Genomic DNA, 57,671 nt, shown 5'->3' on the forward strand with positions numbered 1-57,671 from the left:
GATCATCCGGTATGGCCTTGATGGCGATTTCCGCCGAGGCAAGCTGGTGGGTAGAGCCCTTCATGAACTTGTACATGTTCGTACCTTTCCTAGGTCTGATCGGTTGGTCCTGCAGTGCCCCTGACACGCCGGATGGTTCCCGCCATCAGCGGGTAGAACCAAACGACGAGGGTCAGGACGCCGAGCACGCCGGCGATGGGACGGTTGAAGAAATTGATGATGTTGCCATCCGCCTTGATCAGCGAAGACATGAAGTTCTGTTCGACCACCTGGCCCAGCACGAGCCCGAGGATCAGCGGCGCGGCCGGATAGTTGTTCTCCTGCATGATCCAGACGAGAATGCCGGTCGCAAGGACGATCCAGAGCTCGAACGTGTTGTTGCTAACGGCATAGGCGCCATAGAGACAGAGCAGGAGTATCACTGGGTACAGGATGGCATCGCGGATGGAGATCACCGTCCGGCCAAGGTAGATGGCGGCGATGCCGAGGGGCACGAGCAGGATGTTGGCCAGCAGGAACACGATGTAGATGGCATTGACCATGTCGGCTGAATTGACGAAGACCAGAGGCCCGGGCTGGATCCCCTTCAGGATAAGCACGCCCACCACGATCGCTGTGATGGAGTCTCCAGGGATCCCGAAGACGAGCGTGGGGACATAGGAGCCTGAGAGGGCCGCATTGTTGGCTGTCGCGGCCCCTGCGACCGCCTCGACAGATCCGCGACCGAACCGCTCCGGTTCCTTTGCGAAGCGCTTCGAGACGGCATAGGCGACCCAGGCCGCGATATCCGCGCCGGCGCCCGGCAAGGCACCGATCAATGTTCCGATGACACCCCCTCGGGCGATATGGTTCCGTTGATCCCAGAGTGTGCGCATGCGTGGGAGCGGCGCACCGCTGATCCCCAGGCGGGCCTCGGCCTGCTTTTCACCAAAGCCTGTCGCCTTCCGGAAAAGTTCAGACAGAGCAAAGGCACCGATCATGACGGAGATGAAGCCGATGCCTGCCTGCAGGTTGGTGACGCCGAAGGTGTAGCGCTGGATGCCCGTGACAAAGTCCAGACCGATGACGGACAGGAACAGCCCGATGGTGAGTGACAGCCATCCCTTCAGTGCATCGTCGCCGGCGACAAGGGTGGCGCAGGAGAGCCCGAGCAACGCAAGCCAGAAGTACTCGTAGCTTGAGAAATTGATGGCGAAATCGGCCAGCAGCGGCGCGCCGAACATCAAGATGACTGCACCCAGGATCCCGCCCGTCGCCGAGCACAGAAGCGACGTGCCGAGGGCATCGCCGAGCCGACCCGAACGGACGAGGTCATTCATATCATAGGTATAGGCTGCCGAGGCGGGCGTGCCCGGGATGCGAAGAAATGCCGCCGGGATGTCGCCAGCAAACATGGCCATGGCGGAGCAGGTGATAATGGTCGCCAGTGCCGCGACGGGAGAGAGTGTAAAGGCAACGGGCACCAGGAGCGCGACCGCCATCGTGGCACTGAGACCGGGCACCATGCCCACGAAAAGCCCAAAGGCGGCTGAAATCAAAATGGTGACCAGGACGTCTGCCTGCATCACAAGGGTCAAGCCGTCGAAAAAGGCGGTCATGACAGAAGCTCCTCAATCCAACCCGCGGGCAGGGGGATTCCGAGAACGTGAATGAACAGGAAGGTCACCGCGATCCCGGCGCAGACGCCCAGCACAATCGCGTAGAGCGGACGAAGACCATATAGAATCCCGTGAAGCGTCAGGATCACCATGGTCACGAGACTGGAGCCAAGCCTTGGCGCCAACAGGCCATAGGCGATGACCGCCACCGGCAGGAATACGACAAGCGTCACTTGGCGAGGGGAGGAGAGCCAGCCCGGTAGCGCGACGTTCCCGGCTTCGCGCCAGCCGCGCAGCGCAACCAGGCCTCCGAACAGGGCCATGAAGCTCCCGATGATCGTAGGAAGGAGCCGCGGGGACGCCGCGCCTGCCGGGACGTGGAAGCCCTGGGCGTAGACAGCAATGGCAATGCCCAGGGCTGCGAAACCAAGACCGGTCCAAAAATCCGGCAGGCGCATGGTGTTACTCCTTGCGCTGGGCGATGCCCAGGTCGTTCATGATCGAGCCCACCTGGACGTGCTGCTCGGCCAGGAATTCACCGAAGGCTTCGCTGCCGAGTACACGCAGCCCAAACCCCTTCTCGTTCATGAACGCGACAAACTCTTCGGAATTGCCAACCTTGACGACAGCGTCTTCGAGTGTCTTTGCGACTTCGGGATCCAGCCCTTGCGGACCGACCACTCCACGCCAGGTGCCGCCGGCAAACGGCTTGCCTGTCGCTTCTTCTGCAGTCGGCACATCCGGGAAGGCGGCAATCCGCTCTTCGGAAAAGACGGCAAGAGGCTTGGACTTTTCCGCCTGCATCATCGCCATGCCCTCAGGCAGGGAGGACAAGACGACGTCGATGCCGCCGGCGGCCAGTTCCTGGAAACCGGGAGCCGCACCCTGTGACGGTACAAGGGTGACCGCCAGAGGATCGACGCCGTTGGCCTTTAGGAAGCCCGCAAACGCGAGGTGATAGGCCGCGCCTGTTCCGGTGCCGCTGACCTTGAAGGTGCCAGCCGGCTGCGTCTTGATCTCCTCCAGCGCGGCGGCAACATCCGTCCAGTCTGACGAGGTCGAAACGTGAAATGCCCCCGAGTCGAAATTGACCAGCGCGATGGGGTTGAAGTCGGTTGCCTTGATCTCCGACTGGCCGGCCCAGTAGAAGGTCGACAGTTCCGCCGTGCCGAAGCCAAGCGTGTAGCCATCCGGATTGGTTGTCAGCATCTCGGAGTGGCCAATGACGGATCCCCCACCCGGCTTGTTGACCACGTTGACGGAGACTCCCAGCTCCTTTTCCAGCCCGCTGGCGAGAATGCGTGCAACGGCATCCGTGCCGCCGCCTGCGGCCCAGGGAACGATCAGGGTGATGGGCTTCTCGGGAAATTCTGCCATGGCAGCTCCCGCTGAGATCGCTAGAACGATGGCACTCGTGGCTAGTTTCTTAAGCATCTTTAACTCCTCCTTGATGCATTACCCGATCAACTTTGCGTCCTTCATTTTCGTCGTCGTAAAGTTGATCGTTTCCGACATCGCGCGCTCGGCTGCCTCGGGGTCCTTGGCTCGAATGGCTTCAAGGACGGCGAGGTGATTTCCGAGATTGGCGCGAAAATTCTCCATGTGATTGGCCGTGACGCTGAAGAGCAGTCCCAGCACACTGTCCAACGCGGTATCGAAGGCTTCCAGAATCGGATTGTTCGTGGCCTTGAGAATGGCGAAATGGAACTCGCGGTCGGCGAGAATGGCCGAGGTCGCATCGCCTTTTTCGGCGGCTTCCTCCATCTTGGCATAGGCGCTTTCGATCTCGATCACCTGGCGCCGCGTTGCCCGCTTCGCGACAAGTGCCGCCGACGCAGGTTCAAAGACGCGCCTCGCTTCGTCGATCGATTGCAGGATCCCCGGCATCTGGGCTTTGCTGTCCATCAGCCAACGGAGGACATCCCGATTGAGCGTGTTCCAGCGCGTTCGATCGGTGACGATGGTTCCGCGGCGAGGGGACGCCTGGAGCATCCCCAGGCCAATCAGGGCAGATGTCGCTTCGCGAATTGTGGACCGCCCGACTTGATAGACTTCCATGAGCTCGGGTTCAGTCGGAATGGGCTTGCCGACCTCGAAGCGCCCAAGGACGATGTCCGATCCCAATGCATCAAGCACTGAATCGGAGCGCTTGATACGTGGCCTTCCAGACATGCCTGAACCTCACCCAACCCATATGTCAGACGATATTGTTTATTCATCTGATGATTGTCAAGTCGCAGCTGGAGGCTCTCCGGCGTGCCCGGGTAATCCACTTGCCGGATCGGTTTCCGAAAAGGCTTTGTCAGGCGAGCTTTCCCAGGGCCTGCATGGCCAGTGCGTGGTCCTCCACATCCGGCAGGCCGCTGATTGCCACAGCGCCGATGATCCCGACATTGCGGATGCGGATGGGAACGCCACCGCCGCTGGCGGCAAAATCGGCATGGGGAAGACGATAGCGGGCGTGGAATTCCGTCGCGTTGCGCTCGCACAGCAGGCGCATGTAGAGGGAGCTCCGGTTGAACCGTTCGACGACCGCCCGCTTCCGACGAACCCACACCAGGTTGTCGGGAGAGGCTCCGGGCAGAAGCGCAGAAAAGACGGCTGTGCCGTGGTGACTGATCTCGATGGCAATCGGCAGGTTTCTGGCTGCTGCCGTCTCGCGAATGGCGCAGCCGAGCCGCCATGCCAGTTCATAGTCGAAGCCGCCAAGCTGGATGGTCTCCTCCTCGGCGATCAGCTCTTCTATTGTCGGTGCCGCTGCCATGGTGATGTCTGCTCCTCGCATCTGTCTGTATTCGGCGAGAGGCCCAGCCGCTCCGTCGCGCCCGGGCTTAGTTGTGGACTTTAATCAGTCGGCCGGCTGGGCGTTGCGCCAAGCGACATATTCGTCCTGCACGCCTTCCGTCAGCGGATAATACTTGCGCAGGTCGCCTCCCTGCGACAGGCGGAACCGGGCAAACTCCTCCCATTCGGCATGCTCGCTCGACCGTGCGATCACTTCTGCCGCCAGCGCGACCGGGACGACGATCACCCCGTCGTCATCGGCCACTATGATATCGCCGGGCATGACCAGCACACCGCCGCATGCCACCGGCACGTTCACCGCAAAGGGGATCAGTCCCGTCTGCGCATGGTAATTCGGTGTTACCCCCCGCACCCAGATGCCGAGATCGAGTTCCTTGGCCTTGGCGGAATCGCGGATGCAACCGTCCACGACGATGCCGGCGCCACCGCGGCCGGCCAGGAACGTCAGCATCATTTCGCCGAAAATGCCGCTCGCCATGTCGCCGCGGGCGTCGACGACCACCATGTCGCCGGCCTGGGCCGGATAGAGGACGTGGCGGTGCAGCTGCAGTTCGGGGTTGTCGTATTCGTTGGAGCCGTAGAGATCCTCGCGCTTCGGCATGCATTGCAGCGTCAGCGCAGGGCCCGCGACCGAGCGGCCGTATTTCAGGGGAAGCGGACCGCGGATCTGCGGATCGCGGATCCCCATGAGGCTCAGCTCGCTGCTGGCGGTGGCCGTGCCGATCAGAGCCAGGGCGTCACACAGCTCACGGGCCGGACGGGTGATGTCTTTGATGTCTGTGGGGGACTGCATGTCATGAACCTCGATGTGGGGGATTAAAGGCGGCGATCAGACCCAGCCGCCGTCGATGATGTAGTTCTGGCTGGTGATCACCCGCGCGTCGTCGGATGCCAGGAAGAGAGCAAGCTTGGCGACATCCGCCGGAAGCAGCCGTTGCTTGAGAGCCTGGCGTTCCTGCCGCACGGCGTCCGCCTCAGGCGTCAGCCAGAGATCCAGCTGCCGCTGCGTCATGATCCAGCCGGGCGAGACAGCATTGACGCGGATGTTGAAGGGGCCGAAATCCCGGGCGAGCGACCGGATGAGCCCGATCACGGCCGACTTGGAGGCGGTGTAGAGCGCCATGCCGCCAAAGCCTGCCATCCAGGAGATCGAACTCATGCAGATGATCGCGCCGCCGCCGGCTGCCTTCATGTCGGGCAGCACGGCCTGCGAGGCGAAGAACTGGTGCTTGAAGTTGGTGGCAATGCGGTCGTCGAAGTATGCCTCGGTCACCTCTTCCGTCGCATGGCGTTCGTCATGGGCGGCGTTGTTGACGAGAACGGTGATCCCTCCCAGTTCAGCCCTGACGGTTTCGATGCCGGCGCGGAGCCTTTCCGTGTCGCGCAGATCGACGGGCACGAAGCGAACCTGTTGCCCCTTTGCCGCCAGCGCATCGGACAGAGCTGCGCCGGCCGTCTCGTCCCGATCCAGGAAGCCGACCTTGGCTCCCTGGGCGGCAAAGGCCTCGACAAGCGCCGCACCGATGCCGCTTGCGCCCCCGGTGATCAGGACCGTCTTCTCGTTCAAGTCCGGATAGATGGCCATCGTCACGCCGCCTCCCGGAAGTCGATGCGCTGTCCGCTCTTGCCGTCGAAAAGCTGGATGCGCTCGGGGATGAGCGAAACATGCAGGATCTCCCCCGGCTTCTGCAGGATGCGTTCGCGGAAGACGCCAACGATTTCGTGACCGGCAAGCCGCAGGAGAACCTGCGTCTCCGCGCCTGTCGGCTCGATCGTGATGATCTCGGCTGCATGCCCGTTCGCATCGAGCAGCAGATGTTCGGGTCGGATACCGAGCTTCATCTCCCGTCCCTCAAATTCCGTCACCGAAAAGGGGAGGGCAATGCGGGTGCCGTCGTCGCCGACGAAGCCGCCGCCGCTGACCTTGCCGCCGATGACGTTCATCGCCGGGGAGCCGATGAAGCCTGCAACGAAGAGGTTGGCCGGGTGATCGTAGAGCTCGAGCGGAGATCCCATCTGCTCCACGATCCCGCCATGCATTACGACGATCTTGTCCGCCATGGTCATGGCCTCGATCTGGTCATGGGTGACATAGACGGTCGTGGTCTTCAGCCGATGGTGGTTCTGCTTGATCTCCGAGCGCATCTGCACCCGCAGCTTGGCGTCGAGGTTGGACAGAGGTTCGTCGAACAGGAAAACTTCCGGATTGCGGACCATGGCCCGTCCCATGGCGACGCGCTGGCGCTGGCCGCCCGACAACTGACGCGGGTAGCGGTCAAGATAGTCGCCGAGGTTGAGCATGGCCGCGACCTTGGCGACCCGATCACGGGTTTCTTCCTTGGGTGCGCGGGCAAGCTTCAGCGAGAAGCCCATATTCTGCTCCACCGTCATGTGCGGGTAGAGCGCATAGCTCTGGAAGACCATGGCGATGTCGCGCTCCTTCGGCTGAAGGCCGTTGACCACGCGGTCGCCGATGGAGATCTCGCCTGCCGAGATGTCCTCGAGCCCGGCCAGCATGCGCAGCAAGGTCGACTTGCCGCAGCCGGACGGGCCGACGAGAACCACGAATTCGCCGTCGGCTATGTCGATGGACACTCCATGGAGCACCTCCAGTGCGCCATAGGATTTCCGAACGTTGTTAATCGATACCGGTGCCAATTGCGGTCTCCTGTCAGGGTGTCTCAATCATCCCAGCGGGGTGATTTGGCTGGATTGATGTGCCGTGCGGAGCGGTCCAGCGTGCGGATCCGCGAGATCTCGGCGGCGGTGAGGTTCACGTCCTGCGACGCGAAGTTGTTCTTCAGATTTTCGATGCTGGAGGAGGCCGGGATGACGGCGTGGCCTTCCGCCATCAGGAAGGCGAGCGCGACGGCCGCGGCGGTGACGCCGTGGCTCTCGGCGATCGCCTTCAGGAGCGGGTCGTCGTTGACAGCTCCCTTGCAGAGGGGCTGGTAGGCGGTCAGCACCAACCGCTTGCTGCGGCAGTGGCTCACGAGCCTGGGTGCCTGCAGGTAAGGGTGGATCTCGACCTGATCCGTGATGACCGCATCCTCGCCCAACAGAGCAAAGGCCTTGTCGAGTAGGGCGATCGGGAAATTGGACACGCCGATATGGCGGGTCCATCCGCGCTGGCGTGCTTCGGCCAGTGCCAGCATGTAGTCGTCGAACGGCACCGCGTCATTCTGCGAGGGCCAGTGGATGAGCAGCAGGTCGACCTGATCGATGCCGATCGTCTCAAGGCTTTTCTCGACGCTCGGCAGGAAATCGACCTTTGACAGGTTGGTGTCTGCAACCTTGGTGGTGACGAAGAATTCGGAGCGCGGCAGACCGGAGCGGCGGATGGCCTCACCGACACAGCCTTCCGTGTCATAGCTCTGGGCCGTATCGATGTGACGATAGCCGACCTCGATCGCCGATAGGATCGCCTGGATGCCCGCGTCGCCCGTGCGTCCGAATGTGCCGAGGCCAAGCTGCGGGATCGGGGAGGTATAGGTCATTGCATTCCTCCCTCAGCCCTTCGTCGCGCCGGCGGTGAGGCCACCGACGAAGAGCCGCTGCATGGATAGAAACAGGATGGCGATCGGCAGGGTCATCACCACGGAGGCTGCCATGACGGCACCCCAGTCGGTGTTGAACTCCGTCGAGAATTCCGCGAGCCCGATGGGCAGCGTCTTCACCGAGGAATCGGTGGCAAAGCAGAGCGCGAAGATGAACTCGTTCCAGGTCGTCACGAAGGCGTAGACCATGACGGAGGCAAGTCCCGGCAAGGAGAGGGGCAGCGTGATGCGGAACAGGCACTCCAGGCGGCTGGCGCCATCGATGATCGCTGCTTCCTCGAGCTCGACCGGGATGTTCTTGAAGTAGCTGGTGAGCATCCACACCGAAAGCGGCAGCGTGATGATCATGTAGACGAGGATCAGGCCCCAGTAGGTGTTGACGAGGTTGAGCACCCGAAGCGTGACGAACAGCGGCACGATGATGGCGGCTGTCGGCAGGAGCTGGCCCACCAGCACGAAGGACTGAAGAAGCGGCTTTCCCTTGAAGTTGAAACGGGCAAAGCCGTAGGAGGCAAAGATCGCCAGCACCAGCGCCAGCGCCGTCGATCCGACCGAGATGATGATGCTGTTGAGGAAGTAGCGCGGGATGTTCGATTCAAACAGAACCGTGCGGTAGTTCTCCCATGTGGGTGCCGCGGGCCACCAGATCGGCGGAACCGTGTAGAGCTCGCGCAGCGTCTTCACCGACGACAGCACCATCCACCAGAAGGGGAACAGGCAGACCAGGACGAGCAGAACCGAAGCGGTAAGGATCAGCCAGCCCGGCAGGCCAGGGCGCTTGAGGGTCTGAAGCTTGTTCAACGTGTTTCCTCCGGGTTGGAGGCCAGCGTCCGGATGTAGATGAACACGACCACGATCGCGACGGCAAAGAACATGACGGAAAGAGCCGCCGCCTGTCCGAATTGGACGCTTTCAAAGGCTGTCCTGAAGATCTGGATTGGTGTGATCAGGGTCCGGTTTGCCGGTCCTCCGCGGGTGATGGCATAGATGATGGTGATGTGGTTCAAGGCCCAGATGACCAGGAGAAGCGTGACCGCGACGATCACCGTCCGCACCTGCGGCAGCATGACGTAGCGGACTTCTTCCCAGAAGCTTGCGCCATCGATACGGGCCGCTTCATAGAGATCGTTGGATATCGACTGCAGTCCGGCCAGGACCATGATGGCGACGAAGGGAAACATCTTCCAGATGTTGATGGCGATCATCACCGGCAGCACGGTGCCGCCGTTCGTCAGCCAGCCGACCGGCTCGTCGATCAGACCGGGTCCGGTCAGCATGTAGTTGATGATGCCGAACTCGGTGTGGAGCATCCAGGCCCAGGTGGTCGCGGCGACGATGCCGGGCACCACCCAGGGGACAAGCGTCACGGAGCGGACGACGGCTCGTCCGCGAAAGTTCTGGTTCAGCAGGATCGCAGTCAGAACACCGAGGATGACCTGAAAGACGATGGACCCGAACACCCACCAGAGGGTGTTCCAGAAGGCCGTCGGCGTGGCGCGCGCGGACAGAACGCGCCGGAAATTGTCCAGCCCGACATAGTTGCCGGCATTGTCCGTGACGCTCAGCAGTCCCGTATAGGCGACGGGATAGGCGATCAGCATGCCCAGCACCATCAGCGCGGGTAGAACGAACAGATAGCCCGTGGATTGTTTCTGCATCCGATTTCATCCCTGATAGGAGAACCGGAAGGCGTCGGCAGGAGGCCGAGCGCCTTCCGGACGGGAGGGATCTAAAGAAGCCCTTCGATTTCGTCGGCGGCGCCGTCCATGGCGGTCTTGACATCCTCGTCACCGAGAAGGATGCGCTGGATCCCGTCGAAGTAGGCCTGGGATATCTGGACCCAGTTCGGATGTGCCGGCACCGGCCGTCCGAACGGCAGCATTTCCTTGAAGACCTGCAGGATCGGGTCGTTGAAGCGCTCGGCCTCCATGGCAGAGATGCGGGCCGGGAAGGTGTCGGTCAGAACGGCCTGGTTCTCCGACTCGGCAAGGAAGCCCAGGAGCTTCTTGGCATCGTCGGGGTTCTTGGCGTCGCTCGGAATGACGAAGCTCCATCCTCCGAGGATGGCTGCCGTCTTCCCGTCGTCAGGATGCGGAACCGGGATCACGCCGATGTCGATATTGGGGTTTTCCTTGCGGATGGACTGAATATCGAACTGACCGGACTGATACATCGACACCGTCTCGGCGATGAACAGCCTGCGATTGGCGGTTCCGTCGTTCTCCAGCGTCGAGGTCGGCGAAATGCCTTCCTTCAGGAAGTCGGTGTAGAAGGTCACGGCTTCGATGGATTCCGGGCTGTTGACCAGGACCTGCTTGCCGTCATCCGAGATGATGCCGCCGCCCAGCATCCACATGAAGGGCAGGGATCGGAAGATGGTGTTGCCGACTTCACCGCCGCCGGTGATCGCAAACCCGGATTTGCCGTTGGTGGTCAGCTTCTTGGCGGCGTCCTTGAAGGCTGTCCACGTGGTCGGTGGATTGTCGGGGTCAAGACCGGCAGCCGTGTAGTCGCCCTTGTTGATGATCACGGCGTGGGTTTCGATCCGGTAGGGAATGCCCCAGAGCTTGCCGTCCCAGGTGTTGTATTCCAGGGCGGCTGGAATGTAGTCCTCGCGATCGGTCAAGACGTCGTCCACCGGCAGGACGAGGTTGTTCTGGGCATAGCCGTTCACCCAGCCATGCTGCACGTCGATGACGTCCGGTGCAGCTCCCGACTGCAGGGACGTCAGGATGCGCTGCGGCAGTCCGTCGGTGGTGGTGATCTCAAGCTTCACCGTCACGTCCGGATTGGCAGCCTGGAATTTCTCCACCAGTTCCCGGGCGCGGGCCTCGTTGAAGTTCGGCGTCCACCAGACGACTTCGCCAGCCCAAGCACCGGCTGACATGGCCAGAAACGATGCCGTTGCGGCCATCGCCAGTTTCATAGTCAACGTTTTCATGTTTACCTCCCAACTGAATCCGTCGTTTCTCCTCCAGCCGTGTGGCTGGCATTATCTATTCCGCAGCCGCCGAGGGCTCCTCGGCCCGATGGCCGGCGGATACGGAAGAGCTTCCGGTCAAGGCGTCTGCGTGTGCGACAAGCGCCTTCATGTAGCCAATCGTGTAGGCATGTCCGGCGTGCCATGGAGCCGGGCATTCGAGTTCTGGAACGTGGTCAGGAACCAGGATCCCGTCATATCCTTCCTCGTGCAGAACACGCACGATCCGGGCCATGTCGACGTCACCGTCGTCCACGAAGGTCTCCACGTAATTCGGTACCTTGCCGCGGACATTGCGGAAGTGGACGTAGGCGATGGCGTTGCGGCGGGCAAAACGGCGGGTCGTCTCGTAGACGTCGCCATCGGACATTTCCGCCAGTGAGCCGACGCAGAATTCCAGTGCGTTGGCGGGGCTCTCCACGAGCGAAAGGAGCCGGTCGTATTTGGCATGGCTGTTGACCAGCCGCGCGGTGCCGCGCAGGCGCTCGACCGGCGGATCGTCCGGATGGGCGGCCAATCGGACGCCTGCCTCTTGTGCTACCGGAACGAGCTTCTCCAGGAACCACTGAAGCCGCGACCATAGCGTCGCTTCGTCGACCGTCTGGGGCTTTGCCCCGGGAACGGCCAGGCGGTAGCGCATATTGCCGACCATGCCGTCGGGGACGGGGCTTTCCGCGTCGAATTCGTCCATGGCGAAGACGGCCGTCACCGCGTTGCCGCGCGCCACCGGCTTGCGCTGCCATCCCCACACGCCGGCGATGGAAAAATTGTATCCGAGAACCGGGATGCCAAGACGCCCCATGTTCCGGACTAGGTCCTGAAGGTCGAGCATCTGCGCATCCTTCTGCGGACCGTCGAGCAGGATGTCCGACCAGAAGTTGGGAGAGATATTCTCCAGAGCTGCCACCCTGAGATTGTGTCTCGACAGCATGGCGACCAGGTCGGCCAGGCGGTCGTAGGACCACAGAGGCGCGTCGATGCATTCGCCGTTGATCGGGCCGACGCCGCCTGCCGCATAGTCTCTCGCGTCGGCATTCCGTCCATAGTCCGTCAGGTGGACGACGACGTCTTCCACCCCGAGCTGACTGGCGAAACGGGCACCCGCTTCGCTCAGAAGCGGCCCGTACAATGAGATTCCAACCTTCAAGCAGCTCTCCTCCCGTTGCTGCTTAGATGAGTTCATATTTGAACTGCACCTGTTCTAAATATAACTATGTGGCGAAGGGGAGTCGGTGTCAACTCCCTTTGCCGTGACTTCTATTTGGTTTCGTCCGCTGCGAACGTCCGGGCGCCCGTCGCCACGCCGGTCGTGTTCATGGACCCGTCGAAGAGCGGTACATTGGTGGGCTGATAGGCGAAGCGCTCGCAGGCTTCCTCGATCAGTTCGACGCCGAGACCCGGTGCTGTCGGTGCCAGAATCGCCCCGTTCTCGAACTGCAGGGTTTCCCGCACGAGTTCCTTGCGCCACGGAACATCCATCGACACGGTCTCAAAGACGGAAAAATTCGGCATCGCGACCGAGGCGTGCAGCGTCATGGCGTTCATAACCGGCCCGACGGGATTGTGAGGGGCGACAGGGATGAGATGCGTGTGCGCCAGATGCGCGACGCGTTTCGTCTCACCCATTCCGCCGGCGTGCGACACGTCGGGTTGCAGGATATCGACTGCCTTCTTGGACAGGGCCTCGAGAAACTTGCCCGGTTCGTACCAGCGTTCGCCGGCAGCGATCGGCACCGGGCTGGCAGCGCGCACGTCCGCCAGCGCGTCGATGTTTTCCGGCGGCGTCGGCTCCTCGATCCACGTCAGGTCGAAGGGTGCCAGGGCCCGGCACATGGCAATTGCCGTCGGGACGTTGAGGCGGCCGTGGACGTCGAGCATCAGGTTGACGTCGGGTCCCACCGCGTCGCGGACGGCTTCCACGATCTCGATCGTCTGGCGTCGTTGCCGGCGGTCCATCTCCAGGTCGGCCGTGTCGAAGGGATCCCATTTCAGCGCGCGGTATCCCATGGCGACAGCCTTGCGGGCGTTTGCGGCATATTCCTCGGGAGTCGTCGCACCGAAGAACCAGTGGTTGGCGTAGCATTCAACGCGATCGCGGAATTTACCGCCGAGCAGTTCGAAGACAGGAACGCCGAGCGCCTTGCCCTTGATGTCGAGGAGGGCGGCCTCGATGCCGCCGAGTGCCGTGCGGAAGACCGCACCCGTTCGCCAGTAGCTGTCCCTGTGGAGCTGTTCGATGATCGCATCCACGGCAAAGGGATCGCGACCGACAAGGACCCGCTCCAGCTCTTCCAGAGCCGCGACGACGGTTTTCGTCTTCCATTCCAGCGTCGCCTCGCCGACGCCTTCTATCCCGTCGTCGGTGTAGAGCTTGACGAAGACGAAGTTCGTCCGCTGAGCGTTGGCGACAAATATCTTCTGAGCCGTGATCTTCATGGGAAATTCCTGCCGGGTTGGGCCAAGGCTTCTTCGAGCATGGCGAGATAGTCCTCTGCCGACGGCGCAAGAGGGTTGGTGGCGTGGCTGTGATCGGCAAGCGCCCGCTCGATGATCCAGTCGAAACATTCCGGGGTCACGCCCATAGCGGCCAGGCCGGAGGGCATGTTCAAGCGACGGTTCAAGGCTTCCAGCTCGCCGGGCACATCGGCGTCTGCGGCCAGTCCCATGGCCGCCCGCAGCCTGTTCAGCTTGTCGGCGACCGCCGGCGCATTGAAGCGCACGACGATCGGCATGAGGATGGCGTTCAGCGTGCCGTGATGAAGTCTGGGTTCCTTCAGGCCGCCGAGAGCATGACTGAGCGAGTGAACGGCGCCGAGACCCTTCTGGAACGCCAGGCCGCCGTGGAGTGCGCCGAGCATCACCTCACTGCGGGCTGCGATATCGTCCGGCGTGTCGAATGCCTGCGGCAGGTTTCTCCAGATGCGGCCGGCGCCATCCAGTGCGATCGCTTCCGCCGTCGGATTGAAGCGCGGCGAAAACAGGGTTTCGATGCAGTGGGAAAGCCCATCCAACCCCGTGGCGGCGGTGAGGGCCGGTGGCAGGTCCAGTGTCAGCAGCGGGTCGCAGATGGCGCGGCGCGGGATGAGGTGCGGGCTGATGAAGCCGAGCTTGCGGCCATCGTCGAGCGTCAGCAGTGCCGCGCGCCCGACCTCCGCGCCGGTGCCGGCTGTTGTCGGTATGGCAATGACGGGGGAGACGGTCGGGCGGATACGCTCGATGCCGCCGTAAATGGCGGCGTATTGCTCCAGCGATCCGTCATGCGTGGCGAGGAGCGCGACACCCTTGGCGAGGTCGATCGGCGAGCCGCCGCCGAGGGCGACGACGCCGTCGCATGAATCCCCGTGATAGACCTCGAGCGCATCGGAGACGGCAGCTTCCGTCGGGTTCGAGGGCGTATCAAGGTAGGAGGCGGTCACCCGAGGCATCAGAGCCTGCACCTTGTCGGCCAGCCCGGACGCGGCCAGTCCGCGGTCGGAGATGAAGAGCGGTCGCGATATGCCGAGCTCGGCCATGGCCGCGGGCAGGCATTCCAGCTCGCTGGGGCCAAAATCGATCGCCGTCAGATAGTTGATCCTGGGCATGGTCAGTTCCCCCGGAGGCGGGCAATTGCCTTGGCCTGCATGCCGTCCGCGGCCATCTCCATCATCTCGATGCGATGCCCGTCCGGATCGACAATCCAGGTCTGCCAGTTGCCGTCGGCGCCCTGGACCTTCGGGCGGAACAGCGGGATCCCTGCAGCCTCGAGCTCGCGCACGCTCTGATCTATGCTCGGCACGGCAAGGCACATGTGGTTGTATCCCACGGCGTCTGCTCCCGGCGCGTCGCCGCCCTGGCCCTCCGGGAAGACCTCGAGGTACTGGTCGTCGGTGATGCGCAGATAGACCAGCCATAGGCGCCCGTCGCGGTCGAGGCGCAGAAGCTCAGAAAAGCCCAGCTTGTTGATGTAGAAATCTAGGGTGCGGTCGATATCTTTCACCCTGATGGCGACATGGGTAATCGCGGAAACGGTCAGCATTCTGAGCCCCTGTGTTTGGCCAATGAGGGAGGGTGCTGGTGATTTCGCGTCGCTGCCAGGTGTGTTCCGGCCGTGCAGGGTGCACTTCGGCGGCATGCTTGCGCGAAACCGAATTCGAACAGCCGCCTCCTCCGACTATCCAAATATGAACTTTGACAGTTCACATATGTATGCTAATGACCGACCGAGTTTTGTCAACAGGGCAGGTGCCGATGAGCGAAGCCGCAGATGATGGGGTAAGCAAGCACACGATCCCGGTCATAGACCGGATGATGGATGTGCTGTGCGAGATCGAACGCAAGGGCCGGGGGCTTTCGATCAGCGAATTGACGGAGGCACTCAAGCTTCCCCGAACGACCATCTACCGGATCCTCAACTCGCTGCAGCAGCATGATATCGTCTACCGTGACGATACGGGTAGCTATCACCTCGGACGCCGGCTGCTGTCGCTTGCGGCGCATGTCGGGGTCCGGGCGACGGAGTTCGACCTTGCCGCCCTCTGCCAGCCGTTTCTCGACAAGCTGGCTGCGGAACTGGGCGAAGGGGTGAAGCTGAGCATTCTCGATCAGGAGGGCATCCTGGTTCTCGCGGCAGCCCAAGGCAAACGGGAGTACGCCCTGACGGTGGCGCCAGGGCAGCGCATGCCCATCCATGCCGGTGCGGCCAGCAAGCTGCTGCTTGCCTATCTTCCACCCGAAGATCTCGATTACTGGCTCTCGCGTTCGCTCGTCGCCTTCACCGCCAAGACGATTACGGATCCCAAGCGGTTGCGCAGCGAGTTCGCCCGCATCAGGCGCCTCGGATGGGCGCAGGACAAGGGGGAGAATGCGCCCAGCATCCAGGCCTTTGCGACGCCGGTGTTCACGCGCAGCGGCAGGATGCTGGCGGCGGTCAGTGTGCCTTTCCTGGCCGGCACCCAGCCCAGCCGCATGGAGGAGATCCGCATGGCTGCGATGGAGACCGCCAAGGCCATCAGCGCCGTCATTCCAGTCTGAATTGCATTTTGGGGGGAGCCCGCATGAAGATCGTCGATATCAAATGTGCCGTCATCGGCAAGAGCCCGATCGTGCGCATCGTTTCGGATGAAGGCATTTCTGGCTTTGCCCAGGCGGAAACCTGGAAGCCCTATCTGAAGCCGCACATCCTGGCCTTTCGCGATGCGCTGATCGGCGAAGATCCGACCCTGGTCGAGAGGGTCATGCTGAAGATCCGCCAGAGAGGCGGCTTCAAGCCCTGGGGGAGTGCCGTCAGCGTCATCGAGATGGCGCTCTGGGACCTCGCCGGAAAGGCGGCAGGGCTGCCGGTCCACAAGCTGCTCGGCGGCAAGGTGCGGGACAGGGTGCGGGTCTACAACGGCTCGATGCGTTTTCCCTTCACCGGCTATGAGCCGCAGGATTACGCCGACGACATTGCCAAGATGATGGCCCTTTCGGAGGGCTTCACCATCATCAAGCAGCCCATCGGCTTTCATTCCGCGATGAAGCGCGAGGTGCCGAACTTCTATTATGGGGAGCCGACTGTCAGCCCGTTTCACGGCGCACTCGACCGCGGCCCCGTCACGGAAAAAGGCCTGAAGCACTTCGTGGACTGCGTCGCCGCAATGAAGGAGGTGGCGGGCGACAGGATCGGCCTGGCGCTGGACTGCGGCCCGGGCTGGATGCTGGCGGACGCGATCCGTCTGGCGCGGATGCTCGAGCCCTTTAACCTCCTTTGGCTCGAGGATCTCCTGTCGGGGGATTATACGCCATGGGTCAATGCGGGCGTCTACAGGGAACTCACCCGATGCTCGACGACGCCCATCCACACGGGTGAGCAGATCTATCTGCGCCAGAACTTCAAGGACCTGATCGAATCCCACGCTGTCCACGTGATTGGGCCGGATCCTGCCGACGTGGGGGGAATCGCGGAACTGAAGTGGATCGCGGAATATGCGGATCTGCATGGCATTACGGTTGCACCTCACGGGACTGCCAACGGCTTGCTGGGGCTGGCGGCCCTGGTTCAGGTGTCCGCCACGCTTCCTGCCAACTTCATCGCCTTCGAATACACGACCGCCGACCCGGAATGGTGGACGGATCTGGTCGAGGGATTTCCATCGCCGATCGTGACGAACGGCATGATCGACGTCCCGGACCGGCCGGGCATGGGGGTGGAGATCATTGCGGACCGCGCCAAGGCTTACCTGTCGCCGGAAGACCACGACTTTTTCGATTGAGGAGCAGACTAATGCACAAGATCGGCATTCTGGGCGCGGCCGGCATTGCGCCGCGATCCATCATTCAGCCTGTGCGTCGCCGTGATGACTGCTGCATCCATGCAGTCGCCTCCCGACGTCACGCCGCTGCCGAGGCGTATGCGCGGCTGCACGGGATCACCAAGGCCTACGCGGGCTATGACGAGCTTCTCGCCGATCCGGACATCACCATCGTCTACAACGCCCTGCCGCCGGCCGCGCACGCCGAATGGTCGATCAAGGCGCTGAAGGCCGGCAAGCATGTGCTCTGCGAAAAGCCTCTGGCGATGACCGCAGCAGAGGCTGAGGTCATGGTCGAAGCAGCCGAGGAGGCCGACAGAGTGCTGGCCGAAGCATTTCACGACCGCTATCACCCCGTCTTCCTGCATCTTCTTGCCCACAAGCGGTCAGGAGCGCTCGGGGAAATCCGCGCGCTTAGGGCCGAGTTCCATGTCGATATCCCGTTTGACCCGCACAACATCCGGCACGACCCGGCACAGGGTGGCGGCGCCATGATGGATCTCGGATGCTATCCACTGCACTGGCTGCGCAGCTTCATGGGCAAGGAGCCGGAGATTCTGTCTGCGCAGGCCAAGCTTACGCCGCTCAACGTCGATCAGCGGATGGAGGTCAAGATGCGCTTTGGCGGCGGCGTCGACGCGCAATTGGTTGCAGACATCGCCAGCCCGCCGTTTCGGGGATTGCTGCGGATCGAAGGCGAGAAGGGCGTGGTCGAGCTCGACAACCCCTGCCTGCCGCACAAAGGACATTCCATCCGGGAGTGGTTCGGCGGCAGCTATCGCGAATTCACGCTGGCCGCAGGCACCACTTACGACTACCAGCTGGCAGCATTCGTAGACGCGGTCGAGAACGGATCACCGCTACCGACGGGCGGCGAGGATGCCATCGGCAACATGAGGGCGCTGGACGACATCTATGTTGCGTCCGGGCTTCGCGCACCCCAGGCTGACAGATCCTGACTTTGCTCGCCATGTCCCAGGGTTCGGACAGCGGTGTTACTGGAAGGTGGGCCTCTTGTCGACCTCTGCCACCTTGGACCCGCGACGATGACGACCGCCTTGCCTGAAAGCAGCCACTGGCGTCCTTCTGCAATGTGCTACTATGCTCTAGGATATTGCTGATGTCGCCCGCAGAACCCTGACGATGCGCGGGGACATGGCAGACCGTCAATGTGGCCAATCGAGAGCAAGCAGGCTTGAATTCACGAATACCGTCGACAGCAGGGCTAAGGGTCCTGATCGCACTGGCTGAACGAGGGTCGACGGTCGCAGCGGCCGATGCCGTGAACCTGTCGCAAAGCGCCGTGAGCAAGCAGTTGTCGAAGCTGGAGGCCTCGGTCGGACAAAGACTGTTCGTGCGGCACACGTCGGGTCTGCAGCTGAGCGAGGCCGGGCAGATCTACCTGGAACAGGCGAAGATCGCCCTGAAGGCGCTGGAGGACGCCGCGCTTCGGGTGGCGCGGCTGTCGAGCGATCCCGATGTCCTGCGCCTCCATCTGCTGCCGATCCTGGGCGATCGCTGGCTGCTGCCGCGATTTGCACGATTTGCCGAGCAATATCCGACGATCGACGTCCAGTTCACAAGCTTCGAGACGCCGGGCCAGGCCGAACCCGATGCCGCCTTTCGCTATGGCGCGCCGCCGTGGCGCGGGCAGGCGGCCGATTATCTGTTCGGTGCCGATGTCGCCCTGGTCGGAGCGCCCGATTACATCGGCCGGACGGGTGGTCTCGAGACGCTTGCGGATATCGGTCCCTTCACCCTTCTGGAGCATCCACAGACCCCCAACTGCTGGCACAATCTCCAGGCGGCTCTGGGGTTGCCGGCGGACGCCCCCGAACCACGCCACTATGTGCGCTTCGGGTTCTACACCCTGGTGATCCGCGCGGCGATTGCGGGGCAGGGGCTGGCGCTTATTCCGCGGGAACTGGTGGTTCAGGAACTTGCGTCGGGAGATCTGATCAATCCGGCCGGTCTCGGCTTCCAGAGCCCGAATTGTTACTGGTTCACACGACCCGCGGACCGGACGCCCCGCCGTGCGCTCAGCCTGTTTCATGAGTGGCTGATGGAAGAGGTCAAAGCTCGAGACTAGGGGCCAGACCAGCGGGACGTTTGTCACCGCCGGTCCGGCATGCCAAGGCCTATTCTCCCTGGTTGAGGGAGATGGCGTCGATCTCATTGGCGGTCAGGCCGTATTCCGCGAAGATCTCGGAGTAGCGGCCGCTTTCCTTCAGTCTCTCCAGCGCGCCCTGTACCGCCTCGCGGATCTGGGCGCCTTCCTCGGTCTTGAGGAAGGGAATGCCGGCCAGCGAACGCGTGAAGGGCTCTCCCAGCAGCACGTAGGTGTCGGGTTCCAGATCCTGGAAGTAGGGAAGGGTCTCGTTGCCCTGCACGGCCGCATCGAGGCGCTGGCTCTTCAGCTGGGTGCGCGCGTCGACCGAGCCTTCGGTGCCGACGACTTCGATCGGCGCCAGTCCCTTCGCCTCGCAGTTTGCCTGGCTCCACTCGCCGATCTGCTTCGGCCAGTTCGTGTTGCGCGACGCGCCGACGCGCTTGCCGCACAGGTCGGCGGTGCCGGTGATGTTTTCCGAGAGCGCCTTCAACGTGTAGAACTGAGCGCCGGAAACCATGTAGTCGACGAAGTCGACGGTCTCGCGGCGGGACGGAAGGTCGGACATGCCGGCCATGGCCATGTCGACGCGACCCGTCTGGAGCGAGGGCAGCATCTGGACGAACTCGGTTTCCTGCCATTCGACCTTGACGCCGAGTTCTTCGGCGATGGCCTCGCCAAGCGCGATATCGAGGCCCTGGAGCGTGTTCGTCGCCGGATCCTTGTAGACGATGGGCGCGTAGTTCGGGTTCGTTGCGGCAACAATGGTCCCCGCATCGCGGATGCGCTGAGGCAATTCCTGGGCGGTTGCGAAGGTGGCCATGGCCGCAAGCGACGTGCCGGCGATCAGAAGTGTTTTCAATGACATTTTCAGTTCCTCTCTTGTTATAGGCCGAGCCTTACGACAGCACGGCCGCTATGAAGTCTCTTGTTCTCTGTTCCGAGGGTTCCCCCAGGACCTGGTCCGGAGCGCCGGTCTCGACGATGCGGCCGCCGTCCATGAAGATGACGCGGTCGGCCACCTCCCGCGCGAAGCCGAGCTCATGGGTCACGACGATCATGGTCATGCCACTGGCGGCGAGGTCGCGCATGACCGTCAGCACTTCGCCGACGAGTTCGGGATCGAGCGCGGATGTCGGTTCGTCGAACAGCATCAGCTTCGGCTTCATGGCGAGCGCACGAGCGATCGCCACCCGCTGCTGCTGGCCGCCCGAAAGCTGCGCAGGATAGGCGTCGTGCTTGTCCGACAAGCCGACCCTTTGCAGCAAGGCGATGGCCTCCTGGCGCACCTCCTGGCGTGGTCGCTTCAGGACGGTGACGGGGCCTTCCATGACGTTCTGCAAGGCCGTCATATGGTTGAACAGGTTGAAGCGCTGGAAGACCATGCCGCAGGCAAGCCGCTGGCGTGCGATGGCGCGGTCGTCCAGTTCGTAGAGCGTGTCGCCGTCCTGGCGATAGCCGACCAGCTCCTCGTCTATCCAGATCGCGCCACGGTCGAAGCGCTCGATCTGATTCAGGCAGCGCAGCAGGGTCGACTTGCCCGAGCCGGAGGGGCCGATGATGCACAGGACCTCACCGCGCGTGACATCGAGATCAACCGCATCGAGTGCGGTCAGGCTTCCGAAGGTCTTGGTGACCTTTCGCGCGGACAGCAGCGTCTGCGCAGATTGCCTTGGGTCCAAGCTCATTGGCCACGCCCCCGGTTGGCCTGTCCGCGCGAAAACCGGCGCTCCAGGAAGTGTTGTCCGAACGACATGACCGAGACCACGGCGATGTACCAGATGGCCGCCACGATCAGGAGTTCGATGACGCGGCCGTTGGCGAAGTAGATCGTCTGCGCGTTGCGCAGGATCTCGGAGAACTGGATGACTGACGCGAGCGAGGTTAGCTTGACCATGCTGATGAATTCGTTGCCGACCGGCGGGATGATGACGCGCATGGCCTGCGGCAAGACGATGCGGCGCATGATCGTCGGGCGCGCCATGCCGATGGATTGTGCGGCTTCCGTCTGGCCCTGGTCGACCGACAGGATGCCGGCCCGCACGACTTCAGCCGTGTAGGCGCCCTGGTTGATCCCCAATCCGAGGAGCGTCGCCATGAAGGGGGTGATGACATCGACGGTCCGGAATTCGAAGATGCCAGGGATCCCAAGTGTTGGAAACACCAGGGCAAGGTTGAACCAGAGCAGGAGTTGCAGGATCAGCGGCGTGCCGCGGAAGAACCAGATGTAGCCCTTGGCGGAGTAATGCAGCACCGGGTTCGGCGACATGACCATCACCGCGAAGAGGACGCCGAGGGTGATGCCGAGCGCCATGGCGGCGATCGCCATGATGATGGTGTTGACGAGGCCAAAGAGGATCGCCGGCGCGGTCAGGAATTGTCCGACCACGGACCATTCGATCTGGCCGAGTGCGAAGGCCCTGACGATGCCGCCGATGGCGAGCAGGATGAGGGCCGTCGCCAGCCACCGCCCGTAGTGACGGCGCGGCATGATGGTGAAGGCGGTCGGATCCGGTCTCACCGGCGTGCGATTGGCCTCAGATACGGCGGCAGGGGTCATTGCGCACCCTCCTCCGCCCAGGCGCGAAGTGAAGCCAGGGTCAGGCCGAGGCGGCCGATCTGGCGCTGGACGGCTTCAGGGGCCGTGCCGCCCTGCGCCGAGCGTGCTGCAAGCGCGGCTTCCACCGACATGTGCTCCATGATCGAAGGCTCCAGCGCCGGATCGATCTCTGCCAGCATCTGCGGTGTGAGCTCTTCCAGCGTGATGCCGTGATCCTCGCAGTAGCGCACGGCCCTGCCGGTGATCTCATGGGCGTGCGAGAAGGGCACGCCGCGCAGCGCCAGCCAGTCGGCCATTTCGGTCGCAAGGGTAAAGCCCTGGGTCGCCGCTTCCCGCATGCGGGCCGTGTCGAACTGCAGCGTCCGCACGAGGCCGCTCATCGCAGGCAGCGCCATATGCAGGGTGTCGACCGCTTCGAACGCAGCCTTCTTGTCCTCGATCAGGTCGCGGTTGTAGGCGAAGGGCAGGCCTTTGAGGGTGGCCATGATGCTCGACAGGCAGCCGATCAGGCGCGCGCTTCGCCCTCTGGTCAGTTCGGCAATGTCCGGGTTCTTCTTCTGCGGCATGATCGAGGAGCCGGTCGAGAAGGCGTCATCCAGCTTCGCCCAGGAGAAGGACTGGGAGCACCAGAGGATGATCTCCTCGGAAAGCCGTGACAGGTCGATGCCGATCATGGCCGTGACGAAGATGAATTCGGCGACGTGGTCGCGGCTTCCGACCGCATCGATCGAGTTCTCGAAGGAGCCTTCGTAGCCGAGTTCCAGCGCGGTTTCGTGCGGATAGCGGGCGATGGCGCTGCCGGCAAGCGCCGCGGCTCCCAGCGGCGAGCGATCGCTGCGGCGATGCCAGTCGCGCAGCCGGTCGAGATTGCGCGACAAGGCCTGCGCGTGAGCCATCAGCTGGTGGCCGAAAACGATCGGCTGGGCGGCCTGAAGGTGCGTGAACCCCGGGGCAGGGCTTTCCAGATGGGAGGTCGCCTGGCCGATCAGGGCGTCGATCAGCGCCAGAAGCTCGATCGAGACGGCCTTGGCCTCCTCCCGCAGATACAGCTTGAGGTCGTTTGCGGCCTGGTCGTTGCGCGAGCGACCCGCGCGCAGCTTGCCGCCCAGGTCCCCGAGGCGCTCGATCAGATGGCGCTCGATGAAGGTGTGAATATCTTCGTCGCCGGCGACCGGCGCGATCTCTCCGCTTGCGGCCTCCGCCGCAATCGCGTCAAGGGTCGCCAGAATGTTCCGGCATTCCTCGTCGTCGAGAATGCCGGCACGCACGAGTTCACGGGCATGGGCGCGAGAACCGGCAACGTCGAAGCCAACGAGGCGGAGGTGGCTTGCATCGGAGCGTGAGTAGCGGGTCAGCGCAGGGTCGGGCTGGGACCGGAAACGACCACCCCAAAGGGCCTTGCTTTGGTTCATGACTTTTCTCCGCATTAACTGGGATCATAGTCGCTTTGGTCGCACACACAGGAAAATGAAAAGATTTCCGGCAGCTATTCCAAAATGGAATTTGAGCGAATGCGACACCCTGAGCGTGAGGAGGCTGCATATATGGACAGTCGGCTCCTCAGGGCCGGTATCCCATGGCGCGACTGAGCTGGAAGGCGGCTTCGCGCACCATCAGGATCAGCAGTTCCCGTCTCTCCAGGAAACGGGATGTCAGGGTGCCGAGATTGAGCGCCGCGATCACCTCGCCATCGCCGTTGCAGACCGGTGCGGCGATGCCGGTGGAGCCGGTGATGAACTCCTGGTCGTTCAGCGCATAGCCGTCACGGCGCACCTTGGCGAGCAGCCTGCGCAATTCGGCGGGATCCGTGACCGTATAGCGGGTGTAGGTGAGGAACTGCACCCGGGAGAGATAGCTCTCCAGAACGTCCGGTCTGGCGTGAGCCAGGAGAAGCCGCCCGGTGGCGGTGCAATAGGGGGTGATCGCCGCATCCAGGTGGACGTCGTAGCGCAGCGGATGGTGACTGACGCATTTGGCGAGCCTGCGGATGTCGCAATGGGCATTCATGGTCGACAGCAGCACCGTCTCCCCGGAATCGTCGCGCAGACGCTCCATGTAGGGGCGGGCGGTGACGACCAGCGGCTCCTCGTGCGGGCGGAAGGGAAAGCCGTGGCTGGACTCGATCAGGATGTAGCGCCCCGCCTCGTCCTGCGTCAGGTGCCCGCGGGCCGTCAGGGTCTGAAGCAGGCCGTGGGCGCTGGACTTCGGAAAGCCGAGGTCACGGATGATCTGCGACAGCGATACCGCCTCCCGCCGCTGCGACAGATACTCGAGAAGATCAAGGACGCGCCCTGCGCTTTTCACCTCGGAGTTCATGTACGTGAACAAAACCTCGATTGCTGATTAATTCTTGGGCTTGTAACACTTTTGGGGCAGAGGCGAAACGCAAGTCGCGACGCGCCGCAGGATGAAGGCTACCGATGAGCGCCACGCGAGATCACGATCAGCATCAACCCTGGATGTGGGCCGAGGATATCTGGCGCCAGAAGATTGGCAAGGCCCGAGCCGGACGATCGCTGAAGCCGGCCGCCTGGAAGAACGGCGCCCGCATGGCTGTCGCGATCTCATTCGATTCAGACCACGAGACCTTCGAGCTCAGGAACGGCGGCGGCTCCATAAGCCGGCTGAGTCAGGGCCAGTACGGCGCCCGTCGCGGCATGCCGCGCATCCTGGCGCTTCTAGAAAAATACGGTGTTCCAGCCTCCTTCTTCATGCCCGCCGTTTCGGCGATGATCAATCCGGACGAGGTCAAGGCCGTGATTGCCGGCGGCCATGAGATCGGCATGCACAGCTGGATCCACGAGTTCAATTCGCGTCTCGACCACGCAACGGAACGGGATCTGGCGCTGCGGGCAGCCGACATGCTGGAAAAGCTCTCGGGCGTGCGCCCTGTGGGCATGCGCACGGCATCTTGGGATTTCAGCCCCTACACGCTGGCGATCGCCCGTGAGATGCGCCTGCTCTACGATTCCTCGCTGATGGCAGACGACGAACCCTATGAGCTTCTGGAAGACGGCGAACCGACCGGCATGGTCGAGATCCCCGTAGAATGGATCCGCGACGATGCCCCCTATGTGGCGATGGACCGGATGACAGGTGCGCGCCCCTATGGCGGGCCGGCCATGGTCGCCGACATTCTCCGGCGCGAGCTGGATGTCGCATGGGAGGAGGGTGGCCTCTTCCAGGTGACCCTGCACCCGCACCACGTCGGGCACCGTTCCCGCATTTTCATTCTTGAGGAAACCATCCGGCTTGCCCAGTCGAAGGGCGACGTCTGGTTCTGCACGCATGCGGACCTTGCCCGCTACTGCGCCGACGAATGCGGCCTAATCACTGCCGCGCCTGCCAGCTGACGCTGGTCCATCAAGCTAGAAAACCAATAAAGAAGAGGGTGAAGACATGAAAACAGGACTAGCATCCATCGCGGCCGTGGTCATGGCGCTGATGACGTCGACGGCAAACGCCCAGACCAAGGACACGCTGACGATCGATCTGCCGAACGATGCGGCCACACTCGACCCGCATCTGCAGTGGAACACCGACAGCTACACGGTCTACCGCAACATTTTCGACAATCTGCTGACACGCGACACCTCCGGCAAGATCGTGCCGCAGATCGCCACCGAGTGGACCTACGACAACGACACGACCATCACCTTCAAGATCCGCGACGACGTCACCTTCCAGGACGGCACCAAGCTGACTGCGGAAGATGTCGCCTTCTCGATCGGCCGCATCATCGACCCGGCGCTGAAAAGCCCGCAGCTGTCGCAGTTCGACCAGATCGCCACGGCGGAAGCCGTCGATGCGACGACGGTAAAGGTGACGACGAAATCGGCCTATCCGGCACTGCTGGCGCAACTCGTCAAGCTGTCCATCGTTCCCAAGGCCTATGTCGAGAAGGTCGGCGACCAGGAGTTCAACCTGAACCCGATGGGCAGTGGACCCTACAAGCTGGTCGAATGGCAGAAGGGCATCGCAACCAACCTCGAAGCCTATGACGACTACTGGCGCGGCCAGCCGCCCTTCGAAAAGGTCGTCTTCCGCGCAGTTCCGGACGTCTCGACGCGCATCGCCGACCTGAAGACCGGCAAGGCCGATCTCGTCCGCGACGTGCCGCCGGACCAGGCGTCCACGATCGAGAGCGACAGCAACACGAAGCTTCTCTCGGGCGAGACGGAGCGCGTCGGTTACCTCTACATCAACGCCGAGGCCGGCCCGACGAAGGACCTGCGCGTGCGACAGGCGATCGCCTATGCCATCGACAAGCAGGGTCTCGTCGACGCGCTTCTGGAAGGTTACGGCAAGGCGGTGAACGTGGTCGGTGCCGAGCCGATCTTCGGCTACACCGAGGACGTGGAAGGCTATCCCTATGACCCGGCGAAGGCCGCCGAACTGGTCAAGGAAGCCGGTGCGGAAGGCGCGACAGTCGAGTTCCTGACGTCGCCGTCCTATCCGCGCGCGCTCGTCGAGGCCATTCAGCAGATGGTCAACGAGGTCGGCCTGAACGTGACGATTTCTTCCAGCGATCAGGCAACCTTCCTGAAGCGCCGCCAGGGCGATGCCGAAAATGCCGGCGGTCTTGCCTTCGGCGCCTGGTCCTGCGCCTGCCAGGATGCCGACGGCATTATCTTCCCGCTGTTTCGCAGCGGCAGCATCTGGGCCAAGTACAAGAACGAGAAGTACGACGCTCTGGTGGATGAAGCCCGCACAATCCTCGACGAGGAAAAGCGCAAGGAGCTCTACAAGCAGGCCTATGAAATCCTGCGCGAAGACGTTCCGGGTCTCGGCCTCTACCAGGTTTATGCGCTCTACGGCGCAGCCAAGAACCTGCAGTGGGAGCCGACGGCCAACGAAGCCATGTTCGTCATGGACATGAGCTGGCAGCAGTAAAAGGCGGGGAAAACGATCGTGTTGAATTACGCCGTCCAGAGATTGATACAGGCAATCGTCGCAATCTTCGGCGTGCTCACGATCGTCTTCGTCGTCATGCATCTCTCGGGGGACCCGACGCTTCTTCTGGTCCCCCAGGATGCTTCGGCCGAAATGATTGCCGAGCTGCGTCACCAGCTCGGCTTCGACCGGCCCATCCATATCCAGTATCTCGACTACCTCTACGGGCTCACCCAGCTGGACTTCGGCATTTCCGTCGTCCAGCGCGTGCCAGCCCTCGACATCGTCGCGTCGCGGCTGCCCTATACGATCCAGCTCGCCGCGGGTGCGCTTGTCGTCGCGATCGGCATCGGCATTCCCGCCGGCATCGTCATGGCCACCATGCGCGGCAGCGCCATCGAGCGCATCCTGACCGCCATCGTCGTTACCGGCCAGAGCGTCCCGACCTTCCTGTCCGCCATCCTGCTGATCTTCATCTTCGGGGTTACCCTGCGCTGGCTGCCGACCTCCGGGGCCGGCGAACTCTCCGCCATGATCATGCCCTCCATCGCGCTCGGTGCGCTGTCGATGTCGACCTTCGCGCGCATGACGCGGATCGCGATCATCGATGAGCTCGGCAAGGATTATGTCCGGGCCGGCCGCGCGCGCGGCCTGTCGCTCGGGCAGGTGGTCTTTCGTCACGTGCTGCGCAACGCCTCCATCCCGGTCATCACCATCGCCGCGCTCGAAATCGGCAACCTGCTCGCCGGTGCGGTGATCATCGAGACCGTCTTTGCCTGGCCGGGCATCGGGCAGCTCGCCATCCAATCCATCCAGTCGCGCGATTTCCTCGTCGTCCAGGTGATCGTGCTGCTGATTTCATTCGTCTATGTGCTGACCAGCGTGCTGGCCGACCTCGTCTACGTGGTCGTCGATCCGCGCATCCGTCTGGTCAGGTGAGGAGATGTCCGTGATCGCAAGCGCCCATGCCGTCCGCCAGCGTCTTCGCCGCGTTCCGCTGTCGGTGATCGTCGTCTCCATCCTCCTGACTGTGATCATCCTCCTGGCAGTCTTTGCGCCGTTTTTCGCGCCTGCCGATCCAAACAACCAGACGCTTCTGGCCCGCTTGAAGCCGCCGGGCTTTTCCTATCGCGGCATCACCTACTGGCTGGGAACGGATGATCTCGGCCGCGACCTGATTTCCCGCACGCTCTACGGTGCCAGGATCTCGCTCGGCGTCGCCGTTCTCTCCGTGGTGGTCTCGACACTGGTGGGCGTTTCGCTCGGCATGCTTGCCGGCTGGTTCCGCGGCTGGACGGAGACGATCATCATGCGCCTCGTCGACATCATGATGTCGATTCCGGCCATTCTGCTGGCGGTCCTGACGGTCGCCGTGCTCGGCCCGGGCTTCCTGAAGCTCGTCCTCGTCCTCGGTCTGACCCGCTGGCCGCGCTATACCCGCGTCGCCTATGCCCAGACGCTGCAGGTGTCGAACCTGCCCTTCATCAAGGCCTCCGAGCTTGCCGGGGCGGGCGCCGTGCGCATCCTCTTCCACCATGTCCTGCCCAATATCGCAGGACCGATCCTGATCGTGGCGACGGCGGAATTCGGCCTGATGATCCTGATGGAATCAGGCCTCTCCTTCCTTGGCCTCGGCATCCAGCCGCCGTCGGCAAGCTGGGGCTCGATCATGAGCGTCGGCCGCCAGTATCTCGAACGGGCCTGGTGGATCGTCGCCGTTCCCGGCGTCTGCCTCTTCCTTCTCGTCTTTTCCGTCAACGTGCTCGGTGACTGGCTGCGCGACCAGCTCGACCCGCGCTCCCGTTCCCGCTGAGGTACCCGCATGGAATTCCAAGACAAGACAATGGTCATCACGGGCGCTGCCGGTATCTTCGGCGGCTGGACCGCGGCCTATTTCGCCAAGCGCGGCGCAAAGCTCTGCCTCAGCGATATCCGCATGGATGCGCTTGAGAAGGTTGCGGCGGATCTCAACCTCGATCCGGCCACCACGCTGCTGCACGCCACCGAACTGACGAGCGATGAGTCGATGCTGGATCTGGTGGATCTGGTGCGCCGCGAGTGGAAGGCGCCCGACATTCTCGTCAACAATGCTGGCATCTACACCCGCTTCAGCCTGCTCGACATGGAGTTTGCCGACTGGGACCGCGTCTTCGGCGTCAACCTGCGGGCGCCCTTCGTGCTGACACGCGAAATGGCGAAGCTGATGATCGCCGAGGGCAAGAAGGGGTCGGTGGTCAACATCTCCTCCGGTGCCGCCCGCAAGATGAACCAGAACTCCGTGCCCTACTGCACCTCCAAGACCGCCATCGAGCGCCTGTCCAAGGGGTTCGCCATGGAGCTCGCCCACCACGGCATCCGGGTCAACATCGTCGAGCCGGGGTTTGCGCCGGGCAGCGAGGTCTCGGCGCTGGATGACGCCTATGTGCAGAACATGCTGAAGAACATCCCGCTCGGACGCGCCAGCGGCCCGGACGATGCGCCGGGCGCGATCGCCTATCTCTGTTCCGACCCGGCCGCCTTCATCACCGGCGCTGTCCTCAGCGTCGACGGCGGCAATTCGATCGGCAACTACAAGCGACCCGAGCCGGCCGCGCCGGCAAGTGCGGGCTGAGGGAGTATCGGATGGACATGGACCCGCGCCCGCTGCTGTCGGTTGAAGACCTGACCATCGAGATCGACGGTGCCAATGTCGTCGACGGAATTTCGTTCACCGTTGCTCCGGGAAAGGTGATGGCGCTGGTCGGCGAATCCGGCTGCGGCAAGTCGCTGACCTCCTATGCCATGCTCGGTCTGCTGCCGCCGGCGGCGCGGCGGTCGGGCGGAAGCATACGTCTCGACGGCCGAGACCTCACCGCCCTGTCGGAGCGCGAGTTCCGCAAGGCGCGCGGCAAGGAGATCTCGATCATCTTTCAGGAGCCGAGCGCATCGCTCGATCCGCTGACGACGGTGGGTGCCCAGATTGCGGCTGCCTACCGGACCCACCATCAGGTGCCGCGGGCCGAGGCCTATGCCAAAGCGCGCCAGATGCTCGCCGATGTCGGCATTCCCGATCCCGATCGGCGGCTGCACCAGTATCCGTTCGAGCTGTCGGGTGGCATGTGTCAGCGCATCATGATCTCGATCGCGCTGATCTGTAGCCCCCGCGTACTCGTTGCCGACGAGCCGACCACGGCGCTCGACGTCACCATCCAGGCCCAGATCCTCGACCTGATGAAAAAGCTCGTCGCCGACCGTGGCACGTCCATCGTCATCATCACGCACGACATGGGCGTGGTGGCCGACATCGCCGACGACGTGGCGGTGATGTATGCCGGACGCATTGCGGAGGTCGCCCCAGTCGAGGCTCTCTTCGAAAAGTCTCGGCATCCCTATACCGCCCTCCTGCTCGCCAGCGTCCCGAAGCTCAGCGACGCGCCGAAGGCAGATCTGGCGACGATCGAGGGCCGGGTGCCGACGCCGAACGAATTCGGTGCCGGCTGCCGTTTCGCCGACCGCTGTCCGCTGGCGACCGAAAAATGTCGGGTCGAGCAGCCGCCGCTCTTTGACTGCGGCGGCGGCCACCGCTCCGCCTGTTGGCACATCGACCGCATGGCCGAAATCCGTGGGATAGCCGCATGACCGAAAACCAGCAGAATGTTCTCGAACTGCGCGACGTTGCCGTCCACTTCGGTGGTCGCGGCGGGCTTCTGGGCTTGTCGGGCGTCGTCGTCAAGGCCGTCAATGGCGTCGATCTCGATATCAAAAAGGCAGAGACCGTGGCGCTCGTCGGAGAATCCGGCTGCGGCAAGTCCACGCTCTCCAACACCATCGTCGGCCTGCAGGCGCCGGTGTCGGGAAGCGTCAGGATCAGTGGCGAAGAGGTGGTCGGTGCCGATCGCCGCAAGCTCAACGACATCCGCCGCAAGGTGCAGATGATCTTCCAGGATCCCGCCCTTTCGCTGGACCCGCGCTCGACCATCGGGGCGACCATCGGAGAGCCGCTGATCGTGCGCGGCATCGTGCGGGGCAAGGCGCTGAAGGAGCGCGTCGGGGAATTGTTGACGCAGGTCGGGCTGCGGCCGGAACATGCCGACCGCTATCCGCACCAGTTCTCCGGCGGCCAGCGACAGCGCGTGGTGATTGCCCGGGCACTGGCGCTGGAGCCGGATCTCTTGATCTGCGACGAGCCGGTCTCGGCCCTCGACGTCTCGGTGCGAGCGCAGATCCTCAACCTGCTCGTGGCGCTGCAGCAGCGCATGGGCGTGTCCTACCTCTTCGTCTCCCACGACCTCAGCGTCGTGCGCCACATCTGCGACCGGGTGGTGGTGATGTATCTCGGCCGCTTCGTCGAGATTGCCGACCGCGACACCTTCTTCGCCGATCCCAAGCATCCCTACACCCGGGCGCTGATGTCGGCGGTGCCGGAGGCCGATCCGGTCGTGCAGCGCGGCAAGCAGCGCTTCATCCTGCAGGGCGAACTGCCGAGCCCGGCCAATATCCCCTCCGGCTGCGCCTTCCATACGCGCTGTCCGCTGGCGACGGAGATCTGCTCGAAGGTGCGCCCCGAACTGACGCCGCGTCCCGACGGCGCCCGCGTCGCCTGCCACCACGCCTGAAAGACATGCCATGACCGATCGCGCCACTGAAGAAACCATCGGGCTTTCCGGACTGAGCGCCGAGGCCGAGATCCGTGTCGACCGGTGGGGCATCCCACACATCAGGGCGGCAAGCGAGGCGGACCTGTTTTTCCTGCAGGGCTTCAATGCCGCGCGCGACCGGCTCTGGCAGCTCGACCTGTGGCGCAAGCGCGGCCTCGGCCTGCTGGCCGCGGACTTCGGCCCCGGCTATCTGGCTCAGGACCATGCGGCGCGCCATTTCCTCTATCGCGGCGACATGGACGCCGAATGGCTGGCCTACGCCGACGACACGCAGGCGATCTGCACCGCCTTCGCCGCCGGGGTGAACGCCTATATCGCGCTCTGCGAACGGGAGCCGGAGCGACTTCCGCCGGAATTTGCCGTGTTCGGCACACGCCCCGCGCCCTGGCAACCGGAGGACGTGGTACGGATCCGCAGCCACGCGCTGACCCGCAATGGCGTCTCCGAGATCCTGCGCGCCAACGTCATGGCGATGGCCGATGCCACGACGGACCTCCTGCGTTTCGAGCTCGACCCGCCGGTGGAGCCGAAGCTGGCGGACGGGCTGTCCTTCGCGGACATCCCGCTGGAGGCGGTGCGGCTCTTCAAGCTCGCGACCGCGCCGGTGACCTTTGAAAAGGAGCGGCTGTCCGCCATTCTCGATGACGCCTGGACCTGGACGGAGGTGACCGATCTCGGCGAGATCGTGCAGCGCAGCGCCGAAGAAGGCTCCAACAACTGGGCCGTCCACGGCTCCCGCACGCAAAGCGGCCGCCCGATCCTTGCCAGCGACCCGCACCGTGCCCATGTGGTTCCTTCGCTGCGCTATCTCGTTCATCTGGAAGCGCCAGGTCTCAACGTCATCGGGACGGGCGAGCCGAGTGCGCCGGGTGTCTCCATCGGTCACAACGACCGCACCGCCTTCGGCCTCACCATCTTCGGGGCGGACCAGGAGGACATCTACGTCTACGAGACGAAGGATGGCGATCCAGACCTCTACCGCCACGCGGAGGGCTGGGAAAAGATCGAGCGGGTCGAGCAGGGCTTTGCCGTCAAGGGTCATGCCGAGCAGATGCTGACTCTCTCGTTCACCCGCCATGGGCCGGTGCTGCACGAGGACACAGCGCGCTGCCGCGCCGTTGCCATGCGCACCGTCTGGCATTGCCCGGGGTCCGCCGCCTATCTCGGCAGCCTGTCCTATATGCGCAGCCCTTCGGCAGAGGCGTTTGCGGATTCGCTCGGCCACTGGGGTACGCCCTCGGTCAGCCATGTCAGCGCCGATGTCGAGGGCAATATCGGCTGGTTCACGGCCGGCTTCACGCCGGTGCGCCGCAACTGGCAGGGCCTGTTGCCGGTTCCGGGCGACGGCAGCCACGAGTGGGACGGGTTCCTTCCGCCGGATGAACTGCCGCGCAGCTTCAACCCGGCCACTGGCTTCGTGGCTTCCGCCAACGAGATGAACCTGCCCGCCGATCGCGATCCCGCCGCTCCCTCCATTGGCCACGAATGGGCCGAAGGCAGCCGGGCAAGGCGCATCAAATCCGTGCTCGCCGCCGACCGCAGCCATACGCTGGCCGCCTCCATGGCGCTGCAGACGGATGTCTATTCGCGGCCTGCCGAGGTGATCGTCACCCTGCTGCGGGAAATCGCCTTGCGGCTGCCGGCCAAAACGGCCGAGGCCCGCGGGTTTGACCTCTTCCAGGGCTGGGACCATCGTCTCGATGCCCACAGCGCCGCCGCCGCGCTCTTTGAGGTCTGGTGGATGAAACACCTGCGGCCCGTCCTCCTGGCGCGCTTTGCGCCGGACCAGACGGTGCGCCAGCTTCTGCTTCCCGGCGATTTCGACCGGCTTCTCTCGTTGCTCCAGACGCCCGAACACTTCTGGAGCAGTGAAGAGCGGGACGCGCTGATCCTCTCGACCCTCACCAAGGGTTGGGAGGATTGCGCGGCCCGACTCGGCCCTGACGCCTCCGCCTGGCGCTGGGGCGACCTGCACCGGGCGCTCTTCGAGCATGCGGCAAGCCGGGTGAAGCCTGCGGCCGATGCAGAATGGAATGTCGGTCCGCTGCCGGTCGGCGGCAGCCGCTCGACCCCCATGCACGCAGCTTACCGGCTTGGCGATTTCGGTGTGAATGCCGGCGCCTCGGTGCGGCTGGTCATGGATGTCGGCTCCTGGGACGACAGCGTCTGCGTCAACACGCCCGGCCAGTCAGGCGATCCGCGCTCGTTCCATTACGCCGATCTCTCCGGGCCATGGTCGCGCGGAGATTATGTGCCGCTGCTCTACAGCCGCGACAGGGTGGATGCCGCAACGGCGCATCTGATCCGGCTCGTGCCCGCAGACAACGAGGAGTGATACCGCAATGACCCTTCCCATCGCCACGGGCGACGTCGATCTTGCCGCCTTCCTCGAAGAACTCCGCCTGTGGGTGGAGATGGAGACGCCAAGCGGCGACGCCGCCGCCGTCAACCGGCTGGCGGATCGCATCGAAGTGCTGGCACGCGACGCGCGCTTTTCCGTCGAACGGACGGCGGGCACGCTCGGCTTCGGCGACATCCTCGCCGTCCGCACGCCGCGGCTGGAGGGATATAACGCCAGAAGCGTCCTGATCCTCGCCCATATCGACACTGTGCATGCGACCGGCACGATCCGGGAGAAACTGCCGCTCCGCGAGGACGGCGACCGGCTCTACGGGCCGGGCATCTACGACATGAAGGCGGGCGTACTGATGGCATTCGAGGCGATGAAGCTCGCCACGAAGATGGGACACAACCTGCCGATCGACCTCCTGATCGTCCCGGACGAGGAAGTCGGCTCGAAGAGCTCCCGGCCGCTAATCGAGGAGCTCGCCCGCAACGCGGCTTATGCGCTGGTCGTTGAGCCGGCCCGTGACGGCGGCAAGATCGTCACGGCCCGCAAGGGCGTCGGCATGTTCGACATCATTGTTCGCGGCCGTGCCTCGCATGCGGGCGTGCGCCCGCTCGACGGCCGTTCGGCGATCCGGGCCGCCGCCCGCCTCGTCCTGGAGCTCGAGGCGCTGAACGATCCGGTCCGCGGCATCACCGTGACGACCGGCATGATCCACGGCGGCACCGGTCGCAACACCATTCCGGCGGAATGCCGCCTGCAGCTCGACCTGCGCCTGCCCGACGCGGCAATAGCCGCCGAGGTGATCGACAAGATCCGGGGGATGACGCCGGTCGATCCCGACATCACCTTCGAGATTTCGGGCGATCTCAACCGCCCGCCCTTCGCCCAGAGCGAGGAAGGGCGTCGCCTCTTCGACCACACGGCCAGGATCGCAGCCGAGCTCGGCATCATGCTGGAAGGCATGGTGACCGGTGGCGGTTCGGACGGCAATTTCACCGCCGCGCTGGGCGTGCCGACCCTCGACGGGCTCGGGGCCGATGGCGCCGGCGCCCATACCTTCGACGAGCATATCCTGGTCAGCAGCCTGGTACCGCGGACGGTGCTCCTCGCCAACCTGATGGCCTCGCTGGACAGCAAGGCATGAACCGACCGGCCATGATCGTTATGGCCCCAGGCAGCCGGGAGCGTCGCGCTTGACCGCTCCGCAGGCTCTCGCCTTCATGGTCATGGCGGGCTTTGCCGCCTATGTGCAGACGCTGACCGGCTTCGCCTTCGGCCTGATCCTGATGGCGGCGGTGGCGCTGAGCGAGATCCTGCCGCTGCGCGACGCCGCCGTCGTCACCGGCGTGCTGACGCTGGTCAATGCCTCGATCATGTTAGCCAAGGGCTGGACCGAGGTGCTGAAAAGGCAGTTCGTGTTTGTCCTTCTGAGCAGCCTGCCGTCGCTGGTGATCGGCTATCTCCTGCTCGAGCATCTGGCGGACAATGGCCTGGTAGTCCTTCGCATCCTGCTGGGCGCCATCATCATCGTCTCGTCGCTGCAGCTGATCATGCCACCACGGCGCGAGGAACGACCCGCCGGAGACGGGTCCTTCGTCGGCTTCGGGGTGTTTTCCGGGCTGATGAGCGGGCTGTTCTCCACCAGCGGTCCGCCGCTGGTCTATCATTTCTACCGCCAGCCTTATCCGCTCGTGGCGATCCGCGAAACGCTGGTCGCGATCTTCGGCGTCAATGCGTTGGTCCGGCTCGGCGTCGTCTTTGCCGACGGGACATTCCCGGACCGGCAGTATTGGCCTGCCTTCCTGGCCATCCTCCCGGTGATGGCCGGCACGCAGCTCGCCCGCCGTCTGCCGCCGGCGATCTCGCCGCGGCTGCTGAAGCTGATCGTCTTCGTTCTCCTCTGCGCGTCAGGTGCCTCGCTCGCCCTGCCGGCAATTCCGGCCGCCTTGCGGATGGCCGGATACTGACTAGAAGGATGTTCTCATGCGTCTGACCATTTCCGAAGCCGAAGACCTCGTCGTCTCCATCCTGCTGCGCAGCAAGGTGAGCGAAGACAATGCCCGCTGCGTCGCCAGGGCGCTGGTCGCCGCCGAGGCTGCCGGCCAGGGCGGTCATGGGCTGCGCCGGGTTCCGACCTATGCGGCGCAGGCGATCGCCGGGAAGGTGGACGGCTTTGCGATCCCGGCCGCCACCAAGACGGCCGAGGCGGTTCTGCGCGTCGATGCCGCCTTCGGCTTTGCCTATCCGGCGCTCGATCTTGCCGTGGCCGAGCTTGCGCCGCTGGCCGCAAAGACGGGGATCGCGCTTGCCGCCATCCACCGCTCGCACCACGCCGGCGTCATGGGGCTGACCGTCGAGCGCTTCGCCGAACAGGGGCTGGTGGCGCTGATGGTGGCCAATACCCCGGCGGCCATGGCGCCCTGGGGTGGGCGGACGGCGCTCTTCGGCACCAATCCGATCGCCTTTGCCGCCCCCCTGCCGGATGGCGATCCGATCGTCATCGATCTCGCCATGTCGAAGGTCGCCCGCGGCAAGATCGTCACGGCCAAGCAGAAGGGTCTCACCATCCCCGCGGACTGGGCGCTCGACGCCGACGGCCATCCAACCACCGATGCCGCGAAGGCCGTGGACGGCACGATGATGCCGCTCGGGGATGCCAAGGGCGCAGCGCTGGCGCTTATGGTGGAAATCCTCGCGGCGGGAATCATCGGCGCGCAATACGCATTCGAGGCCTCGTCCCTGCTGGACGACAGAGGTGCTCCGCCGGCGCTTGGTCAGACCATCATCGTCATCGACCCGAAGGCGTCCGGCGGCGCCGACATGCTGCCGCGCCTTTCCCTGCTCGCCGAGATGATCGGCAGCGATCCGGGAGCCCGGCTTCCCGGCAAGCGTGGCGCCACGCAAAGGCGGTTGGCGCTTGCCAACGGGCTGGAGCTGGAGGACGACATCCTGCAGCTTCTCGGCGCTTGATCCGCAGACCCGATTTCGAGCCATTGAAGGAGACCCAGATGCCCCACCTGTTTTCACCGGCAACCCTCAAGAGCGTCACGCTCAAGAACCGCATCGTGGTGTCACCCATGTGCCAGTACCGTGCCGAGGATGGTCGGGCCAACCATTGGCACACGGTCCACATGGGCAATCTGGCACTGTCGGGGGCCGGCACCGTGATCATCGAGGCAACGGCCGTCGAACCCGCCGGACGGATCACGCCCGGCGATATCGGCCTCTACGACGATGCGACCGAGTCATCGCTGAAGACGGCGATCGAGGCGATGCGGGTGGTGGACGACTGTGCCGTCTTCATCCAGCTCGGCCATGCCGGGCGCAAGGCCTCCAGCCATGTACCGTGGGACGGCGGCCAGTTGATTGGCCTGGAAGCCGGTGGGTGGGAGACTTTTGCCCCCTCCGCCATTCCGTTCAAGGAGGGCGACCGCGCGCCGACGGCAATCGATGCGGCCGGCCTCGTCCGGATCCGTGAGGCCTTCGTCGACGCGGCCCGTCGGGCAGCCCGGCTCGGCTTCGACGGGATCGAGGTCCATGCCGCGCACGGCTATCTCCTGCACCAGTTCCTGTCGCCGCTCTCCAATCAGCGCGAAGATGCCTATGGCGGCTCGCTGGAGAACCGGATGCGCTTCCCGCTGGAGGTCTTCGAAGCGGTCCGGGCCGCCTTTCCTGCAAACCGGCCGGTCGGCGTGCGCGTCTCGGCCACCGACTGGGTCGAGGGCGGCTGGGACCTGCCGCAGACGGTTGCCTTTGCGAAAGCGCTGGCCGCACGAGGCGTCGATTTCGTCGATACCTCGTCCGGCGGGCTGGTGCCGCAGCAGAAGATCACCACCGGCCCCGGCTATCAGGTGCCATTCGCCGAGGCGGTGAAGAAGGAGGCGGGTGTCGCGACCTTCGCCGTCGGCATGATCACCGAGGCCGAGCAGGCGAATGCCATCATCGTCGAGGGCAGGGCTGATTTCGTGGCACTCGGCCGCGGTCTCCTCTTCGATCCCCGCTGGCCCTGGCGCGCTGCGGCAGCCCTTGGCGAAACGATCGACGCACCGCCTTCCTACTGGCGCGGCCTGCCGGCGGACAAGGCCGGTCTGTTCAGGGCCAATATCGTGGCGCGCTAGCCGCGCAGGGTCGTCATTGCGCTGCCAAAACACGCGGCCTGCGAAACCACTGCGTCATCCAGGCGTTTGTGCCTGGAACCTTGGAAAGCAGGAGACAGCCTCATGGCAGACGACAGCACGATGACGATCCGGGCAACTTTCGCAACCCGGGCGGCGGCCGACCTCGCCGTCGAACATCTCGTTCAGCAGCATGGCATCTCGCGGCCCGACATCTTCATCCAGTCCAAGGGCGATGAGAATACCGCAGGCTCCCGGCCGTCAGGCGGAGATGCATCGCATGAGGGCGGTGCTCGTGAGGACGCGGCCCTCGAAGGCGAGATTGAGGTATCGGTCGACATCCCCGCCAGCGAGAGCGCCGCGGTCCGGCGCAGCCTCGGTGATGCCGATGCGATCCGGGTCTCCGGCGGCTGACCTCTCGGAGCCGCATTGCGTCGGCTCCGTTTTTCTTCGTGACGGATCAGCGGGGCGTGCCGTAGCCCCCGCCTGTCGGCGTCACGACGCAGACTGCTTCACCCGCCTCAAGCACGGTCTGGCCACAACCGCCAAGATCCTCCATCCGTCCGTCGAGGCGCCGGACGGTTGTCGATCCGAGCGCGCCGTCCTCGCCGCCGGCAAGCCCGTGCGGCCGGATTGTGCGGTGCGAGGAAAGGATGGCGCAGTCCATCGTCTCCAGGAAGCGGATCGTGCGTTTGGTGCCGTTGCCGGCCGACCATTCGCCCTTGCCGCCGGAATTCTCGCGGATGTGGAAATCCTCCAGCAAGACGGGATAGCGGGTCTCGAGGATTTCCGGGTCGGTCAGGCGCGAATTGGTCATGTGCACATGCACAGCGTCGGTGCCGGCGAAGCCGGAGCCGTCGTTGAAGATGCCGGCGGGTGAGCCGGAGCACAGCGTCTCGTAATACTGGTAGATGGCGTTGCCGAAGGTGAGGTTGTTCATCGTGCCCTGGCTGGCGGCCATCGCCCCCAGCGCGCCGAAGAGAGCGTTGGTAACGTGCTGGCTCGTCTCCACGTTGCCGGCGACGACGGCTGCCGGATACTGCGGCTTCAGCATGGAGCCGTCCGGCACGATGATGCGGATCGGCCGCAGGCAGCCGGCGTTCATCGGTATCGAGCTCTCGACCATGACCCGGAAGACATAGAGCACGGCTGCCCGCGTCACGGGCTCCGGCGCATTGAAGTTGTTCGGCTTCTGCTGGCTGGTGCCGGTGAAATCGACGGTTGCCTCGCGCCTTGCCTTGTCGACGGTGATCTTCACCTCGATCGTGCTGCCCTGGCCGGTGGCATAGGAGAATGAGGAATCGCCGAGCGTCTCGATGACGCGGCGCACGCTTTCCTCGGCATTGTCCTGCACATGGCCCATATAGGCCTGCACCACGTCGAGGCCGAACTGCGCGATCATCTTGCGCATTTCGTGGACGCCCTTCTCGTTGGCGGCGATCTGGGCGCGCAGGTCACCGACATTCTGGGCGACGTTGCGGGCGGGGTAGGGATGGTCGGAGAGAAGCCGGGTAATGCCGGCTTCGTCGAAACGGCCCTGGTCGACCAAGAGCACGTTGTCGAAGAGAACGCCCTCCTCGTCGACGGTCGTGGCAAGCGGCGTCATCGAGCCCGGCGCCGTGCCGCCGACATCGGCGTGATGGCCGCGCGAGGCGACGTAGAATAGGATGTCGCTGCCGGCCTCGTCGAAGACGGGGGTCACGACCGTGATGTCCGGCAGATGCGTGCCGCCGTTGTAGGGCGCGTTCAGCGCAAAGACGTCGCCGGGGCGAATTTTCCCTGCGTTGGCGGCGATGATGGATTCCACCGAGCGGTCCATGGAGCCGAGATGCACCGGCATGTGCGGCGCATTGGCAACCAGCGCGCCCTGCGCGTCGAAGACGGCGCAGGAGAAGTCGAGCCGCTCCTTGATGTTGACCGAGGAGGCGGTGTTCTGCAGCGTTACGCCCATCTGCTCGGCGATCGACATGAAGAGATTGTTGAAGACCTCGAGCAGCACGGGATCGGCCTCGGTGCCGATCGCCTTGCTGCGGGCCAGCGCCTTCACCCGCTTCAGGACGACATGATCGAGCGCGGTGATCTCGAAGGCCCAGCCATCCTCGACGACGATCGTCTGGTGCGGCTCGACGATGAGGCAGGGGCCCGAAGCCTTGGCGCCCGGCCGGATGTCGGCGCGGCGGTAGACGGGTGCCTGGCGCCATTGGCCGCCGGAGAAGAAACGGGTTTCCTCGGCAGCCGCGGGAACAGAGGCGTCGAGCGCATGCGTGGGCTCTGATGCTTCGGCGCCGCCGCCGATGGCCTCAACCTCGTAGGATTCGAAGATGATGTCGCGGTTTTCGAAGATGAAGCCGAACTGCTTGCGGTGAAGCGCCTCGAAGACCTCCGTCATCGCGGCCGCATCGGAGATCGGCACGGCGATCGTCGTGTCGGTGCCCTGGTAGCGCAGATGCGCCCGGTGCTGGACGTCCGTATCGGCATTCGCCACGCCCTGGGCCGCCATCTCCTGGCGCGCGCTGGAGGTCAGCTCGTCGCGAACCGCGCCGAGCGCTGCCAGGGCGTCGGACAGTTCGGAGGAAACGGTCTTCTGGCGGGTCGCCCGGATGTCGGCGAGCCCCATGCCGTAAGCCGACAGGATCCCGGAGAAGGGGTGGATCATCACCGTCGATATCCCCAGCGCATCGGCGGTGAGGCAGGCGTGCTGGCCGCCGGCGCCGCCGAAGCAGGTCAGCACATAGTGGGTCACGTCATAGCCGCGCTGGACGCTGATCTTCTTGACGGCATTCGCCATGTTCTCGACCGCAATGGCCAGGAAGCCATCGGCCACTTCTTCCGGCGTGCGTCCGTCGCCGATGACCTCGGCCATCGCCTCGAAGCCTTCGCGCACGGCATCCGCATCCAGCGGTTCGTCGCGGTTCGGGCCGAAGATCGCCGGGAAAAGGCCGGGTGACAGCTTGCCCAGCATGACGTTCGCATCGGTCACCGTCAGCGGTCCGCCGCGGCGATAGGCCTTGGGTCCGGGATTGGCGCCGGCGGAATCCGGGCCGACGCGGAAGCGGCCGTTCTCAAAATGCAGGATCGAGCCGCCGCCGGCCGCCACCGTGTGGATCGACATCATCGGCGCCCGCATGCGCACGCCGGCCACCTCGGTCTCGAAGGACCGCTCCAGTTCGCCGTCGAAATGCGACACGTCCGTCGACGTACCGCCCATGTCGAAGCCGATCATGCGGGTAAAGCCGGCAAGCCTGGATGTTTCCACGGCGCCGACGACGCCGCCCGCCGGGCCGGACAGGATCGCGTCCTTGCCCTGGAAGAGGTCGGCGGCCGTCAGGCCGCCGGAGGATTGCATGAACATCAGCCGCGCGCCGTTCTGGCCATCGGCGCCGAGTTCGGAGGCTACCTGCTCGACATAGCGGCGCAGGATCGGTGAGAGATAGGCGTCGACCACGGTCGTGTCACCGCGTCCGACCAGCTTGATCAGCGGCGATACCTCATGGCTGACGGACACCTGGGTGAAGCCGATCTTGCGGGCGATCCGCGCGGTCAGCTGCTCGTGCTCGGGGTAGCGGTAGGCGTGCATGAAGACGATTGCGAGCGCGCGGTAGCCCGCATCGAAGCGGGCCTGCAACTCCCGGCGAACAGCCGTCTCGTCTGGCGACGCCTCGACCTGCCCGTCGGCGCGCACCCGTTCGTCGATCTCGACCACGGCGCTGTAGAGGAGTTCCGGCTTGATGATCTTCTTGGCAAAGATGTCCGTGCGGGCCTGATAGCCGATCGCCAGCGCATCGCGGAAACCGCGGGTCGTGACGAGCAGCGTCCGCTCGCCCTTGCGCTCCAGCAGCGCATTGGTGGCGACCGTCGTTCCCATCTTCACGGCGCCGATCAAACCGGCAGGAACAGGCTCGCCCGGCTTCAGCCCCAGGAGCTCGCGGATACCCTGCACGGCGGCGTCGCGGTAGGCTTCCGGATTTTCCGACAGGAGCTTGTGGGCGATGAGTTCACCATCCGGTCGGCGCCCGACGATGTCGGTGAATGTGCCGCCACGGTCGATCCAGAAATCCCATCTCGCGTCTGTCATGTCCCGCCTCCTGAAAGAGTGTTTTTCTTAACGAATGCATTTCGTCGATAAAACGTCAATGTTTGATTGACAGCAAATTGCACATTGCTGCATCATGCCTCCATAACGGGCAGAAGGGCCGCAAGTGCCCCGCCCGCAACGGCAACCGAGGGGAGCCGATGATGCATGAGAGCCGTATGTTCTACGGGAGGATGACCCGTGTCCTCCATTGATCCGCGTCACAGTATCTTTCCCGAATGGCTGAGGAAGTCGCTCGACGGCCTCTATCTTGCTTCCGGCTATCTGGCCGGAGTGTTCCTGGTCGCCATCTTTCTGATCATGCTGGCACTGTCGGCCGGCCGTCCCCTGGGGATCGACGTTCCCGCCGGCGACGACTTCGCCGCGTGGTGCATGGCGGCGACGGCCTTTCTGGCACTCGCGCATACCTTCCGGTCTGCTGAACTCATCCGCATGGGCCTCGTCATCGACCGTTTCAAGGGCTGGCGCAGGCGGCTGATCGAGATTGCCTGCACGGCAATCGGCGCAACGGCCGTCTCCTATTTCGCCTGGTATGCCGTCGAGATGACCTGGGTATCCTGGCGGTTCAACGACGTCTCCATGGGCGTCATCGCCGTGCCGCTGTGGATCCCGCAGCTGGGCATGTCCGTCGGGCTGTCGGTGCTCGCCATTTCCTTCGTCGACGAACTCCTGCACGTCCTCTTCGGAGGGACTCCTCGCTACGAGAAGCCGCCGGCGAATACCGCGGACGAGATTATCGAGCGCGTCATGGAAAGCGGGGTCTGATGATGGACAACGGATTGCTCATCGAGGTCTCCGGCATCATCCTTGGGACCCTGCTGCTCCTTCTGGTGGGCGGCGTCTGGATCGGGGTGGCGCTGCTCGTCTGCGGCTTCATCGCCATGCAGTTTGCGCCCGCCGGCATCCAGATCGGCGCAGCGCTCGCGACCAACGCCTGGAGCGGCTCTGCTTCCTGGAGCCTGGCGGCTTTGCCGCTGTTCGTCTGGATGGGGGAGATCCTCTACCGCACGCGGCTCTCCGACGAGATGTTCCGCGGCCTTGCACCCTGGTTGAACTGGCTGCCCGGTCGGCTCGTGCACGTCAACGTGCTGGGATGCGGCCTGTTTGGGGCCGTCTCAGGTTCCTCGGCCGCCACAACGGCCATGGTGGCAAAGATCACGCTGCCCGAATTGAAGAAGCGCGGCTATGACGAGATGATCAGCCTCGGCTCGCTGGCCGGTGCGGGAACTCTGGGCTTCCTCGTGCCGCCGTCGATCACGATGATCGTCTATGCGGTCGCTGCGAATGTCTCGATCATCCAGATGTTTCTCGCGGGGCTCATCCCGGCGGTGATCGTCATGGTGCTCTATATTTCGGCCATCGTGGTCTGGGCCTTGCGAAACCCCGACAAATGTCCGCCGCCTGAACCGAAGACGAGCCTGGCGAGCAAGCTGAAAGAGACCCGCAACCTCATCCCGCTCGCTCTTTTGATCGCGACGGTGTTTTCGGCGCTTCTGATGGGATGGGCGACGGCCACCGAATGCGCCGCCTGGGGCGTGCTGGGCTCGCTGGTCATCGCCGCCTGGCAGAAGGCACTGACCTGGAAGAGCTTCATGGACAGCGTCATGGGTGCAACGCGTATGACCGCGATGATCATGCTCATCCTCACCGGCGCCGGCTATATGTCGATCGCCATGGGGTACACCGGCATACCGGCGGCACTGGCAAGCTGGGTGGATGGTTTCGGCCTCAGCCCCTACGCCCTGATCGCCGTCCTGACGGTGATGTACATCCTGCTGGGCTGCGCGATCGACGGCCTGTCGATGATCGTGCTGACGACCGTCGTGGTCCTCCCGATGATCCAGCAGGCGGGCTTCGACCTGATCTGGTTCGGCATCTTCCTGGTGCTGATGGTCGAAATGGCCCAGATTACGCCGCCGGTGGGCTTCAATCTCTTTGTGCTGCAAACGATGAGCGGCCGAGATAGTCTGACGGTGGCCCGGGCCGCTCTGCCGTTTTTCTTCCTGCTCGTGGCGACTGCCGCCATCATCACGGTGTTCCCGGATATCGTGATGTTCCTGCCGCGAATGGCGTTTCCGGGTTAATCCAAGAAAAGGGGAATGCAAATGCAATCGCTGAAGACAAACCTGATCAGGACGGGGATCGCTTCCTTGGCCATTCTTGCCGCGGCGGGCTCCGCCCTGGCGCAGACCGCATGGGTCCTTCCGTCGGCCTATCCTCCGGCAAACTACCACGTGGAGAACCTCAACCAGTTCGCCTCCGACGTGGACACGGCAACCAGTGGTCAGCTGAAGATCACCGTTCATCCGAACGCCTCGCTCTTCAAGGCGCCGGAAATCAAGCGTGCAGTCCAGACCGGCCAGGCGCAGGCCGGCGAAGTGCTGATGTCGCTGCATGAGAACGAGAATCCGATCTTCGGCATCGACGTCATTCCGTTCCTGGCCACGAGCTTCGAGCAGTCGAAGAAGCTGTGGGAGGTTTCCAAGCCGGCCGTCGAGAAGGCGCTCGACGAGCAGGGGCTGAAGCTTCTCTACACGACGCCCTGGCCGCCGCAGGGCATCTACACGAAGAAGGACGTCAACAGCGTTGCCGATCTCGAGGGTCTGAAATGGCGTGCCTATAACGTCGGCACCTCGCGCATCGCCGAACTCGTCGGTGCCCAGCCCGTGACCGTGCAGGCGGCGGAACTGCCGCAGGCACTGGCCACTGGTGTCGTCGATGGCCTGATGACCTCCAGCGCTACGGGCGTCGATTCCAAGATCTGGGAATCGCTGACCCACTACTACGATACCCAGGCCTGGATCCCGAAGAATGTCATCTTCGTCAACAAGGAGGCCTTCGACGCCCTTGATCCGGCCGTGCAGACTGCGGTGACGGAAGCCGCCGCCGCAGCTGAAACCCGCGGCTGGGCCCTCGCTGCCGAGAAGACCTCCGCCTACATGGAGACGCTGAAGTCGAACGGCATGCAAGTCGTGACGCCGAGCGAGGAACTGAAGACCGGTCTGAGCGAAGTCGGCGCCAAACTGACGGAAGACTGGCTGGCGAAGGCCGGTGACGAAGGCAAGGCTGTCGTGGACTCCTACAACAAGATGTAAGCAACCGAAGCAAAAGACGCCGCCGGCCCGGCTGGCGGCGTCTCCCGAGGAGGAGCGGCATGCCCACAAAGAAACAGGATCCCCTGGGTCCGATCGTCTCGTCCGGTCATCTGGCCACCGGCGCACTTCCGGCTTTGTCGGAGATCGAATTCGGGCTGATCATGCTCAATCATGCCTTCCACCGGTGGATGGTCCGCTGCATGTCGGCCGCGGGCGTGCCGGATCTCTCCGGCGTCGACATTCTCGTGCTGCACAATATCAACAGCCGCGACAAGCCGAAGACGCTCGCCGACATCTGCCTCGTGCTCAACATCGAGGACACCCATGTGGTGACCTATGCGCTGAAGAAGCTGGAGCGGCTCAAGCTGATCAGGTCGGGACGGCGCGGCAAGGAAAAGCTCGTCATGGTCACCGACGCAGGTGCCGATGCCTGCGAACGCTACAAGGCCATGCGGGAAAGCCTGCTGGTGCGCTCGGTCCTCGCCACGGAGGTTTCAGCCGAAGCCCTCTCCGACATGGCGTCCCGCCTCCGGGCGCTGTCGGGGCATTACGATCATGCGGCGCGCGCCGCCGCTTCGCTTTAGTCCGGGGCAGGGTTCCCGGGTAGGCCCCGCACGGCGGCGTTCTCGCGCTGGCAGAAGATCCTCCCGGCATTGCCATTGCTGACATCCGTGAAGTTGCGTGGCGGCGCACCGGCAGCGGTTCCGGCTGCCTTTTTCTGCGGGACTGATTTCAGGGCTGGAGGTGGCGAACCGGCGTAGCCGGCTTTCCTGCTGCGAGCACCGCTGTTTTTCTCGTACTTCAGGATCATCGATGTCTCCGGATACAGGCCACCTCTCTTCCTGCTGCTTGACAGCACCCTGAAACTATATTCTTCTATATTGGTTTATATAACATAATAATGGAACAACTAACTGGGAGTATCCTATGCGAAAGAAGCTGGCATTCCTGATGGCCACAGCGCTGATCGCTGCGCCCTCATTGGCGATCGGTCAGGAAAAGGGCGGGGTCATCGACGTGGCAACCATCGGCGAGCCGCCGACGCTGGATCCGATGGCTTCGACCGCCGACCTCGTCGGCATCGTCACGCAGCACATGTTCGAGACGCTCTACACATTCGACAAGAACTGGAACGTGACGCCGCTTCTGGCCGAGAGCCTGCCCGAGATCACGGACGACGGGAAGACCTACACCATCAAACTGCGCACCGGCATCACCTTCCATGACGGCAGCGAGATGACGTCCGAAGATGTGCTCGCTTCGCTGGGGCGGTGGACGAAGCTCGCCTCGCGCGGCAAGCAGGCGGCCGGCTTCATCGCGTCGATGGAGGCTCCCGATGCCGACACCGTCGTCATCAAGCTGACGCAGCCCTATGCGCCTCTGACGTCGCTGCTCGCCTTCAACAACTCCGCAGCGATCGTCATTCCCTCGGAGAAGCAGGCAGAGCCGATGACGCAGTTTGTCGGCACCGGGCCCTACATGCTGAAGGAACGCAAGGCCGACCAGTATATCCAGCTTGCCCGCTTCGATGGCTACATGTCGCGCGACGGTGAAAGCGACGGTTATGGCGGTGCGCGCCACCAGTATCTCGACGAGATCCGCTTCGTGCCGGTTCCCGATCCCAACACGCGGGTCGAGGCGGCGGTCTCCGGACAATATGCCTATGTGGATTCGATCCCGGTGGAATCCTTCGACAAACTGAAGAGTTCTTCGGCATCCGAGCCCGTGCTTCTCGAGCCCTTCGGCTATCCCGTCTTCGTCTTCAACACGAAGGAGGGTGTCTCGTCCAAGCTTGAAATCCGCAAGGCGATCACGCAGGCGCTCAACATGGAAGACATGCTGGCGGCAGCCTTCGGCAGCACGGACTTCTATGGGCTGGACGGCGCATTCTACCCCGAAAGCTATAGCTGGCACTCGGACGCCGGCGTCGACGGCAATTACAACCTCGGCGATCCGGAAGGCGCTGCCGAGGCGGCCAAGGCCGCCGGCTACGACGGTGCTCCGGTCCGCATTCTCACCAGCCGCCAGTACGAGTTCCACTACAAGATGGCGCAGGTGGCTGCGGAATACCTGAAGCTTGCCGGCTTCACCGTCGACATGCAGGTGGTGGACTGGGCGACGCTGACGCAGCGCCGCGCCGACCCGGCGCTGTGGGACGTCTACATCACCCACAGCCCCTTCCTGCCGGAGCCGGCGCTGATCGGCGCACTTTCCACGAGCTCGCCGGGCTGGTGGGACACACCGGCGCGCAAGGCCGCCGTGGATCCCTTCACCTCCGAGGCGGATCCTGCCAAGCGCGTCGAGCTGTGGGCCAATGTCCAGAAGGTCATCTATGACGAGCTGCCGCTGATCAAGATCGGTGACTTCAATGCCGTGGCTGCGAAGTCGACCAAGCTGGAAGGCGTCGATCCGGCCCCATGGCCGTATTTCTGGAATGCTTCCATCGCGAAGTAAGACGAAGAACACCGAATGCCGGCGTCCCTGGCGCCGGCATTCGTTTTTCGAACCTGCTTTCGTGGGGGACAAGGAAATTGGCTCAATGATCCGCTACATTCTTCAGCGCCTCGCCGGAATGATCGTCGTGATGTTCCTGGTGGTGACGATCGTCTTCGTCATCGTCCGGGTCACACCCGGCGATCCGGCCGCCGTCATGCTCGGGCCGGACGCAACGGCCCAGGACATCGCCGACCTGCGCAGCCGCCTGGGGCTCGATCGGACGCTGGTCGTTCAGTATCTGTTCTATATCGGGCAGTTGCTGAAGGGTGATCTCGGCCAGTCGATCTTCCTCAACATTCCCGTCGGCACGGCGCTTCTCCAGCGCGCCGAGCCGACCTTCTTCCTCACGATCTTCTCCCTGCTGATTGCCAGCGCGATCGCGTTGCCGATCGGCATCTATGCCGCCTACCGCAGGGGCTCGCTGATCGACCAGGCAGCCACGACGCTTGCCATGCTGGCGGCCAGTATTCCGAGCTTCTGGCTGGGTCTGATCCTGATGCAGTTCTTCGCGGTGCGGCTCAACCTCTTTCCGGTGTCCGGCTACGGCGGTCCCGGCTCGAGCTTTGGCGAGCGGATGTACCACCTGATGCTGCCAGCCGTCGCCCTGGGGCTCGTCTCCTCCGCGCTCATCCTGCGCTTCACGCGGGCGTCGATGCTGGACGTGCTGGGGGATGACTACATCCGCACGGCGCGCGCCAAGGGCATGGTGGAACGAAAGGTCGTGCTGAAGCATGCGCTCAAGAATGCACTGATCCCGATCCTGACCGTCCTGGGTCTCACCGCAGCGGTGCTGGTCTCGGGGGCGGTGGTGACCGAGACGGTCTTCGGCCTCCCAGGCATCGGAAACCTCGTCGTGTCCGCCGTCCTGCGGCGCGACTACCCGGTCATCCAGGGCGCGCTTCTCGTCATCGCGGCGCTCTATGTGCTGATCAATTTCGCGATCGACATGCTCTACCTGCTGGTCGATCCAAGGGTGCGCTACTGATGGCTGACATCACCACATCCAAGCCGGCCTCGAGCGAGGGCATGAAGTTCTTCCGCCGTTTCCTGAAGCGCAAGACGGTTGCTGCCGGCGTGATCGTGCTGGCGATCTTCGTTCTGCTCGCCGTCCTGGCGCCGTGGATCGCGCCCTATTCCCCGTCGAAGCTGTCGATCGTCAACCGGCTGAAGCCGCCGAGCGAGGTCTACTGGTTCGGCACCGACGAATTCGGCCGCGACGTGTTCTCGCGCACGATCTTCGCGGGCCGTCTCTCGCTGCTGGTGGGGGCCGCAGTCGTCACTCTCTCCGCACTGATCGGCGTGACGCTCGGGCTGCTGGCCGGATTCTTCAAGCGGCTCGACACGCCGATCGCCCGGCTGATCGACGCGATGATGGCCTTCCCGGACATTCTGCTGGCGATCGCGCTCGTGGCGGCGCTCGGTCCGTCGCTGACGACGGTGATCATTGCGCTCGCCATCGTCTATGCGCCGCGGCTCGCGAGGATCGTGCGGGCATCGACGCTGGTCATTCGCGAGTTGCCCTATGTCGAGGCGGCCCAGGCGCTCGGCATCTCGACCTTCCACATCATGACGCGGCACGTGCTGCGCAACCTCGTGTCCCCAATCCTGGTGCAGGGCACCTTCCTGTTTGCCAGCGCCATGCTGGCAGAGGCGGGCCTCTCCTTCCTCGGTCTCGGCGTCAGCCCCGAAGTGCCGACCTGGGGCACGATGATTGCAGCCGGTCGCCAGTATATCGGCCAGGCGGACTGGATGACCCTCTTCCCCGGCATCGCCATCATTCTCGCAGTGCTCTCCCTGCAGATGGTGGGCGATGGCCTGCGGGACATGCTTGATCCTAAACTTCGAAGGGAACTGTGAAATGACATCCGGAGAACAGCACAAACCGCTTCTCCTCTCGAATGTGAAGCCGATGTCGTTCGGCGGCGCCACTTCGGGCACTGCGATCGAAATCCTTGTCGGCGCCGACGGCAAGATCATCAGCACCGGCTCCGGTCTGGCAGCGCCGGACGACGCGATCCGGATCGACGGCAAGGGCGCCTTCATCTCGCCCGGCTGGGTCGACCTGCACGTCCATATCTGGCATGGCGGCACCGACATCTCGCTGCGTCCTTCCGAATGCGGCGCCGAGCGCGGCGTGACGACGCTCGTCGATGCGGGCTCCGCCGGGGAGGCCAATTTCCACGGTTTCCGCGAATACATCATCGAGCCGTCGAAGGAGCGCATCAAGGCCTTCCTGAACCTCGGCTCGATCGGTCTGGTCGCCTGCAACCGCGTGGCGGAGCTGCGCGATATCCGCGACATCGACCTCGACCGCATCCTTGAATGCTATGCGGAGAACAGCGAGCACATCGTCGGCATCAAGGTGCGCGCCAGCCATGTCATCACCGGTTCCTGGGGCGTCACGCCGGTCAAGCTCGGCAAGAAGATCGCCAAGATCCTGAAGGTGCCGATGATGGTGCATGTCGGGGAGCCGCCGGCACTCTACGACGAGGTTCTCGAGATCCTCGGCCCCGGCGATGTCGTCACCCACTGCTTCAACGGCAAGGCCGGATCGAGCATCATGGAGGACGAAGATCTCTTCAACCTCGCCGAGCGATGCGCCGGCGAGGGCATCCGCCTCGACATCGGTCATGGCGGGGCCTCGTTCTCGTTCAAGGTTGCGGAAGCGGCGATCGCGCGCGGCCTGCTGCCCTTCTCGATCTCGACGGACCTGCACGGGCATTCGATGAACTTCCCGGTCTGGGATCTCGCGACCACCATGTCGAAGCTTCTCTCCGTCGGCATGCCTTTCGACAAGGTCGTCGATGCGGTGACGCATGCGCCCGCCTCCGTCATCAAGCTGTCAATGGAAAACCGGCTTGCGGCCGGAGAACGGGCGGATTTCACCATCTTCGACCTGGTCGACGCGGATCTGGAAGCCACCGATTCCAACGGCGACGTCTCGCGACTGACGAAGCTGTTCGAGCCCCGCTACGCCGTCATCGGAGCGGAGGCCATTCAGGCCAGCCGCTACATCCCGCGGGCCCGCAAGCTCGTCCGCCACAGCCACGGTTACGCCTGGCGCTAGCCGCCTGCCGTTCAATTCACGAGGAAATTTAGTGAAACAATCTTCTCTGGCCGCAGACCTCATGCAAGGCACGCCCTACGAGCGGCTTGCGGCGCTCGGCATCCAGCTTCCGCCGCCGCCGCCGCCGATCGCCAACTTCGTCACGCATGTGCAGGAGGGCAATCTTCTCTACCTGTCCGGTCAAGGGCCGCGCGAGGTCAATGGCCATCTGCATGCGGGCAAGGTGGGCGCCGAGGTCAGCGTCGACCAGGCCTATGCGCATGCCCGCCTGACAGGCATCAACCTTCTGGCCGTCATGCACGAGGCGCTGGGAGATCTCGGCCGCGTCAAGCGGGTGGTGAAACTGCTCGGCATGGTCAATGCCGTGCCGGACTTCGAAGACCATCCGAGCGTCATCAACGGCTGCTCCGATCTCCTCATCGAGGTGTTCGGCGAGGCTGGCCAGCATGCCCGCTCCGCCGTCGGCTTTGGCTCGTTGCCGGGCAACATCACCGTCGAGATCGAAGCCATCATCTCGCTGCAGGATTGAGAGGCAGGCTCAGTGGTTGCGCCATCCCATCAGCGTCTCGATCCGGTTTGCCGAAGCACGCACGTGCTCGGTGTAGCGGCTTTCGTCGGAAAGGACTTTCTGCTCGGGCAGCACGATGGAGATCGTCGCCGCGCAATGGCCGTCCCGGTCGACGATGGGCGAGGCGATGCAGGCGACTGCGTAGTCGGATTCGGCAACCTGGATGGACAGGCGATCCTGGAACGCGCGGCCGGCGGCTTCCGACAGCGTTGCCGCATCGATCTCCGCACGGCCGGTCGGCGAGCTGCGGGCGCAGCGCTTGAAAAGCTCCATCCTCTCCCGCTCCGGCAGATGGCCGGCGAGCAGGCGGCCGGAGGCGGTCCAGTTGAGCGGCACGCGCGTGCCGACACGGGACGCAACCTGGAAATGGTTCGGACCATCGGCCATGGCGAGCACCAGCATGTGGTCGCCGTCGCGCCCACACAGCTGTACGGTCTCGCCGGAGACGCGGCAGAGGTCGTGCATCTCGTGTGTCGCGACGCTGATGAAGTCCAGCGACCGGGCATAGGCCAGACCGTAATGGTAGAGCCTCGATCCCAGCCAGATGGAACCGTCCGCGCTGCGGGCCAGCATGTTCTTTTCCACCAGATCATCGATGATCACATAGACCGTCGAGAGCGGCGCCTTGACGGCCTTCGCGATGGCATAGGCGCCAGCGGGTGCCCCGGTCTCGTACAGATGGTCGATGATCTGCAGCGCCCGGTCGATGCCGCTGACGCGCGAGCGGCGCTCTGCCGGTGCGGCAGCGGTATCGGGCTTGGCACCAGCCTCAGCGGAGAGTGCGCGTGATGAAGTCTTGGTGTCCAACTCTGGGCTCCTCATACGAATATGGGCACTTATTACATTACTGTGGCATAGCTGTCGATGGCATTCGGCGGAGGCCCTTAGCATTGGAGATCAAGAATGTCTGACGATATCCGCCCGTCCCTCGGCCTGCGCCCGGTGATCAATGTCTCCGGCACCATGACCAGCCTCGGCGCCTCGATCGTGGTTCCGGAGGCGATCGACGCCATGGCGAAGATCCTGCCGCAGTTCGTCGAGATCAACGATCTGCAGCGCAAGGCAAGCGCCGTGATCGCAAGACTGACCGGCGGCGAAGCGGGTTTCGTGACCGCCTCCTGCTCGGCCGGCATCACTCTGGCGGTGGCCGGCGCGATCACCGGCAACAACCTGCTTGCGATCGAGAAACTGCCGGACGTGGCACCGGAGAAGAACGAGGTCCTGGTGCAGATGGGCCATGTGGTGAGCTATGGCGCACCCGTCGACCAGTCGATCCGACTCGGTGGCGGCAAGGTGGTGCTCGTCGGCCAGGCGACCTCCACCCACCGCTTCCACATGGAGCAGGCGATCACCGACAAGACGGCCGCGGCCGTCTATGTGGTGTCGCATCACGTGGTGGATTACGGCCTGCTCAATCTGAAGGAGTTCGTCGAGATCGCCCACGCGAAGGGCGTTCCGGTCATCGTCGATGCAGCCTCCGAGTACGATCTGCGGATCTTCCTGGAGCAGGGCGCCGACATCGTCCTCTATTCGGGTCACAAGTTTCTCGGCGGGCCGACCAGCGGCATCGTCGCCGGCGCCAAGGAACTGGTCCGTCATGCCTTCCTGCAGAATATGGGCGTCGGCCGTGGCATGAAGGTCGGCAAGGAAAGCATCTTCGGCGTCATGGCCGCCCTGGAGGCCTGGGAGACGCGCGATCATGAGGCCGTGCGGGAGCGGGAGACGGGCTACCTCCAACTCTGGAAGCGTACACTCGAGGGCCGCCCGGGCGTCACGGCCCTGATCGAGCCGGACCCGACCAACAATCCCCTCGACCGCATGCGCGTGATCATATCCCCGCAGGAGGCGCATATCACGGCCTGGGACATGGCGGCTGCCCTGCGCAACGGTTCGCCGCCGATCATCGTGCGCGACCATGAGGTGGAGCACCACTACTTTTATCTCGACCCCTGCAACCTGCATCCGGGCCAGGAAACCGTCGTCGCCAGCCGCCTGGCCGAGGAATTCGACAAGGCGCGGGCCTCCAACGACATCATCGCCACGCCGATCGAGGATCTGAGCCGCCACCGCTTCGACGGCCTCCTGCGCTGGCCGGACTGAACGGAAGACGCGCGGACAGAACGGAAAAAAGGATCGACCCATGGCTCTTGCCCAGACCCTGCCTCTCGCGGCCGACCAACCGGTGCTCTCAGTTGAGAACCTGACGACCTCATTCCTCGTCGAGGGGGAGTGGAAGGAGGTCGTCCGCGACGTCTCGTTTACGGTGGCACCCGGCGAGACGGTCGCGATCGTCGGTGAGAGCGGCTCGGGCAAGAGCGTCACCTCGCTCTCGGTCATGCGTCTCCTGCAGCCCGATACGAGCCGGATTGGAGGCCGGATCGCGCTTTCGGGCCGGGATCTCCTGTCCCTGCCGGAGCACGAGATGCGCAAGGTGCGCGGCAACGAGATCGCGATGATCTTTCAGGAGCCGATGACGAGCCTCAATCCGCTCTTCACGATCGGCGACCAGATCTCGGAGGCGCTGCTGGCGCATTCCTCGATGTCGACCGCTGACGCACGGTTGGAGACGATCCGGCTCCTGGAGAAGGTCCGGATCCCTTCCGCCGCCTCCCGCTTCGACGAGTATCCGCACCGGTTCTCCGGCGGCATGCGCCAGCGCGTGATGATCGCCATGGCCTTGGCCACGAAGCCGAAGCTGCTGATCGCCGATGAACCGACGACGGCGCTCGACGTGACGATCCAGGGGCAGATCCTCGATCTCATCAAGACGCTGCAGGAAGAGGAAGGGACGTCCGTCCTCTTCATCACCCATGACATGGGCGTCGTGGCGGAAGTCGCCGACCGGACCGTCGTCATGTTTCGCGGCGAGCAGGTGGAGACGGGATCGACGGCGGATATCTTCCATCGCGGCCAGCATCCCTATACCCGCGCGCTTCTGTCGGCGGTTCCCGTGCTCGGCTCGATGAAGGACCATCAGCGCCCCTTGCGCTTTCCGCTGGTCGATACGCAGACCGGACTTTCGGATGTTCCGGTCGAGGTGCCGGACACGGTGTCCAGGGATCGGCCGGTGCTGGAGGTGAAGAACCTCACCAAGCGGTTCGACATCCACTCAGGCCTTTTCGGGCGGGTGAGCGGCCGGGTGCATGCGGTTGAAGACGTTTCCTTCGACCTGCACGCGGGAGAGACACTGTCGCTGGTCGGCGAATCCGGCTGCGGCAAGTCGACGACCGGGCGGGCCATCATGCGGCTGATCGAACCGGACGGCGGGTCGGTGATCGCCGATGGACGGGATGTGCTGGCGCTCGGCCGGAAAGACATGCGCGAGATGCGCAAGTCCGTGCAGATGATCTTCCAGGACCCGTTCGCCAGCCTCAACCCCCGGATGACCGTCGGTGCGGCGATCGCCGAGCCCTATATCGAGCACGGGATGGGCACGCGCAAACAGGCGCGGGAGGTCGTTGCCGACATGCTGCAGCGGGTGGGGCTTTCTGCCGACATGGTCTCCCGCTATCCGCATGAATTCTCCGGCGGGCAGCGGCAGCGGATCTGCATCGCCCGGGCCCTGGTGCTGGAGCCGAAGGTGATCATTGCAGACGAAAGCGTCTCGGCGCTGGATGTCTCCGTCAAGGCGCAGGTCATCAACCTGATGCTCGACCTGCAGGTGAGCCTCAACCTGGCGTTTCTCTTCATCAGCCATGACATGGCGGTCGTCGAGCGCGTCAGTCATCGCGTTGCCGTCATGTACTTGGGCGAGATCGTCGAGATCGGTCCCCGTGCGTCCGTCTTCGGCAACCCCCAGCACGACTACACCAAGAAGCTGATCTCCGCTGTACCGGTGCCCGACCCCAGCCGTCGCGCCACCAAGAGGGCCATGGCCGTCGAAGAGCTGATGAGCCCTATTCGGCCAGTGGACTACAAGGTCAGTCCCCTCCGTTACCGGGAGGTTAGGCCAAGGCATTTCGTGGCGACCTAGCCGGTCGGTCCGGCCAGAGGTCGCCGGCGGTGCTTAGCCGGGGAAGAATGCATGGGCGGGCGCCGCATATTACGGTCGGTCGAGAAGATATCACTCGCCGGTGTCGTCCTCGCCAGGTGACTGCTGCAACGGGGGCTGGGCCTGACCGCAGGCATTCGCCTGCAACAGGAACATGCGGACAAGAGGCAGGTGCTTTCGCTCGGCCAGGCAGACCGCATACTCGCTGATGGTGTGGCTCGCATCCGAAATGGGGACGAACCGCAAACGCGTATCATGGCCGAATTCCCGGTCTGCCACGACGCCGATGCCAAACCCGCTCGACACGGCCTCTCTAACGCCTTCGCGTGTGGATACTTCCATGACCTGGCCCAGGTCCACGCCGTGCTGCAAGATGTTCTTCTCGAAGGTTTCCCGCGTCAGGGATCCCTTTTCCCGAAGGACGAAAGGCCGGCCGGTCAGTTCCTTCATGGTGATGGAAGGGCGTGCCGCCAGGTCATGCTCCGCCGGCACGCATAGCCCCAGGTTCATGATGAGGAACTGCTGGGCGTGCAGGCGCGTGTCGGTGGGATAGCGTGCGGTGATGCCGACATCGGCGCGGTAGTTCATCAGGGCATCGATCACCCGGTCCGAATTGTCGATCGACAGGGAAATCCGCAGTCTCGGCCTTGCGGTGCGCAGGCCGGCGAGAATGGGCAGGGGCAGAACCGGTCCGTCCGCAGCTACGCGAAGATAGCCGCCGGATCTGCCACCCTCGTCCCGCAGGAAATCGCGGACTTCCGCTTCGGCTGTAAACAGCCGCGTTGTCAGTTCCAGCAGGGCTTGTCCCTCTGAGGTCACCGTTGCGCCGCGCGGCTTGCGATCAAACAGGCTGACGCCCGCACTCGCCTCCAGCTGTCCGACCTGCCCCGACAAGGTCGATTGGCTGGTCGCAAATTCGCGTGCGGCCTGCGAGAATCCTCCCGCCAACGCAACATAGTGAAAGGCACGCAGCTGCTTGATGGACATGTATTTATTCCAAGTTTCTCGTCACGCCGGCGTATAGCCGGGACTTCTGCAGTATCCGCCAGTCCATTTCTCATGTCGTGCCGCCACGACACTGTCATGACACTCGCCTTTGCAGCGCCTGATGTTTGGTCGCAGGCCTCCCATTGTCAAAGTCGATAGCGGCAATTGGTTTTTTGAATGGATTGCTGCCTCGAGCCTTAACGTTTCTTTAAGGAACTGACACAAAGGCCCCCTATTGGTTCAGCGCCGGGAACGAGCGGGAACGCTTTTCTCGGCATCAACCAAAGGCTTTCTACGGCGTCGTGCCGTCGCAGGGCATCCAAGCTGCAATGCTTCACCGATGACCTGCCACTTTCAGACCGAGATTTTTGCCAACGGGACGATCACCGGCGGGTGAGGCCGATTGCGCCCGCATTTGTGATCACCAGGATCAGGGAAAACCACCATGACAAGCTTCACTAAGGCTTCAGAACTCGGCGCGCCGCTTGCCGCACGTGACACGGAATGGGCACTCGCCTTCCCGAAGACGGCGCAGAACCAGGGCCTTCTGGTGCAGCCGGGCGGCGTGACAGGCAAGGTCACCTCGTTCAGCCTTGTCTATGACGTCTATTTCCCCTCCGAGGGCGTCGGCAGCTGGATGACGTTCTTCCAGAGCGATGTCTCCAACACCAGCGACGGCGACCTGTTCGGCGCTGTGCAGCAGAACGCGTTCGGCGTCGGCATCAGCAGCCAGTACCAGGGCGCGGCCAGCCTTGACGCCTGGCACCGCATCGCGTTCACCGTGGAAGCCGGACAGAACGGCTCCACCCTTTCCAAATACATTGACGGCGAACTGGTCGGCACCCAGACGGTGCCGACGGATCGCTTCAGCGTCGATGCCGCGACCGGCTTTCTGATCATGGCCGACAACGACGGCGAAACCGCCGCCGGGCATCTCAGCAGCTTCCTCTTCACCGACCAGGCGCTATCGCCGGCAACCATCGCCGGGCTCGGCGCCGCCAAGACCGGCGGCATTCTGGCGGAGGCACCGGCCGATGGCCACGCCCTGCAGTTCGACTTCACCGATGGCGCGCTCACTGCCAGCATCGGTTCGGGAACGCTGACGCCGAAGAACCTGACGGCGGTGATCGAGACGACGGTTGATGCGGAGCTGCCGGATCTCGCCGATACAAATGATTCCGGCCTGCTGGTGGTGCCCGCCTCCGCCGGCACCAAGGGTTTCCGCGTCGCTCCCGGCACGGCCGCCGATGTGTCGAGCTACACGCTGGTCTTTGACCTCTTCGTCAAGGCCGGCGATCTCGGCGGTTTCAATTCGCTGTTCCAGACCGACCTTTCCAACGAGAACGACGGCGATTTCTTCATGCGCGCCGGCGACAACGGCACCTTCAGCCTCGGCATCAGCGGCGACTATGAAGGCACAGCGACGCTCGACGCCTGGCACCGCATCGCCGTGACCATCGACAACAATGGCGATGGCACCTCCACCATGTCGAAATTCATCGA

General features: G+C 63.8%; 53 protein-coding genes and 1 pseudogene (1 of these 54 running past the window's edge). 29 read left to right on the top strand and 25 right to left on the bottom strand.

All coding sequences use genetic code 11. The features are described from left to right. Window positions 1–89: 89 nt before the first annotated feature. The 17 genes and pseudogenes from EO99_RS0119825 to EO99_RS0119900 all read right to left on the bottom strand — a co-directional run bounded on the left by EO99_RS0119825 (window position 90) and on the right by EO99_RS0119900 (window position 14,955). Window positions 90–1,598 (bottom strand): tripartite tricarboxylate transporter permease, encoded by a 1,509-nt coding sequence (locus EO99_RS0119825; RefSeq protein WP_029620324.1) that lies wholly within the window; start codon window positions 1,596–1,598, stop codon window positions 90–92. Beyond that, window positions 1,595–2,056, bottom strand: coding sequence for a tripartite tricarboxylate transporter TctB family protein (locus EO99_RS0119830; RefSeq protein ID WP_029620325.1), 462 nt, complete (start codon window positions 2,054–2,056; stop codon window positions 1,595–1,597). Before EO99_RS0119830 ends, EO99_RS0119825 begins: the two co-directional genes overlap by 4 nt. A 4-nt stretch (window positions 2,057–2,060) precedes the next feature. Beyond that, window positions 2,061–2,975, bottom strand: a complete 915-nt coding sequence (locus EO99_RS0119835) for a tripartite tricarboxylate transporter substrate binding protein (protein ID WP_235776879.1) — start codon at window positions 2,973–2,975, stop codon at window positions 2,061–2,063. 78 nt (window positions 2,976–3,053) lie between these two features. Continuing rightward, a complete protein-coding gene (locus EO99_RS28320) occupies window positions 3,054–3,503 on the bottom strand; it encodes a FadR/GntR family transcriptional regulator (protein WP_235776880.1) in 450 nt (149 codons plus the stop codon). A gap of 63 nt (window positions 3,504–3,566) precedes the next feature. Next, window positions 3,567–3,770 (bottom strand): annotated as a pseudogene (locus EO99_RS28695) (FadR/GntR family transcriptional regulator); the annotation flags it as partial. Window positions 3,771–3,900: 130 nt separating this feature from the next. Beyond that, complete coding sequence (locus EO99_RS0119845; protein WP_029620328.1) at window positions 3,901–4,362, bottom strand: heme-degrading domain-containing protein; 462 nt, start codon at window positions 4,360–4,362, stop codon at window positions 3,901–3,903. A gap of 84 nt (window positions 4,363–4,446) precedes the next feature. Further along, complete coding sequence (locus EO99_RS0119850) at window positions 4,447–5,196, bottom strand: ribonuclease activity regulator RraA (protein ID WP_029620329.1); 750 nt, start codon at window positions 5,194–5,196, stop codon at window positions 4,447–4,449. A gap of 36 nt (window positions 5,197–5,232) precedes the next feature. Continuing rightward, on the bottom strand, window positions 5,233–5,988 hold the full coding sequence (locus tag EO99_RS0119855) for an SDR family NAD(P)-dependent oxidoreductase (RefSeq protein ID WP_029620330.1): 756 nt from the start codon (window positions 5,986–5,988) through the stop codon (window positions 5,233–5,235). A gap of 2 nt (window positions 5,989–5,990) precedes the next feature. After that, on the bottom strand, window positions 5,991–7,061 hold the full coding sequence (locus EO99_RS0119860) for an ABC transporter ATP-binding protein (protein WP_029620331.1): 1,071 nt from the start codon (window positions 7,059–7,061) through the stop codon (window positions 5,991–5,993). Between the two features lie 23 nt (window positions 7,062–7,084). Then, the gene (locus EO99_RS0119865) at window positions 7,085–7,900 is read right to left on the bottom strand and encodes an aldo/keto reductase (protein WP_029620332.1); all 816 of its coding nucleotides are present in this window, start codon (window positions 7,898–7,900) and stop codon (window positions 7,085–7,087) included. A gap of 12 nt (window positions 7,901–7,912) precedes the next feature. Continuing rightward, a complete protein-coding gene (locus tag EO99_RS0119870) occupies window positions 7,913–8,761 on the bottom strand; it encodes a carbohydrate ABC transporter permease (RefSeq protein ID WP_051679985.1) in 849 nt (282 codons plus the stop codon). Next, window positions 8,758–9,618: a carbohydrate ABC transporter permease gene (locus EO99_RS0119875; RefSeq protein ID WP_029620334.1), complete on the bottom strand. Its 861-nt coding sequence runs from the start codon at window positions 9,616–9,618 to the stop codon at window positions 8,758–8,760. Before EO99_RS0119875 ends, EO99_RS0119870 begins: the two co-directional genes overlap by 4 nt. Before the next feature lie 71 nt (window positions 9,619–9,689). Further along, a complete protein-coding gene (locus EO99_RS0119880; RefSeq protein ID WP_029620335.1) occupies window positions 9,690–10,901 on the bottom strand; it encodes a sugar ABC transporter substrate-binding protein in 1,212 nt (403 codons plus the stop codon). Window positions 10,902–10,956: 55 nt separating this feature from the next. Next, window positions 10,957–12,087: a mannonate dehydratase gene (locus EO99_RS0119885; protein ID WP_029620336.1), complete on the bottom strand. Its 1,131-nt coding sequence runs from the start codon at window positions 12,085–12,087 to the stop codon at window positions 10,957–10,959. A gap of 110 nt (window positions 12,088–12,197) precedes the next feature. Beyond that, the gene (locus EO99_RS0119890) at window positions 12,198–13,376 is read right to left on the bottom strand and encodes a mandelate racemase/muconate lactonizing enzyme family protein (protein ID WP_037112547.1); all 1,179 of its coding nucleotides are present in this window, start codon (window positions 13,374–13,376) and stop codon (window positions 12,198–12,200) included. Next, complete coding sequence (locus EO99_RS0119895; protein WP_029620338.1) at window positions 13,373–14,521, bottom strand: iron-containing alcohol dehydrogenase; 1,149 nt, start codon at window positions 14,519–14,521, stop codon at window positions 13,373–13,375. Before EO99_RS0119895 ends, EO99_RS0119890 begins: the two co-directional genes overlap by 4 nt. Before the next feature lie 2 nt (window positions 14,522–14,523). Further along, window positions 14,524–14,955 (bottom strand): VOC family protein, encoded by a 432-nt coding sequence (locus EO99_RS0119900; protein WP_029620339.1) that lies wholly within the window; start codon window positions 14,953–14,955, stop codon window positions 14,524–14,526. A gap of 212 nt (window positions 14,956–15,167) precedes the next feature. Between EO99_RS0119900 and EO99_RS0119905 the strand changes: the two genes are divergently transcribed. The 4 genes from EO99_RS0119905 to EO99_RS0119920 all read left to right on the top strand — a co-directional run bounded on the left by EO99_RS0119905 (window position 15,168) and on the right by EO99_RS0119920 (window position 19,298). Continuing rightward, the gene (locus tag EO99_RS0119905) at window positions 15,168–15,950 is read left to right on the top strand and encodes an IclR family transcriptional regulator (protein WP_029620340.1); all 783 of its coding nucleotides are present in this window, start codon (window positions 15,168–15,170) and stop codon (window positions 15,948–15,950) included. 23 nt (window positions 15,951–15,973) lie between these two features. Next, window positions 15,974–17,170: a mandelate racemase/muconate lactonizing enzyme family protein gene (locus EO99_RS0119910; protein ID WP_029620341.1), complete on the top strand. Its 1,197-nt coding sequence runs from the start codon at window positions 15,974–15,976 to the stop codon at window positions 17,168–17,170. A gap of 11 nt (window positions 17,171–17,181) precedes the next feature. Further along, window positions 17,182–18,168 carry a Gfo/Idh/MocA family protein gene (locus EO99_RS0119915; RefSeq protein ID WP_029620342.1) on the top strand — a complete coding sequence of 329 codons (987 nt, stop codon included), beginning with the start codon at window positions 17,182–17,184 and terminating at the stop codon, window positions 18,166–18,168. Window positions 18,169–18,404: 236 nt separating this feature from the next. Then, window positions 18,405–19,298, top strand: a complete 894-nt coding sequence (locus EO99_RS0119920) for a LysR substrate-binding domain-containing protein (protein WP_029620343.1) — start codon at window positions 18,405–18,407, stop codon at window positions 19,296–19,298. A gap of 49 nt (window positions 19,299–19,347) precedes the next feature. Here EO99_RS0119920 and EO99_RS0119925 read toward each other — a convergent pair whose 3' ends face one another. The 5 genes from EO99_RS0119925 to EO99_RS0119945 form a co-directional block, all read right to left on the bottom strand. Further along, window positions 19,348–20,184 (bottom strand): ABC transporter substrate-binding protein, encoded by an 837-nt coding sequence (locus EO99_RS0119925; protein ID WP_081852145.1) that lies wholly within the window; start codon window positions 20,182–20,184, stop codon window positions 19,348–19,350. A gap of 31 nt (window positions 20,185–20,215) precedes the next feature. Continuing rightward, window positions 20,216–21,004 carry an amino acid ABC transporter ATP-binding protein gene (locus EO99_RS0119930; protein ID WP_029620345.1) on the bottom strand — a complete coding sequence of 263 codons (789 nt, stop codon included), beginning with the start codon at window positions 21,002–21,004 and terminating at the stop codon, window positions 20,216–20,218. After that, complete coding sequence (locus tag EO99_RS0119935) at window positions 21,001–21,807, bottom strand: amino acid ABC transporter permease (RefSeq protein ID WP_235776886.1); 807 nt, start codon at window positions 21,805–21,807, stop codon at window positions 21,001–21,003. Before EO99_RS0119935 ends, EO99_RS0119930 begins: the two co-directional genes overlap by 4 nt. A gap of 65 nt (window positions 21,808–21,872) precedes the next feature. Next, window positions 21,873–23,288: an argininosuccinate lyase gene (gene argH / locus EO99_RS0119940; protein WP_029620347.1), complete on the bottom strand. Its 1,416-nt coding sequence runs from the start codon at window positions 23,286–23,288 to the stop codon at window positions 21,873–21,875. A gap of 148 nt (window positions 23,289–23,436) precedes the next feature. After that, window positions 23,437–24,180, bottom strand: coding sequence for an IclR family transcriptional regulator (locus EO99_RS0119945; protein WP_235776882.1), 744 nt, complete (start codon window positions 24,178–24,180; stop codon window positions 23,437–23,439). 116 nt (window positions 24,181–24,296) lie between these two features. Here EO99_RS0119945 and EO99_RS0119950 point away from each other — a divergent pair, with 116 nt between their 5' ends. From EO99_RS0119950 to EO99_RS0120010, 13 genes are all read left to right on the top strand, one after another. Next, a complete protein-coding gene (locus EO99_RS0119950; protein WP_029620349.1) occupies window positions 24,297–25,229 on the top strand; it encodes a polysaccharide deacetylase family protein in 933 nt (310 codons plus the stop codon). Between the two features lie 46 nt (window positions 25,230–25,275). Beyond that, on the top strand, window positions 25,276–26,769 hold the full coding sequence (locus EO99_RS0119955) for an ABC transporter substrate-binding protein (protein WP_029620350.1): 1,494 nt from the start codon (window positions 25,276–25,278) through the stop codon (window positions 26,767–26,769). An 18-nt stretch (window positions 26,770–26,787) separates the two neighbouring features. Then, window positions 26,788–27,708, top strand: coding sequence for an ABC transporter permease (locus EO99_RS0119960; protein ID WP_029620351.1), 921 nt, complete (start codon window positions 26,788–26,790; stop codon window positions 27,706–27,708). 4 nt (window positions 27,709–27,712) lie between these two features. Then, a complete protein-coding gene (locus tag EO99_RS0119965) occupies window positions 27,713–28,582 on the top strand; it encodes an ABC transporter permease (RefSeq protein ID WP_029620352.1) in 870 nt (289 codons plus the stop codon). Window positions 28,583–28,591: 9 nt separating this feature from the next. Continuing rightward, a complete protein-coding gene (locus EO99_RS0119970) occupies window positions 28,592–29,380 on the top strand; it encodes an SDR family NAD(P)-dependent oxidoreductase (protein WP_029620353.1) in 789 nt (262 codons plus the stop codon). 11 nt (window positions 29,381–29,391) lie between these two features. Beyond that, on the top strand, window positions 29,392–30,387 hold the full coding sequence (locus EO99_RS0119975; RefSeq protein WP_235776883.1) for an ABC transporter ATP-binding protein: 996 nt from the start codon (window positions 29,392–29,394) through the stop codon (window positions 30,385–30,387). Beyond that, window positions 30,384–31,364 carry an ABC transporter ATP-binding protein gene (locus EO99_RS0119980; RefSeq protein WP_029620355.1) on the top strand — a complete coding sequence of 327 codons (981 nt, stop codon included), beginning with the start codon at window positions 30,384–30,386 and terminating at the stop codon, window positions 31,362–31,364. The genes EO99_RS0119975 and EO99_RS0119980 overlap by 4 nt, the downstream gene beginning before the upstream one ends. Before the next feature lie 10 nt (window positions 31,365–31,374). Then, window positions 31,375–33,741 carry a penicillin acylase family protein gene (locus tag EO99_RS0119985; protein ID WP_029620356.1) on the top strand — a complete coding sequence of 789 codons (2,367 nt, stop codon included), beginning with the start codon at window positions 31,375–31,377 and terminating at the stop codon, window positions 33,739–33,741. Between the two features lie 7 nt (window positions 33,742–33,748). Next, window positions 33,749–34,900 carry a M20 family metallopeptidase gene (locus tag EO99_RS0119990; protein WP_029620357.1) on the top strand — a complete coding sequence of 384 codons (1,152 nt, stop codon included), beginning with the start codon at window positions 33,749–33,751 and terminating at the stop codon, window positions 34,898–34,900. A gap of 49 nt (window positions 34,901–34,949) precedes the next feature. Continuing rightward, window positions 34,950–35,723 (top strand): sulfite exporter TauE/SafE family protein, encoded by a 774-nt coding sequence (locus tag EO99_RS0119995; protein WP_029620358.1) that lies wholly within the window; start codon window positions 34,950–34,952, stop codon window positions 35,721–35,723. 16 nt (window positions 35,724–35,739) lie between these two features. After that, window positions 35,740–36,726, top strand: a complete 987-nt coding sequence (locus EO99_RS0120000; RefSeq protein ID WP_029620359.1) for an Ldh family oxidoreductase — start codon at window positions 35,740–35,742, stop codon at window positions 36,724–36,726. Between the two features lie 38 nt (window positions 36,727–36,764). Further along, window positions 36,765–37,874, top strand: coding sequence for an NADH:flavin oxidoreductase/NADH oxidase (locus EO99_RS0120005; protein ID WP_029620360.1), 1,110 nt, complete (start codon window positions 36,765–36,767; stop codon window positions 37,872–37,874). A gap of 102 nt (window positions 37,875–37,976) precedes the next feature. Further along, entirely contained in the window at window positions 37,977–38,285 is a 309-nt protein-coding gene (locus tag EO99_RS0120010; RefSeq protein WP_029620361.1) for a hypothetical protein, read from the top strand. Between the two features lie 46 nt (window positions 38,286–38,331). Here EO99_RS0120010 and EO99_RS0120015 read toward each other — a convergent pair whose 3' ends face one another. Beyond that, window positions 38,332–41,946, bottom strand: a complete 3,615-nt coding sequence (locus tag EO99_RS0120015) for a hydantoinase B/oxoprolinase family protein (RefSeq protein ID WP_029620362.1) — start codon at window positions 41,944–41,946, stop codon at window positions 38,332–38,334. 198 nt (window positions 41,947–42,144) lie between these two features. Between EO99_RS0120015 and EO99_RS0120020 the strand changes: the two genes are divergently transcribed. From EO99_RS0120020 to EO99_RS0120065, 9 genes are all read left to right on the top strand, one after another. Beyond that, the gene (locus EO99_RS0120020; protein WP_051679986.1) at window positions 42,145–42,729 is read left to right on the top strand and encodes a TRAP transporter small permease; all 585 of its coding nucleotides are present in this window, start codon (window positions 42,145–42,147) and stop codon (window positions 42,727–42,729) included. Between the two features lie 2 nt (window positions 42,730–42,731). Continuing rightward, a complete protein-coding gene (locus tag EO99_RS0120025) occupies window positions 42,732–44,048 on the top strand; it encodes a TRAP transporter large permease (RefSeq protein ID WP_029620364.1) in 1,317 nt (438 codons plus the stop codon). Between the two features lie 30 nt (window positions 44,049–44,078). Next, the gene (locus EO99_RS0120030) at window positions 44,079–45,059 is read left to right on the top strand and encodes a TRAP transporter substrate-binding protein (RefSeq protein WP_029620365.1); all 981 of its coding nucleotides are present in this window, start codon (window positions 44,079–44,081) and stop codon (window positions 45,057–45,059) included. Window positions 45,060–45,118: 59 nt separating this feature from the next. Further along, the gene (locus EO99_RS0120035; RefSeq protein WP_029620366.1) at window positions 45,119–45,643 is read left to right on the top strand and encodes a winged helix DNA-binding protein; all 525 of its coding nucleotides are present in this window, start codon (window positions 45,119–45,121) and stop codon (window positions 45,641–45,643) included. A 343-nt stretch (window positions 45,644–45,986) separates the two neighbouring features. Beyond that, entirely contained in the window at window positions 45,987–47,513 is a 1,527-nt protein-coding gene (locus tag EO99_RS0120045) for an ABC transporter substrate-binding protein (protein ID WP_029620368.1), read from the top strand. A gap of 85 nt (window positions 47,514–47,598) precedes the next feature. Next, window positions 47,599–48,540, top strand: a complete 942-nt coding sequence (locus EO99_RS0120050; protein ID WP_029620369.1) for an ABC transporter permease — start codon at window positions 47,599–47,601, stop codon at window positions 48,538–48,540. Further along, on the top strand, window positions 48,540–49,412 hold the full coding sequence (locus EO99_RS0120055) for an ABC transporter permease (protein ID WP_029620370.1): 873 nt from the start codon (window positions 48,540–48,542) through the stop codon (window positions 49,410–49,412). Before EO99_RS0120050 ends, EO99_RS0120055 begins: the two co-directional genes overlap by 1 nt. A 1-nt stretch (window position 49,413) precedes the next feature. Then, window positions 49,414–50,622 (top strand): amidohydrolase/deacetylase family metallohydrolase, encoded by a 1,209-nt coding sequence (locus tag EO99_RS0120060; protein WP_029620371.1) that lies wholly within the window; start codon window positions 49,414–49,416, stop codon window positions 50,620–50,622. Between the two features lie 61 nt (window positions 50,623–50,683). Continuing rightward, window positions 50,684–51,151 (top strand): RidA family protein, encoded by a 468-nt coding sequence (locus tag EO99_RS0120065; protein ID WP_029620372.1) that lies wholly within the window; start codon window positions 50,684–50,686, stop codon window positions 51,149–51,151. Window positions 51,152–51,160: 9 nt separating this feature from the next. Here EO99_RS0120065 and EO99_RS0120070 read toward each other — a convergent pair whose 3' ends face one another. Beyond that, window positions 51,161–52,012, bottom strand: coding sequence for an IclR family transcriptional regulator (locus EO99_RS0120070; protein WP_029620373.1), 852 nt, complete (start codon window positions 52,010–52,012; stop codon window positions 51,161–51,163). Between the two features lie 81 nt (window positions 52,013–52,093). On the opposite strand from EO99_RS0120070, the gene EO99_RS0120075 reads away from it, so the two are divergent. Together EO99_RS0120075 and EO99_RS0120080 are read left to right on the top strand one after the other, a co-directional pair. Continuing rightward, a complete protein-coding gene (locus EO99_RS0120075) occupies window positions 52,094–53,290 on the top strand; it encodes an aminotransferase class V-fold PLP-dependent enzyme (protein ID WP_029620374.1) in 1,197 nt (398 codons plus the stop codon). Window positions 53,291–53,330: 40 nt separating this feature from the next. Further along, window positions 53,331–55,163, top strand: a complete 1,833-nt coding sequence (locus EO99_RS0120080; RefSeq protein ID WP_029620375.1) for an ABC transporter ATP-binding protein — start codon at window positions 53,331–53,333, stop codon at window positions 55,161–55,163. Between the two features lie 90 nt (window positions 55,164–55,253). On the opposite strand, the gene EO99_RS0120085 is transcribed toward EO99_RS0120080, so the two are convergent. Continuing rightward, window positions 55,254–56,168 carry a LysR family transcriptional regulator gene (locus EO99_RS0120085; protein WP_051679987.1) on the bottom strand — a complete coding sequence of 305 codons (915 nt, stop codon included), beginning with the start codon at window positions 56,166–56,168 and terminating at the stop codon, window positions 55,254–55,256. Between the two features lie 445 nt (window positions 56,169–56,613). Here EO99_RS0120085 and EO99_RS0120090 point away from each other — a divergent pair, with 445 nt between their 5' ends. Further along, window positions 56,614–57,671: the 5' end (the start) of an Ig-like domain-containing protein gene (locus tag EO99_RS0120090; protein ID WP_051679988.1), read on the top strand. It continues 5,761 nt past the right edge of the window; 1,058 of the gene's 6,819 nt are visible here — the first part of the coding sequence; its start codon is at window positions 56,614–56,616; the stop codon falls past the right edge of the window.

The organism is Pseudorhizobium marinum (assembly GCF_000705355.1).
Taxonomy (GTDB): domain Bacteria; phylum Pseudomonadota; class Alphaproteobacteria; order Rhizobiales; family Rhizobiaceae; genus Neorhizobium; species Neorhizobium pelagicum.

Coding starts and splice junctions, on each gene's coding strand:
- EO99_RS0119825 (WP_029620324.1), bottom strand. CDS start 1,598: ATGACCGCCTTTTTCGACGGCTTGACCCTTGTGATGCAGGCAGACGTC.
- EO99_RS0119830 (WP_029620325.1), bottom strand. CDS start 2,056: ATGCGCCTGCCGGATTTTTGGACCGGTCTTGGTTTCGCAGCCCTGGGC.
- EO99_RS0119835 (WP_235776879.1), bottom strand. CDS start 2,975: ATGGCAGAATTTCCCGAGAAGCCCATCACCCTGATCGTTCCCTGGGCC.
- EO99_RS28320 (WP_235776880.1), bottom strand. CDS start 3,503: ATGGACAGCAAAGCCCAGATGCCGGGGATCCTGCAATCGATCGACGAA.
- EO99_RS0119845 (WP_029620328.1), bottom strand. CDS start 4,362: ATGGCAGCGGCACCGACAATAGAAGAGCTGATCGCCGAGGAGGAGACC.
- EO99_RS0119850 (WP_029620329.1), bottom strand. CDS start 5,196: ATGCAGTCCCCCACAGACATCAAAGACATCACCCGTCCGGCCCGTGAG.
- EO99_RS0119855 (WP_029620330.1), bottom strand. CDS start 5,988: ATGGCCATCTATCCGGACTTGAACGAGAAGACGGTCCTGATCACCGGG.
- EO99_RS0119865 (WP_029620332.1), bottom strand. CDS start 7,900: ATGACCTATACCTCCCCGATCCCGCAGCTTGGCCTCGGCACATTCGGA.
- EO99_RS0119875 (WP_029620334.1), bottom strand. CDS start 9,618: ATGCAGAAACAATCCACGGGCTATCTGTTCGTTCTACCCGCGCTGATG.
- EO99_RS0119880 (WP_029620335.1), bottom strand. CDS start 10,901: ATGAAAACGTTGACTATGAAACTGGCGATGGCCGCAACGGCATCGTTT.
- EO99_RS0119890 (WP_037112547.1), bottom strand. CDS start 13,376: ATGAAGATCACGGCTCAGAAGATATTTGTCGCCAACGCTCAGCGGACG.
- EO99_RS0119895 (WP_029620338.1), bottom strand. CDS start 14,521: ATGCCCAGGATCAACTATCTGACGGCGATCGATTTTGGCCCCAGCGAG.
- EO99_RS0119900 (WP_029620339.1), bottom strand. CDS start 14,955: ATGCTGACCGTTTCCGCGATTACCCATGTCGCCATCAGGGTGAAAGAT.
- EO99_RS0119905 (WP_029620340.1), top strand. CDS start 15,168: ATGAGCGAAGCCGCAGATGATGGGGTAAGCAAGCACACGATCCCGGTC.
- EO99_RS0119910 (WP_029620341.1), top strand. CDS start 15,974: ATGAAGATCGTCGATATCAAATGTGCCGTCATCGGCAAGAGCCCGATC.
- EO99_RS0119915 (WP_029620342.1), top strand. CDS start 17,182: ATGCACAAGATCGGCATTCTGGGCGCGGCCGGCATTGCGCCGCGATCC.
- EO99_RS0119925 (WP_081852145.1), bottom strand. CDS start 20,184: ATGTCATTGAAAACACTTCTGATCGCCGGCACGTCGCTTGCGGCCATG.
- EO99_RS0119930 (WP_029620345.1), bottom strand. CDS start 21,004: ATGAGCTTGGACCCAAGGCAATCTGCGCAGACGCTGCTGTCCGCGCGA.
- EO99_RS0119935 (WP_235776886.1), bottom strand. CDS start 21,807: ATGCCGCGCCGTCACTACGGGCGGTGGCTGGCGACGGCCCTCATCCTG.
- argH (WP_029620347.1), bottom strand. CDS start 23,288: ATGAACCAAAGCAAGGCCCTTTGGGGTGGTCGTTTCCGGTCCCAGCCC.
- EO99_RS0119950 (WP_029620349.1), top strand. CDS start 24,297: ATGAGCGCCACGCGAGATCACGATCAGCATCAACCCTGGATGTGGGCC.
- EO99_RS0119955 (WP_029620350.1), top strand. CDS start 25,276: ATGAAAACAGGACTAGCATCCATCGCGGCCGTGGTCATGGCGCTGATG.
- EO99_RS0119965 (WP_029620352.1), top strand. CDS start 27,713: ATGTCCGTGATCGCAAGCGCCCATGCCGTCCGCCAGCGTCTTCGCCGC.
- EO99_RS0119970 (WP_029620353.1), top strand. CDS start 28,592: ATGGAATTCCAAGACAAGACAATGGTCATCACGGGCGCTGCCGGTATC.
- EO99_RS0119975 (WP_235776883.1), top strand. CDS start 29,392: ATGGACATGGACCCGCGCCCGCTGCTGTCGGTTGAAGACCTGACCATC.
- EO99_RS0119980 (WP_029620355.1), top strand. CDS start 30,384: ATGACCGAAAACCAGCAGAATGTTCTCGAACTGCGCGACGTTGCCGTC.
- EO99_RS0119985 (WP_029620356.1), top strand. CDS start 31,375: ATGACCGATCGCGCCACTGAAGAAACCATCGGGCTTTCCGGACTGAGC.
- EO99_RS0119990 (WP_029620357.1), top strand. CDS start 33,749: ATGACCCTTCCCATCGCCACGGGCGACGTCGATCTTGCCGCCTTCCTC.
- EO99_RS0120000 (WP_029620359.1), top strand. CDS start 35,740: ATGCGTCTGACCATTTCCGAAGCCGAAGACCTCGTCGTCTCCATCCTG.
- EO99_RS0120005 (WP_029620360.1), top strand. CDS start 36,765: ATGCCCCACCTGTTTTCACCGGCAACCCTCAAGAGCGTCACGCTCAAG.
- EO99_RS0120010 (WP_029620361.1), top strand. CDS start 37,977: ATGGCAGACGACAGCACGATGACGATCCGGGCAACTTTCGCAACCCGG.
- EO99_RS0120015 (WP_029620362.1), bottom strand. CDS start 41,946: ATGACAGACGCGAGATGGGATTTCTGGATCGACCGTGGCGGCACATTC.
- EO99_RS0120025 (WP_029620364.1), top strand. CDS start 42,732: ATGGACAACGGATTGCTCATCGAGGTCTCCGGCATCATCCTTGGGACC.
- EO99_RS0120035 (WP_029620366.1), top strand. CDS start 45,119: ATGCCCACAAAGAAACAGGATCCCCTGGGTCCGATCGTCTCGTCCGGT.
- EO99_RS0120045 (WP_029620368.1), top strand. CDS start 45,987: ATGCGAAAGAAGCTGGCATTCCTGATGGCCACAGCGCTGATCGCTGCG.
- EO99_RS0120050 (WP_029620369.1), top strand. CDS start 47,599: ATGATCCGCTACATTCTTCAGCGCCTCGCCGGAATGATCGTCGTGATG.
- EO99_RS0120055 (WP_029620370.1), top strand. CDS start 48,540: ATGGCTGACATCACCACATCCAAGCCGGCCTCGAGCGAGGGCATGAAG.
- EO99_RS0120060 (WP_029620371.1), top strand. CDS start 49,414: ATGACATCCGGAGAACAGCACAAACCGCTTCTCCTCTCGAATGTGAAG.
- EO99_RS0120065 (WP_029620372.1), top strand. CDS start 50,684: ATGCAAGGCACGCCCTACGAGCGGCTTGCGGCGCTCGGCATCCAGCTT.
- EO99_RS0120070 (WP_029620373.1), bottom strand. CDS start 52,012: ATGAGGAGCCCAGAGTTGGACACCAAGACTTCATCACGCGCACTCTCC.
- EO99_RS0120075 (WP_029620374.1), top strand. CDS start 52,094: ATGTCTGACGATATCCGCCCGTCCCTCGGCCTGCGCCCGGTGATCAAT.
- EO99_RS0120080 (WP_029620375.1), top strand. CDS start 53,331: ATGGCTCTTGCCCAGACCCTGCCTCTCGCGGCCGACCAACCGGTGCTC.
- EO99_RS0120085 (WP_051679987.1), bottom strand. CDS start 56,168: ATGTCCATCAAGCAGCTGCGTGCCTTTCACTATGTTGCGTTGGCGGGA.